Source organism: Streptomyces sp. NPDC050738, from assembly GCF_040654175.1.
Lineage (GTDB): Bacteria > Actinomycetota > Actinomycetes > Streptomycetales > Streptomycetaceae > Streptomyces.
In genome coordinates this window covers 1-56,525 of record NZ_JBFAHN010000006.1, presented here as the reverse complement: position 1 = coordinate 56,525, position 56,525 = coordinate 1, and the positions used below count along the sequence as shown (strand labels likewise).

At 69.7% G+C, this 56,525-nt stretch carries 51 protein-coding genes, 1 pseudogene and 1 riboswitch (1 of these 53 running past the window's edge); of the genes and pseudogenes, 37 read left to right on the top strand and 15 right to left on the bottom strand.

Annotation, left to right across the window (positions count from 1 at the left end):
* From AB0H78_RS17145 to AB0H78_RS17125, 5 genes are all read left to right on the top strand, one after another.
* Nucleotides 1-1,179, top strand: partial view of an Ig-like domain-containing protein gene (locus AB0H78_RS17145; RefSeq protein ID WP_363235216.1) — the 3' portion only. The gene continues 75 nt to the left of window position 1, outside the view; the window shows 1,179 of its 1,254 coding nt (coding positions 76-1,254); the start codon falls outside the window, past its left edge; it ends in the stop codon at nucleotides 1,177-1,179.
* A gap of 106 nt (nucleotides 1,180-1,285) precedes the next feature.
* Nucleotides 1,286-2,053, top strand: coding sequence for an enoyl-CoA hydratase-related protein (locus tag AB0H78_RS17140; RefSeq protein WP_363235215.1), 768 nt, complete (start codon nucleotides 1,286-1,288; stop codon nucleotides 2,051-2,053).
* A gap of 246 nt (nucleotides 2,054-2,299) precedes the next feature.
* Nucleotides 2,300-2,803, top strand: a complete 504-nt coding sequence (locus tag AB0H78_RS17135; protein ID WP_363235214.1) for an ATP-binding protein — start codon at nucleotides 2,300-2,302, stop codon at nucleotides 2,801-2,803.
* 344 nt (nucleotides 2,804-3,147) lie between these two features.
* Nucleotides 3,148-3,960 carry a polysaccharide deacetylase family protein gene (locus AB0H78_RS17130; RefSeq protein ID WP_363235213.1) on the top strand — a complete coding sequence of 271 codons (813 nt, stop codon included), beginning with the start codon at nucleotides 3,148-3,150 and terminating at the stop codon, nucleotides 3,958-3,960.
* Entirely contained in the window at nucleotides 3,957-5,159 is a 1,203-nt protein-coding gene (locus AB0H78_RS17125; RefSeq protein ID WP_363235212.1) for a beta-propeller fold lactonase family protein, read from the top strand. The genes AB0H78_RS17130 and AB0H78_RS17125 overlap by 4 nt, the downstream gene beginning before the upstream one ends.
* 45 nt (nucleotides 5,160-5,204) lie before the next feature.
* Here AB0H78_RS17125 and AB0H78_RS17120 read toward each other — a convergent pair whose 3' ends face one another.
* Nucleotides 5,205-5,864: a GNAT family N-acetyltransferase gene (locus tag AB0H78_RS17120; protein WP_363235211.1), complete on the bottom strand. Its 660-nt coding sequence runs from the start codon at nucleotides 5,862-5,864 to the stop codon at nucleotides 5,205-5,207.
* Between the two features lie 147 nt (nucleotides 5,865-6,011).
* Between AB0H78_RS17120 and AB0H78_RS17115 the strand changes: the two genes are divergently transcribed.
* From AB0H78_RS17115 to AB0H78_RS17100, 4 genes are all read left to right on the top strand, one after another.
* Nucleotides 6,012-6,224, top strand: a complete 213-nt coding sequence (locus AB0H78_RS17115) for an EF-hand domain-containing protein (RefSeq protein WP_363235210.1) — start codon at nucleotides 6,012-6,014, stop codon at nucleotides 6,222-6,224.
* Between the two features lie 28 nt (nucleotides 6,225-6,252).
* Nucleotides 6,253-6,927: an ANTAR domain-containing protein gene (locus tag AB0H78_RS17110; RefSeq protein ID WP_363235209.1), complete on the top strand. Its 675-nt coding sequence runs from the start codon at nucleotides 6,253-6,255 to the stop codon at nucleotides 6,925-6,927.
* A 52-nt stretch (nucleotides 6,928-6,979) separates the two neighbouring features.
* A complete protein-coding gene (locus AB0H78_RS17105; RefSeq protein WP_363235208.1) occupies nucleotides 6,980-7,309 on the top strand; it encodes a hypothetical protein in 330 nt (109 codons plus the stop codon).
* A gap of 76 nt (nucleotides 7,310-7,385) precedes the next feature.
* Nucleotides 7,386-7,535 (top strand): hypothetical protein, encoded by a 150-nt coding sequence (locus AB0H78_RS17100; RefSeq protein WP_363235207.1) that lies wholly within the window; start codon nucleotides 7,386-7,388, stop codon nucleotides 7,533-7,535.
* Between the two features lie 45 nt (nucleotides 7,536-7,580).
* Here the strand turns inward: AB0H78_RS17100 and AB0H78_RS17095 are convergent, their stop codons facing one another.
* Entirely contained in the window at nucleotides 7,581-8,801 is a 1,221-nt protein-coding gene (locus AB0H78_RS17095) for a glycoside hydrolase family 64 protein (protein ID WP_363235206.1), read from the bottom strand.
* Between the two features lie 293 nt (nucleotides 8,802-9,094).
* On the opposite strand from AB0H78_RS17095, the gene AB0H78_RS17090 reads away from it, so the two are divergent.
* Nucleotides 9,095-10,093 (top strand): L,D-transpeptidase, encoded by a 999-nt coding sequence (locus AB0H78_RS17090; RefSeq protein WP_363235633.1) that lies wholly within the window; start codon nucleotides 9,095-9,097, stop codon nucleotides 10,091-10,093.
* A gap of 40 nt (nucleotides 10,094-10,133) precedes the next feature.
* Here AB0H78_RS17090 and AB0H78_RS17085 read toward each other — a convergent pair whose 3' ends face one another.
* Nucleotides 10,134-10,838 (bottom strand): GntR family transcriptional regulator, encoded by a 705-nt coding sequence (locus AB0H78_RS17085; RefSeq protein ID WP_363235205.1) that lies wholly within the window; start codon nucleotides 10,836-10,838, stop codon nucleotides 10,134-10,136.
* Nucleotides 10,839-10,996: 158 nt separating this feature from the next.
* Between AB0H78_RS17085 and AB0H78_RS17080 the strand changes: the two genes are divergently transcribed.
* Nucleotides 10,997-12,463 (top strand): NCS1 family nucleobase:cation symporter-1, encoded by a 1,467-nt coding sequence (locus tag AB0H78_RS17080; RefSeq protein ID WP_363235204.1) that lies wholly within the window; start codon nucleotides 10,997-10,999, stop codon nucleotides 12,461-12,463.
* Entirely contained in the window at nucleotides 12,463-13,176 is a 714-nt protein-coding gene (locus tag AB0H78_RS17075) for an aspartate/glutamate racemase family protein (protein ID WP_363235203.1), read from the top strand. Before AB0H78_RS17080 ends, AB0H78_RS17075 begins: the two co-directional genes overlap by 1 nt.
* A 24-nt stretch (nucleotides 13,177-13,200) precedes the next feature.
* On the opposite strand, the gene AB0H78_RS17070 is transcribed toward AB0H78_RS17075, so the two are convergent.
* On the bottom strand, nucleotides 13,201-13,653 hold the full coding sequence (locus AB0H78_RS17070; RefSeq protein WP_363235202.1) for a hypothetical protein: 453 nt from the start codon (nucleotides 13,651-13,653) through the stop codon (nucleotides 13,201-13,203).
* 49 nt (nucleotides 13,654-13,702) lie between these two features.
* Between AB0H78_RS17070 and AB0H78_RS17065 the strand changes: the two are divergent.
* Nucleotides 13,703-13,873 (top strand): annotated as a pseudogene (locus tag AB0H78_RS17065) (TetR/AcrR family transcriptional regulator); the annotation flags it as partial.
* Here AB0H78_RS17065 and AB0H78_RS17060 read toward each other — a convergent pair.
* From AB0H78_RS17060 to gcvT, 7 genes are all read right to left on the bottom strand, one after another.
* Complete coding sequence (locus AB0H78_RS17060) at nucleotides 13,857-17,240, bottom strand: AAA family ATPase (RefSeq protein WP_363235201.1); 3,384 nt, start codon at nucleotides 17,238-17,240, stop codon at nucleotides 13,857-13,859. The pseudogene AB0H78_RS17065 and the gene AB0H78_RS17060 sit on opposite strands and share 17 nt — an antisense overlap.
* Nucleotides 17,241-17,338: 98 nt before the next feature.
* Nucleotides 17,339-20,233 carry a VCBS repeat-containing protein gene (locus AB0H78_RS17055; protein ID WP_363235200.1) on the bottom strand — a complete coding sequence of 965 codons (2,895 nt, stop codon included), beginning with the start codon at nucleotides 20,231-20,233 and terminating at the stop codon, nucleotides 17,339-17,341.
* On the bottom strand, nucleotides 20,233-22,818 hold the full coding sequence (locus tag AB0H78_RS17050) for a S8 family serine peptidase (RefSeq protein WP_363235199.1): 2,586 nt from the start codon (nucleotides 22,816-22,818) through the stop codon (nucleotides 20,233-20,235). The genes AB0H78_RS17055 and AB0H78_RS17050 overlap by 1 nt, the downstream gene beginning before the upstream one ends.
* 191 nt (nucleotides 22,819-23,009) lie before the next feature.
* Nucleotides 23,010-24,377 carry an L-serine ammonia-lyase gene (locus tag AB0H78_RS17045; RefSeq protein ID WP_363235198.1) on the bottom strand — a complete coding sequence of 456 codons (1,368 nt, stop codon included), beginning with the start codon at nucleotides 24,375-24,377 and terminating at the stop codon, nucleotides 23,010-23,012.
* Between the two features lie 145 nt (nucleotides 24,378-24,522).
* Nucleotides 24,523-25,785, bottom strand: coding sequence for a serine hydroxymethyltransferase (gene glyA / locus AB0H78_RS17040; protein ID WP_363235197.1), 1,263 nt, complete (start codon nucleotides 25,783-25,785; stop codon nucleotides 24,523-24,525).
* A gap of 21 nt (nucleotides 25,786-25,806) precedes the next feature.
* On the bottom strand, nucleotides 25,807-26,187 hold the full coding sequence (gene gcvH, locus AB0H78_RS17035; RefSeq protein ID WP_363235196.1) for a glycine cleavage system protein GcvH: 381 nt from the start codon (nucleotides 26,185-26,187) through the stop codon (nucleotides 25,807-25,809).
* Nucleotides 26,188-26,254: 67 nt separating this feature from the next.
* A complete protein-coding gene (gene gcvT, locus AB0H78_RS17030) occupies nucleotides 26,255-27,370 on the bottom strand; it encodes a glycine cleavage system aminomethyltransferase GcvT (protein WP_363235195.1) in 1,116 nt (371 codons plus the stop codon).
* A 153-nt stretch (nucleotides 27,371-27,523) separates the two neighbouring features.
* A riboswitch (glycine riboswitch) is annotated at nucleotides 27,524-27,620 on the bottom strand.
* Between the two features lie 137 nt (nucleotides 27,621-27,757).
* Here gcvT and AB0H78_RS17025 point away from each other — a divergent pair.
* Entirely contained in the window at nucleotides 27,758-28,393 is a 636-nt protein-coding gene (locus AB0H78_RS17025) for an AAA family ATPase (RefSeq protein ID WP_363235194.1), read from the top strand.
* 38 nt (nucleotides 28,394-28,431) lie between these two features.
* Here the strand turns inward: AB0H78_RS17025 and AB0H78_RS17020 are convergent, their stop codons facing one another.
* The gene (locus AB0H78_RS17020) at nucleotides 28,432-29,100 is read right to left on the bottom strand and encodes a hypothetical protein (protein WP_363235193.1); all 669 of its coding nucleotides are present in this window, start codon (nucleotides 29,098-29,100) and stop codon (nucleotides 28,432-28,434) included.
* 205 nt (nucleotides 29,101-29,305) lie between these two features.
* Between AB0H78_RS17020 and AB0H78_RS17015 the strand changes: the two genes are divergently transcribed.
* The 10 genes from AB0H78_RS17015 (at nucleotide 29,306) to AB0H78_RS16970 (ending at nucleotide 40,701) form a co-directional block, all read left to right on the top strand.
* Nucleotides 29,306-30,040, top strand: a complete 735-nt coding sequence (locus AB0H78_RS17015) for an enhanced serine sensitivity protein SseB (RefSeq protein WP_363235632.1) — start codon at nucleotides 29,306-29,308, stop codon at nucleotides 30,038-30,040.
* A gap of 74 nt (nucleotides 30,041-30,114) precedes the next feature.
* Nucleotides 30,115-30,891 (top strand): enhanced serine sensitivity protein SseB C-terminal domain-containing protein, encoded by a 777-nt coding sequence (locus AB0H78_RS17010; protein WP_363235192.1) that lies wholly within the window; start codon nucleotides 30,115-30,117, stop codon nucleotides 30,889-30,891.
* 356 nt (nucleotides 30,892-31,247) lie between these two features.
* The gene (locus AB0H78_RS17005) at nucleotides 31,248-32,240 is read left to right on the top strand and encodes an ABC transporter permease (protein WP_363235191.1); all 993 of its coding nucleotides are present in this window, start codon (nucleotides 31,248-31,250) and stop codon (nucleotides 32,238-32,240) included.
* A gap of 103 nt (nucleotides 32,241-32,343) precedes the next feature.
* Nucleotides 32,344-34,104, top strand: a complete 1,761-nt coding sequence (locus AB0H78_RS17000) for an ABC transporter substrate-binding protein (RefSeq protein WP_363235190.1) — start codon at nucleotides 32,344-32,346, stop codon at nucleotides 34,102-34,104.
* A gap of 120 nt (nucleotides 34,105-34,224) precedes the next feature.
* Nucleotides 34,225-35,232, top strand: a complete 1,008-nt coding sequence (locus AB0H78_RS16995) for an ABC transporter permease (protein WP_363235189.1) — start codon at nucleotides 34,225-34,227, stop codon at nucleotides 35,230-35,232.
* Nucleotides 35,229-36,356, top strand: a complete 1,128-nt coding sequence (locus tag AB0H78_RS16990; protein WP_363235188.1) for an ABC transporter ATP-binding protein — start codon at nucleotides 35,229-35,231, stop codon at nucleotides 36,354-36,356. Before AB0H78_RS16995 ends, AB0H78_RS16990 begins: the two co-directional genes overlap by 4 nt.
* Nucleotides 36,357-36,382: 26 nt before the next feature.
* The gene (locus tag AB0H78_RS16985) at nucleotides 36,383-37,600 is read left to right on the top strand and encodes a dipeptide ABC transporter ATP-binding protein (protein ID WP_363235631.1); all 1,218 of its coding nucleotides are present in this window, start codon (nucleotides 36,383-36,385) and stop codon (nucleotides 37,598-37,600) included.
* A 111-nt stretch (nucleotides 37,601-37,711) separates the two neighbouring features.
* A complete protein-coding gene (locus AB0H78_RS16980; protein ID WP_363235187.1) occupies nucleotides 37,712-39,103 on the top strand; it encodes a M1 family metallopeptidase in 1,392 nt (463 codons plus the stop codon).
* A gap of 66 nt (nucleotides 39,104-39,169) precedes the next feature.
* Nucleotides 39,170-39,832, top strand: coding sequence for a trimeric intracellular cation channel family protein (locus AB0H78_RS16975; protein ID WP_363235186.1), 663 nt, complete (start codon nucleotides 39,170-39,172; stop codon nucleotides 39,830-39,832).
* 23 nt (nucleotides 39,833-39,855) lie between these two features.
* A complete protein-coding gene (locus tag AB0H78_RS16970; RefSeq protein ID WP_363235185.1) occupies nucleotides 39,856-40,701 on the top strand; it encodes a thioesterase family protein in 846 nt (281 codons plus the stop codon).
* A 58-nt stretch (nucleotides 40,702-40,759) separates the two neighbouring features.
* Here the strand turns inward: AB0H78_RS16970 and AB0H78_RS16965 are convergent, their stop codons facing one another.
* Nucleotides 40,760-41,392, bottom strand: a complete 633-nt coding sequence (locus AB0H78_RS16965; protein ID WP_363235184.1) for a TetR family transcriptional regulator — start codon at nucleotides 41,390-41,392, stop codon at nucleotides 40,760-40,762.
* Between the two features lie 99 nt (nucleotides 41,393-41,491).
* Between AB0H78_RS16965 and AB0H78_RS16960 the strand changes: the two genes are divergently transcribed.
* The 3 genes from AB0H78_RS16960 (at nucleotide 41,492) to AB0H78_RS16950 (ending at nucleotide 43,247) form a co-directional block, all read left to right on the top strand.
* On the top strand, nucleotides 41,492-41,644 hold the full coding sequence (locus AB0H78_RS16960) for a hypothetical protein (protein ID WP_363235183.1): 153 nt from the start codon (nucleotides 41,492-41,494) through the stop codon (nucleotides 41,642-41,644).
* Between the two features lie 33 nt (nucleotides 41,645-41,677).
* The gene (locus AB0H78_RS16955) at nucleotides 41,678-41,944 is read left to right on the top strand and encodes a DUF4190 domain-containing protein (protein WP_363235182.1); all 267 of its coding nucleotides are present in this window, start codon (nucleotides 41,678-41,680) and stop codon (nucleotides 41,942-41,944) included.
* 139 nt (nucleotides 41,945-42,083) lie between these two features.
* Entirely contained in the window at nucleotides 42,084-43,247 is a 1,164-nt protein-coding gene (locus AB0H78_RS16950; RefSeq protein WP_363235181.1) for a cysteine desulfurase family protein, read from the top strand.
* 11 nt (nucleotides 43,248-43,258) lie between these two features.
* Here the strand turns inward: AB0H78_RS16950 and AB0H78_RS16945 are convergent, their stop codons facing one another.
* Nucleotides 43,259-43,909, bottom strand: coding sequence for an N-acetylmuramoyl-L-alanine amidase (locus AB0H78_RS16945; RefSeq protein ID WP_363235180.1), 651 nt, complete (start codon nucleotides 43,907-43,909; stop codon nucleotides 43,259-43,261).
* A gap of 61 nt (nucleotides 43,910-43,970) precedes the next feature.
* On the opposite strand from AB0H78_RS16945, the gene mnmA reads away from it, so the two are divergent.
* Nucleotides 43,971-45,110, top strand: a complete 1,140-nt coding sequence (gene mnmA, locus AB0H78_RS16940; protein WP_363235179.1) for a tRNA 2-thiouridine(34) synthase MnmA — start codon at nucleotides 43,971-43,973, stop codon at nucleotides 45,108-45,110.
* On the opposite strand, the gene AB0H78_RS16935 is transcribed toward mnmA, so the two are convergent.
* Nucleotides 45,089-45,412: a DUF427 domain-containing protein gene (locus AB0H78_RS16935; RefSeq protein WP_363235178.1), complete on the bottom strand. Its 324-nt coding sequence runs from the start codon at nucleotides 45,410-45,412 to the stop codon at nucleotides 45,089-45,091. The two genes, mnmA and AB0H78_RS16935, sit on opposite strands and share 22 nt — an antisense overlap.
* Nucleotides 45,413-45,473: 61 nt before the next feature.
* On the opposite strand from AB0H78_RS16935, the gene AB0H78_RS16930 reads away from it, so the two are divergent.
* The 9 genes from AB0H78_RS16930 (at nucleotide 45,474) to gatB (ending at nucleotide 56,225) form a co-directional block, all read left to right on the top strand.
* Nucleotides 45,474-46,013: a TIGR00730 family Rossman fold protein gene (locus AB0H78_RS16930; protein WP_363235177.1), complete on the top strand. Its 540-nt coding sequence runs from the start codon at nucleotides 45,474-45,476 to the stop codon at nucleotides 46,011-46,013.
* Nucleotides 46,014-46,029: 16 nt separating this feature from the next.
* Entirely contained in the window at nucleotides 46,030-46,719 is a 690-nt protein-coding gene (locus AB0H78_RS16925) for an SDR family oxidoreductase (protein ID WP_363235176.1), read from the top strand.
* Nucleotides 46,716-47,720, top strand: a complete 1,005-nt coding sequence (locus tag AB0H78_RS16920) for a methionine synthase (protein ID WP_363235175.1) — start codon at nucleotides 46,716-46,718, stop codon at nucleotides 47,718-47,720. Before AB0H78_RS16925 ends, AB0H78_RS16920 begins: the two co-directional genes overlap by 4 nt.
* 27 nt (nucleotides 47,721-47,747) lie before the next feature.
* Entirely contained in the window at nucleotides 47,748-49,943 is a 2,196-nt protein-coding gene (gene ligA, locus AB0H78_RS16915; RefSeq protein WP_363235174.1) for an NAD-dependent DNA ligase LigA, read from the top strand.
* A gap of 327 nt (nucleotides 49,944-50,270) precedes the next feature.
* The gene (locus tag AB0H78_RS16910) at nucleotides 50,271-52,373 is read left to right on the top strand and encodes a bifunctional diguanylate cyclase/phosphodiesterase (RefSeq protein ID WP_363235173.1); all 2,103 of its coding nucleotides are present in this window, start codon (nucleotides 50,271-50,273) and stop codon (nucleotides 52,371-52,373) included.
* A 278-nt stretch (nucleotides 52,374-52,651) separates the two neighbouring features.
* Nucleotides 52,652-52,948, top strand: coding sequence for an Asp-tRNA(Asn)/Glu-tRNA(Gln) amidotransferase subunit GatC (gene gatC / locus AB0H78_RS16905; protein WP_206967598.1), 297 nt, complete (start codon nucleotides 52,652-52,654; stop codon nucleotides 52,946-52,948).
* Nucleotides 52,949-52,953: 5 nt separating this feature from the next.
* The gene (gene gatA / locus AB0H78_RS16900; protein ID WP_363235172.1) at nucleotides 52,954-54,456 is read left to right on the top strand and encodes an Asp-tRNA(Asn)/Glu-tRNA(Gln) amidotransferase subunit GatA; all 1,503 of its coding nucleotides are present in this window, start codon (nucleotides 52,954-52,956) and stop codon (nucleotides 54,454-54,456) included.
* On the top strand, nucleotides 54,453-54,698 hold the full coding sequence (locus AB0H78_RS16895; RefSeq protein ID WP_363235171.1) for a hypothetical protein: 246 nt from the start codon (nucleotides 54,453-54,455) through the stop codon (nucleotides 54,696-54,698). The genes gatA and AB0H78_RS16895 overlap by 4 nt, the downstream gene beginning before the upstream one ends.
* A gap of 15 nt (nucleotides 54,699-54,713) precedes the next feature.
* Complete coding sequence (gene gatB / locus AB0H78_RS16890; RefSeq protein ID WP_363235170.1) at nucleotides 54,714-56,225, top strand: Asp-tRNA(Asn)/Glu-tRNA(Gln) amidotransferase subunit GatB; 1,512 nt, start codon at nucleotides 54,714-54,716, stop codon at nucleotides 56,223-56,225.
* Nucleotides 56,226-56,525: the final 300 nt, after the last annotated feature.

The following is a 56,525-nucleotide window of genomic DNA, read 5'->3' as shown; positions in this document are numbered from 1 at the left end:
GGAGCGCTCCTGCTCCTGGTCACCGCGTGCGGCGGCAGCAGCGGCGGCGGAACCGGCAGCGGGGACACCGGCGGCAAGGACAGCCAGAACGCGGGCAAGAAGGTCGACGAGAACACACCGTCCGTGGCCGTCGTGACCGTGGCGCCCAAGGACGGCGCCGACGACGTCGCCACCAGCGGCGCCGTGAAGGTGACCGCGGACCAGGGCAAGCTGACCACGGTCACCGTCCAGGACACCAAGGGCAATCCGGTCCAGGGCAGGATCGCCACGACCGGCGCGAGCTGGGAGCCGGTGGGGCATCTGCCGGCCGCGACGAAGTTCAAGGTGCACGCGGTCGCCAAGGACGCCAAGGGCCGTGAGTCGGCGAAGGACACGACCTTCACCACGCTCGTCCCGAAGAACACCTTCCTGGGCCAGTACACGCCGGAGAACGGCGCCACGGTCGGCGTCGGCATGCCGGTCTCGATCCGCTTCACGCGCGGCATCACGCACCCCGACGCCGTGAAGAACGCCATCAAGGTGACGGCCGAGCCGTCCGTGCCGGTCGAGGGCCACTGGTTCGGCAACGACCGCCTCGACTTCCGCCCCGAGAAGTACTGGGCCGCGGGCACCAAGGTCACGCTGAAGCTGAACCTGGACGGCGTCGAGGGACGGTCCGGTGTCTACGGCAAGCAGGTCAAGACCGTGAAGTTCACGGTCGGCCGCAGCCAGGTCTCCACCGTCGACGCCAAGACCCACATGATGACCGTGGTGCGCGACGGCAGCGTCTACAAGAAGATCCCGATCACCACGGGCAAGCCGGGTTACGAGACCTGGGCCGGCCAGATGGTCATCAGCGAGCGGCTGTCGGTGACCCGGATGAACGGTGAGACGGTCGGCTACGGCGGCGAGTACGACATCAAGGACGTCCCGCACGCCCAGCGGCTCACCGACTCGGGCACCTTCATCCACGGCAACTACTGGGGCGGCGGCGCCTTCGGCAACTACAACGCCAGCCACGGCTGCGTGGGTCTGCGCGATGTGCGGGGCGGGGGCAGCAACGGCTCCCCGTCCGCCTGGTTCTACGACCACTCGATGGTCGGCGATGTCGTCGTCGTGAAGAACACCCACGACAAGACGGTCGACCCGGCCAACGGCCTCAACGGCTGGAACATGTCCTGGTCGGAGTGGACCAAGTAAGCAGTACGACAAGGGGGCCCGGTGCTGGCGGACATTCTGGGGGATACCCCCAGACCCCCGAACAGCACCGGGCCCTTCCGTGTGAGCGCCCGTTAACCTGCGACCTATGACTGTGAACCTCGAAGTCTCAGAAGGCGTGGGCACCATCCGCCTGGACCGCCCCCCGATGAACGCCCTGGACGTGGCCACCCAGGACCGCCTGCGCGAGCTCGCCGAGGAGGCCACGCGCCGCGACGACGTACGCGCCGTGGTGATCTACGGCGGCGAGAAGGTGTTCGCGGCGGGCGCGGACATCAAGGAGATGCAGGCGATGGACCACGCGGCGATGGTCGTACGCTCCCGGGCGCTGCAGGACTCCTTCACCGCGGTGGCCCGTATCCCCAAGCCGGTCGTCGCGGCCGTCACCGGCTACGCGCTGGGTGGCGGCTGCGAGTTGGCGCTCTGCGCGGACTTCCGTATCGCAGCCGACAACGCCAAGCTCGGCCAGCCCGAGATCCTCCTCGGCCTGATCCCCGGCGCCGGCGGCACCCAGCGCCTGGCCCGGCTGGTCGGCCCCTCCAAGGCGAAGGACCTGATCTTCACCGGCCGTATGGTCAAGGCGGACGAGGCGCTGACCCTAGGCCTGGTGGACCGCGTCGTGCCCGCCGCCGAGGTGTACGAGCAGGCGCACGCCTGGGCCGCCCGCCTCGCGCAGGGTCCCGCGATCGCACTGCGCGCGGCGAAGGAGTCGATCGACGCGGGCCTGGAGACGGACATCGACACGGGTCTCGCCGTCGAACGCACCTGGTTCGCGGGGCTGTTCGCCACCGAGGACCGCGAGCGCGGGATGCGCAGCTTCGTCGAGGAGGGCCCGGGCAAGGCGGAGTTCGTATAGGGGGCGCCGGTTGGGCGTTCACCAGTTGGGAGTATTAGCTGCACCTTAAGAGAGTCTTAAGGTGCAGCCGATCCCCACCCTTGGTGATCACTCGGATGCACGGTGTCATCGCAGGTCAGGGCGGCCAAACCGAGGTGCTGCCTGCCAGCGTCATATGCCGATCGACGCCCCTCGACCCTGTTACTCAGGGATACCGATTCCCCCGGATGGGCCCCGGAGTCCGCATTCTGCGGCCATGATGGAGCCATGGCGGGCCTGGAGGGTGTGGAGCAGCCGCGGCAGCGTGCTAACGCGACCGCTGCACGGTGGATACCTGCCGTCGAGGACGAACAGGGCCTGAAAGCCCTGGAGTTGTTCGGAAACCCGACGGACGCCGAGGTGCGCCTTCCTTCGCGCCCGGAGTCCGCGGCGACCGCGCGCCGGCTCGCCCAGTGCGTCGTACTGCGCCAGTGGGGCCTGTCCCCACAGACCACGGAACACGCGGTCCTGCTCGTCTCGGAACTCGTCGGCAACGCGGTCCGCCACACCGGCGCCCGCGCCTTCGGCTTACGGATGCTGCGCCGCCGCGGCTGGATCCGTATCGAGGTGCGCGACCCTTCCCGCGGTCTGCCCTGCCTGATGCCCGTGCACGAGCTGGACACCAGCGGCCGCGGCCTCTTCCTCGTCGACAAGCTCTCCGACCGCTGGGGCGTGGATCTGCTGCCGCGCGGCAAGACCACCTGGTTCGAGATGCGGGTCTCCGACCGGTAGCACGCAGAAGCCCCCGGTCGGCCGGGTTGCGGCGCTTGCGGGGGCTTCTGTGGAGCGCCGTGGAATGGGGGGGTGTTTCCACGGCGGCTATGGACGACCTGGCCCGGGTCAATGGGGGTCGATGACTCGACTATGGCAGAGGGGCCCGGCAAGTGCCAAAGTCCCTACTCGGACATATGTCCCCATAGCGTCACAGTTTAGATCTGAATCGTAGGTGACATCGACCACTCACCTCGTAAAGCATGTGTAATTATCGGTTCTGTTGAATGAATTCTTGGTGTTGCTGCGGCGCGAGGCGTGCCGGGCCCGCTCAATCGCGATCTTCCTCCCCTTCCGCCCCTTAAATGGCTGTTGTGACTGAGATCGACCGCCGCAGCGCACTGCGCGCCGGAGCGGGCGCGGCCATCGCGGGGGCCTTCGCAGCAGGCTGTACGGAATCCGACCCCGCCCGGCACGCAGCCGCACGCCCCGCATCCGCGCCCCCCGCCCCGTCCCGGAAGCCCCGACCGACCACGACCCCGCGTACTGCCCCGGCACCCCGCGCCTTCCCCGGACAGCCCGAGCAGATCGAGCACGGCCCCCGCGACCGCCCCCGCGTCGCGCTCACCTTCCACGGCCAGGGCGACCCCGCCGTCGCCAAGGCCGTACTCGCCGAGGCCGAACGGGCCGGCGCCCGGGTCACCGTCCTCGCCGTCGGCACCTGGCTCGACGAACACCCGCAGATGGCCCGCCGCATCCTCGACGGCGGCCACGACCTCGGCAACCACACGCTCCACCACCTCTCCATCTCGGCCATGTCCGAGCAGGAGGCGTACGCGGAGATCACCGGCTGCGCCGACCGGCTGCGCCGCCTGACGGGGTCCATCGGCACCTGGTTCCGGCCCTCGCGCACCCAGTACGCGACCCCGCTCGTCCAGAAGCTGGCCCGCCGCGCCGGATACCCCCACGTCCTCTCGTACGACGTGGACTCCCTCGACTACACCTCGCCGGGCGCCGCCGCCGTCACCCGCAACATCGCCGACCGCGTCGGCAACGGATCGGTGGTCTCCCTGCACTTCGGCTACCAGGACACGATCGCCGCCCTGCCCGCCGTCCTCGACACACTCGCCCGCCGCGGACTGCACGCGGTGACGACCACGGAGCTGCTCGCCTCATGACCGCCCAGCGCAACCGCCGTACCAGCCGCACCACCTGGCTGCTCGCCTGTGCCGTGCTCGCCTCGCTCGCCGGCTGCTCCACGCCCGCCGAGAAGGCGCGGCCCGAAGCGCTCGCCACGAAGCAGGCGCCCGCCCGGCCGGCGGCCGAGGGCAAGAAGGCGGCCCCGGCCGGCCTGCCCGGGATGCCGCCGGTCCTCGACGCCAAGGACGTCTACGCCGCCGACCGCCCGAACGCGCTCTCGCCGGTCGTCAAGAACTACCCCTCGCGGGTCTACGTCCCCAACACCAACTCCAACACCGTCTCGGTCATCGACCCCAGGACGTACAAGGTCATCGAGACCATCCCGGTCGGCGAACAGCCCCAACACGTCGTCCCCTCCTGGGACATGAAGACGCTCTGGGTCAACAACGACCGAGGCAACACCCTCACCCCGATCGACCCGAAGACCGGCCGCGCGGGCAAGACGGTCGACGTCCACGACCCGTACAACCTCTACTTCACGCCCAACGGCAAGTACGCGATCGTCATGGCCTCGCTCGACCGCGAGCTCGTCTTCCGCGACGCGCACACCATGAACCGCGAGAAGACCGTCCCGGTCAGCTGCTACGGCGTCAACCACGCGGACTTCTCCGCCGACGGGCGCTACTTCATCGTCTCCTGTGAGTTCTCCGGCGAACTCCTCAAGGTCGACACCGAGAAGATGAAGGTCGTCGGCCAGCAGCGGCTGCCCTTCCAGGGCGCCATGCCGCAGGACGTGAAGATCTCGCCCGACGGCAAGACCTTCTACATCGCGGACATGATGGCCGACGGGATGTGGGTCCTCGACGGCGACAAGTTCACCACGCCGAAGCTGCTGCCCACCGGAAAGGGCTGCCACGGTCTGTACGTCAGCCGGGACTCCAAGGAGATGTACGTCTCCAACCGCGGCGAGGGCTCCATCTCCATCTTCGACTTCCCGAAGAACAAGCTGACGAAGAAGTGGCACCTGCCGAACGGCGGCAGCCCCGACATGGGCGGCGTCTCGGCGGACGGCAAGGTGCTGTGGCTGTCGGGGCGCTACAACGCGGAGGTGTACGCGATCGACACCACCAGCGGCAAGGAGCTGGCCCGCATTCCGGTCGGGGACGGCCCGCACGGGCTCGCGGTCTATCCGCAGCCGGGGCGGTACTCCCTGGGGCACACCGGCATCTTCCGCTAGACCACGCCGGGGGTCCCGGGGGCTCGGCCCCCGGACCCCCGCCGGTCAGGCGGGAGAGGGGCCGATCGTCCCGGGCAGCATCAGCGCCTCCGACCCCACCGGCCGGTATCCCGCCGTCTGGAACGCCCGCACGCTGCGCGCGTTGCCCGGCGACTGCTGGGCCCACACCACCTCGTCCGGCACCAGATGGCGTGCCGCCACCGCCAGTTGTACGCCGAGGCCCCGGCCCCGCGCCGCCTCGTCCACCTCCACCGCGGCCTCCCAGCGGCCCGCCACGCCCCGGCCCAGCACGAGGACGCCTCCGTCGGCCGCCCACACCCGCACCCCGTCGCGCCGCCTGCGCGAGCTGACCACCCGGGGATGGTCCTGGTCCTTGATCTCCTCCAGCGCCAGTGGCGGCCCGCCCGGCAGCGCGGACGCGACCGTGAGCAGGTCGATGGTGTCCATCCGGCGGCCCGTCCGGGTCAGCAGCGCCGCCAGGAACCCCGGATTCATCGCCGCGGCCAGCGCATCGCTCCTGGCGGCCGCCAGCTCCCTGCGTACCCACTGCGGATCCTCGCCGGTGAAGACCACCGAGTGCGCGGTGAAGGCCAGCACCCCCGCGTCGCGGGCACCGGGCTGCCCGAGTACCGTCACCGCGCCGTCCATCGGCGGGAACTGCCCCCGTGCCGCCGCCGCCAGAATGCCCGCCAGTGAGTCACCCATGAATTCGTCCCTCTCCTCGGTCCGGGTCTCCACCGGCCGGAAGGCGGACACCCGGATACATGATCGACGAAGGCGCCGCGCCGCGCGCTCACCCGGGCCGATAATCTGGCCACCGTCAAAGCACAGCACCAAGAAGGGGTGGACCCAGTGGCGGACATCGAAGAGGCACGCAAGGCGTTCGGGCGGCTCGACGTGGACGGCGACGGCCGGATAACGGCTGCCGAGTACAAGAGCGTCATGGCGCAGCTCGGTGACTTCAACGTCACCGAGACCGTTGCCCAGGCCATCATCAAGGCCAAGGACTCCAACGGCGACGGCAAGCTCTCTTTCGAAGAGTTCTGGGCCGCTCTCAACAAGTAACGCTCAACTCTGGGTAATCTGGCGCGCCATGGAGCCGTTACACGGACAGGCACAGCACTGGATGAGGAGCGCGGTCGGCCTCGCCGCCCTCGCCGCGGACGAGGAGCAGGCGCCGTACCTCATGCGCCAGCTGAGTGACTACTGCGCCGACCTGCTGGCGGTGCCCTCGGCGAGCGTGCTGCTCGCCGAGGGCACCGGCGGTGGCGCCGACGGGCCCGGGGCGGAATGCCTCGACCGGGACAGCGCCCTGGTCAATGTGGATCTGCGGGAGCAGGAGGAGCGCTGGCCCGAGTTCGCCGGGCAGGCGCTGGCCGAGGGCAACACCACCGCCACCCTGCTGCCGCTGCACGGCGCGGGGGACTCGGGCCCCGTGGCCGTACTGCAACTGCTGTGCGCGGAGCGCGAGTTGTCGCCGGTGGAGGTCGACTCGGCGCAGCACCTCGGGGATCTCGCCGTACTGCTGCTGACGCAGTGCCGCGAGCTGCAGCAGCACCGGGAGACCACCGGACAGCTGACCGAGGCGCTGAGCAGCAGGGTCGTCATCGAACAGGCCAAGGGGATGCTCGCCGAGCAGCTCGGGGTCGCTCCCGATGAGGCGTTTTCCGTACTGCGCGGGCATGTGCGGTCGCGGCGGCTGAAGCTGCGGACCGTGGCCCAGGCGATCGTGGACCGCGAGCTGGTCCTGGAGCCCTCGCGCGAGTGAACTTGTAGGTCCATGGGGTGTGCCCGAACCCCGTCCGGGATACGACAGATCCATGGTGATCGCGGTCCGGCCCGTCCTGGTGGCGCTGATGGTGGCGTTCCTCGGGCTGCTCGCGCACGATGCGGCGGCGGAGCCCGGCAGCGAGGCACGTACCGCTGCGGCCTCCTCCTACGCCGCCGGCTGCGAGAGCGAACCCCATGCCGAGGCGGCCGCCCCCTTGCACGCACCGGGCCGGCGCGGTCCGTTCTGTCCGCTGCGGCCGGTCGTCGAGGCCCCGGACCGGATCCCGGTCCCGTACGCGCACGAGGTCCTGCGCCCTCCGGTCCCTGCCTCCTGCGGCACCGCTCTGCGGGCCGTCTGCTGTGTGGTGCTGCGCTGCTGAGGGCCCTGGCCCCCGCCAGCAGCAGATTCATCGGACACCAGCACACCAGCACTCCAGCACCAAGGACGGTTCTGCCATGCCCATCGACCCCTTTGCGGCACTGAACGCCATGCTGCGCGCCGAGGCCGCGCGCTTCACCCCGCCGCTGCCCGGCGGCCCGTCGGAGAAGACCGCCGAGCCCGAGACCGAGGAGCGCGGGGAGGAGCGGGGCGAGAAGGAGATGTGACGCGGGCGGGGCCGGCGGGCTCGGTGCCTGCCGGCCCCTGTGGTGTCACGCTCCGACGGTGACCGTGAAGCGGAGCGGGTTGCCGTCGTTGGCGGCGCCCGAGACGTCGGGCTGGCCGTCGGGGCGTACGTCGTCGTAGGGGAAGGCGTAGCCGATGGGGGAGTTGGCGTGCACCACCCGGGACCAGTGGTTGGTGACGTCGCCCTGGTAGTAGTCGCCGGTGGCGGTGCCGTTCGGCTGGGTGGGGTGGGTCAGCATGATCGAACGGTTGAAGCCGGCGGCGAGGCGGGCGAGGATCGCCTTCTTGTCGTCCGAGTCGCCCGGATTGTTGGTGAACGGCCCGTGGTTGCAGGTGAAGATGTCCTTCGAGACGGGCTTGGTGAAGGTGTGCCCGCCGTTGAAGGTGAGGGTGTCGCCGCTGACCCGGCCGGTGACGACGCCCCGGCCGCCCTGCAGGTCGATGGAGAGGTCGGTGGAGCGGTACTTCTCCCAGACCTGGTCGATGTACGAGGTCCACAGGTCGCGGAACGGCATCTGGTCGGGGCGGTCGAAGAACGGCGCCATCAGGTTCTGCGGGGAGATGACGCGCAGGACCTTCCCGTCGCCGGACCGGATGACCAGCTGGTCCCAGGGCTGCCCGTCCTTGGCGGCCTGCGCGGTCAGGTCCGCCGCGATACGTTCCACGGCTCCGTCGGGGAGCGGGGCGACGGTGTGGGTATGGGTGCCGGTGAGGGTGAGGCCGATGGGGAGCGCGGTCACCAGGTCGACGTAGGAGATGTTCGCGTACAGCTGGTCGGGGTTGAAGGTGAACTCGCAGAACGACCAGGTGCGGCCGTAGTTCGCGTCGGTGGACGTCGCGAAGGCGGGCTCGACGAGGGAGGGGCCCGGGTTGAGGTAGAAGGTGAGGGTGTCGTCGCGTACGAAGTAGACGCGGGCGCCGTACATCTGCGGCAGCGTCAGGACGACCGGGCCCGCGCCGGCCGCCTTGAGGGGGATCGCGCAGTCGACGGGGAGCGGGGTCTGCGGGGCGCCGGGGGAGTCGGGGTGGTAGACGCTGCCGTCGGCGCGCAGGAGCACCCAGCGGTCGGTGCCCTGCTCATGGCCGGTGACGTAGGCCCTGACATTGCCGGGCAGCGACTTGTTCTCCAGGGCGAGTTCACAGGTTGCGGCCGAAGCCGAGGCGCCCTGGGCGGAGTAGGTCAGCGTGGTCGCGGCGGCGGCCGCCGCCGCTGTGGTGCCGGTCAGGAACAGTCTGCGGGATATCACGCACGTCTCCTGTGGTGTGGGGGGTGGGGGAGGTGCGTTCCACACTGTTGCGAGACCCGGAGGTGAGGTCAATACCTGTGACTGAGAGCGCTCTCAGATCTTTGATTCCTTCACAACTTGACGCCAGGAGGGCTCGGTTGGCGGTGTTCCCGTGGAGGCGGCGACGGGCCGCGCAGGGCAGCTGCGCCGCAGACTTGGCACGCGCTTTACATACGGATCCGCAACCGTGCAGGTCACCTGCTTGTCTCTATGAACGTTGAATCTCTGGAGTTGTGACGCGAGTGGAGCAGGACATGGGGCGGGGCAAGGGCGGCATAGGCATCGCACTGCTGGTGAGTGCGGTGCTGGCGGGGACGAGCGCATGCGGCGGCAATGCGTCGGCTTCGGACGACTCCAAGAACGGAGCCGCGAAGGGCGGCTCGTCGGCCAAGGCGACCGTCAGCGCGAAGCCGTCGCCGACGCACCCCACGGGGCCGCCGATGCTGCTGGAGTCGATAGCGCCGATGGACAAGGCGACGGTCGGTGTCGCGATGCCGATCTCGGTCGTCTTCTCGAATCCGGTGGCCGCCAAGGCCCACGCGAACGTCGAGAAGCACCTCAAGGTCTCGGCCTCGGTCCCCACCAACGGTGCCTGGCACTGGATGGGCAACCAGCGGGTCGACTGGCGTCCTGAGCACTACTGGAAGTCCGGCACCAAGGTACGGATCGACGCCGACCTGAAGTACGTGTCCAACGGCAGCGGCCGCTACGGCACCCACGGCTACACCCACTCCTTCACCATCGGCGACGACGTCCGCGCCGCCGTCTCGGTCAAGGGCCACACCCTGAAGATCACCCGCAACGGCGGCGCCCCGCGCACGCTCTCGATCAACGCGGGCAGCGCCGAATACCCCACCTGGAACGGCACCATGGCAGTGATCGACAAGCAGCGGACGGTCCACATGACCTCCTGCAGCGTCGGCATCAGTTGCACCAAGGGCGCTCCCAACTTCTACGACCTGACCCTGCCCTGGGACGTCCACCTGACCCAGTCGGGCACCTACGTCCACTACTCCACGGGTGACACGAACCCGGGCAGCGGCAGCGCCCGCGGCTCGCACGGCTGCGTCCACCTCTCGCTCTCCGACGCGGAGTGGTTCTACGGCCAGGTAAAGCAGGGCGACCCGGTCACCGTCACCGGATCGCCGCGCGCCAAGGCCTCGGCCGACAACGGCTACGCGTCCTTCAACCTGTCGTGGTCGCAGTGGCTGGCCGGCAGCGCGAGCGGCGAGCAGACCACCGGCGCCCTGTAACCGGCACGCTGCAGGAGACCGCGGGCCGGGTGGGCACTTCCTACCCGGCCCGCTCTTCGTCCTGGTCCGCTCCGAACTCGTCCGCTCCGAACAGCGCCCGCCGTGTGGAGCGGTAGTTCGTCCGTACGTGTTCCAGGGCGCCGGCCCGTGCCCGCTCCGGGTCCCCTGAGGCGATGGCCTCGTACAACTCCCGGTGTCCGCACAGGAGTTGCGTCCATTCCTCGTTCTGGCGGGTGAGCCAGCGCAGCCGGCCGTCGACCGGCTGCATGACCGAGATCAGCAGCGAGTTCCCCGCCATGGCGCGGATGCGGTCGTGGAAGCGGGTGTTGATGTCCGTGATCGCGTCGGGGTCGTCGGCGGCGCGCCCGGTCGCCGTTGTGGCCAGGTCCAGCAGCTCGGTGAGGTCCTTGAGATCGCCCGGGGTGGCCCGCTCGGCGGCCAGTCCTGCCGCGTAGACCTCCAACGCCTCGCGCAGCTCGAAGAGTTCGGCGACGTCGGTGCGCGTCAGGGTGCGTACGACGGCCCTGCGCGGCGTCTCGAAGGTGACGAAACCCTCCGTGAGCAGAGCCCGGATCGCCTCGCGCACCGGAACCCGCGAGACCCCGAACCGCTCGGCGACCTCACGCTCCACGAGCCGGTCGCCCGGGGCGAGGCCGCCGCCGATGATCTGCTCGCGCAGCTCGGCGAGGACGCGTTCGCGTACGGCGCCGAGGGAGGTCTGCTCCGGCGGCTGAGAAGTGGACATGTCTTCCATACTCCGTTATCCGGCGCGTGATTTACCTGATCGTAACTGCGCAGCCATTGGCCGGGGTTGCCGGGGGCGGGAACATGGCGACACTTTGGTATACCAACTTGGTATACCAAGCGAGCGAGATTGACGCCCCATCCCCAGGGAGGCTCCTCATGTCCGTGGCCGATCCGGCACCCGTTGCCCTCGCCCCCGACTTCGTCCCCGATCCGCGCCTCACCAACGAGGACCTGGCCCCGGCCGGGGAGCGCAACTGGAAGGTCTTCGACCTCTTCGCCCTGTGGATGTCCGACGTCCACAACCTCGGCAACTACACCTTCGCGGCAGGCCTGTTCGTGCTCGGCATGAACGCCTGGCAGATCTTCACCGCCCTGCTCGCCGGCTTCGTCATCATCTACGCCGGGATGAACATGATGGGGCGCATCGGCCAGCGCCACGGAGTGCCCTTCCCGGTGGTCAGCCGCATCAGCTTCGGCGTGTGGGGAGCCAACATCCCCGCTCTCATCAGGGCCGTCATCGCCATCATGTGGTACGGAATCCAGACCTATCTGGCGTCCGTGGCGGTGAACGTGATGCTGCTCGCCGCGATACCCCGCCTCACGTCCTGGACCGAGCACAGCTTCCTGGGCCTGGACGCGCTGGGCTGGGTGTCGTTCGTGACGCTGTGGCTGATCCAGGCGCTGATCATCTCGCAGGGCATGGAGTCGGTCCGTAAGTTCCAGGACTTCTGCGGGCCCGCGATCTGGCTGGTGATGCTCGCCCTCGCGGTCTGGGTCCTGGCCAAGGCGGGCTGGACGATCTCCCTGACCTCGACACCGCACCCGGTCTCCACGGGGGAGCAGTTCCGGCAGTGGTTCGGGGCGATCGGGCTGATCCTCGCCACGTACGGCACCCTGATGCTCAACTTCTGCGACTTCTCCCGCTTCGCGCCCGGCTACCGGACCGTGAAGCGCGGCAACTTCTGGGGCCTGCCCATCAATTCGACGGCCTTCGTCATCCTCTCGGTCGTCGTCACCGCGGGCTCGCTCGAAGTGTTCGGCGAGGCCATCACCGACCCGGCGCTGCTCGTCGCGAAGGTCGGCAACACCTGGGTGCTCGTCCTCGGCGCGCTCGCCTTCGCCGTCGCCACGATGGGCGTGAACATCGTCGCGAACTTCGTCTCGCCCGCCTACGACCTGGCGAACGTCTGGCCCCAGAAGATCACCTTCAAGGTTGGCGGAATGATCAGCACGGTGGCGGCACTCCTGGTCACCCCCTGGAACCTCTTCTCCAACCCGGACGTCGTCAACTACTTCCTGGGCGGCCTCGGCGCCTTCCTGGGCCCGCTGTTCGGCGTGATCATGGTCGACTACTACTGGGTCAAGCGCGGCACGGTGGACGTCGAGAAGCTCTTCAGCGCGGAGCCGGGCTCGCCGTACTACTACAGGAAGGGCGTGAACCCGAAGGCGCTGTGGGCCTTCCTGCCGACGGCCGGGATCGCCGCGGTCTGCGCGCTCGTCCCGTACTTCGGCGACGTGGCCCCGTACTCGTGGTTCATCGGGACACTGACCTCGGCCGTGCTCTACGCACTGATCTGCCGCTCCGAACGCTCCGCCGGGGCAACGGAGTTGGCAGAAGTCTGATGCGCGTTCTCGTCACCAACTGCAATACGTCCGGCTCGATGACCCAGGAGATCGTGCGGGGCGCACGGGCGGCCGCCGGCCCCGGGACCGTGATCGAGGGGCTCACCCCCTCGTGGGGTCCGGAGTCGGCGGAGGGCTGGCTCGACAGCTATCTGTCGGCGGCGGCCGTGCTGGACGCGCTGCGCACCTACGAGGGTTCCGCGTACGACGCCGTGGTCATGGCGGGCTTCGGCGAGCACGGACGGGAGGGGGCAAGGGAGTTGGTGGACGTCCCCGTCGTCGACATCACGGAGGCGGCGGCGCATCTGGCGTGCCTGCTCGGGCGGCGGTACGGGGTGGTGACGACGCTGGAGCGCTCGTGCGGCCAGATCGAGGACAGCCTGCACACCGCAGGGGTCGGCGCGCACTGTGTCGCGGTGGTCGGGACGGGCCTCGGCGTCCTGGAACTGACCGACGCGGCACGGACCCAGGCCGCGTTCGTGGCCGCGGCGGGCCGGGCACGGGACGCGGGGGCCGAGGTGCTCGTACTCGGCTGCGCCGGGATGACCGGCCTGGAACGGGTGGTGGCGGAGAAGCTGGGCATGCCGGTGGTGGACGGGGTGGCCGCGGGAGTGCGGCTCGCCGAATCGCTGGTGGCACTGGGTCTCGGGACCAGCCGGGCGGGCGGTTACGCCCGCCCGCTGGAGAAGCGGCGGAGCTGGGGACGCCCCTGAGAGGACGAGGGCGCCCCCGTCCTCTCAGGGGCGCGCGCCCCGGCCGAAGAGGCCGTCGATCCAGCGGGTGACGTCCGGCAGCGACGCGGTGAGGACACCGCGGTGGTCGGCGTCCGGGTAGGTGAGGTACGTGACGTCGACGCCGTTCGCCGTCAACTGCTCGTCCAGTGTGTCGGTCCACGCGGGCTGGATTACCTTGTCCTGCCCGCCCTGCGCCAGCAGCACCGGCACCCGTGGGGCCGGCGTGCCGGGTTCGTTGGCGGCGAGCGTCCTGTCGAGGGCCGAGAGGTCGGCGTCCTTGCGGAATATCTCGTCGCTGCGCAGCGAGCCCCAGGAGCCCGCGGCGTTGAGCTGGCCGATGCACAAGGTGTCGGCGTCGTCGGACACGTCCAGGGCGCGCGGCGTGAAGATGTCCTGGTCGCGGAAGGGGCTCGCGGTCTCGGCGCCACGGACGATGAGGGGGAAGAAGTTGCTCACCCCTGCGAGCGAGGCGTTCCGCATCGCCGGTACGGCCGTGCTGACGGACGGCGCCGAGCGCCTCGACTTCCGCCGCCGCTACCGGACGCTCTTCGCCGAAGTGGTCCGCGAGGGCATCGCATCGGGCCAACTGCCCCAGCAGAACGGCGAGATCACCGCCGCCGAGCTCACCGCCACCGTGCTGCGCTGCGCGGGCGCGGGGCTCACCCCGGGCGGCTGACCTCCGCCGGTCCTCCGTCGCGCAGCGCCTTTCTGGCGCGTGCCAGGCGCCCGGTCCAGGCGGGGTAGGGCAGCGTGGCGGCGAGGTGCGCGGCGTGTGCCAGTTCCGCCTCGCCCTCCGCCGTGCGGGACAGGCGGGTCAGACAGGCGCCGAGGGCCATTCGCGCCTCGGTCTCGGCGAGGCGTTCCCCGGAGCGCGTGGCGCGGTCCGTCTCGGCGCGGGCGAGAATCAGCGCCGACTCGGGCCGACCGGAGAGGAGCCTGGCCCAGGCCAGCAGGGTCGGATCGTCGTCGCCGTGCCCTTCGAGTACGGCGAGCGCCTTGTCGGGGCGGCCGGTGAGCAGGGCGAGCTCGACGCGGGCGCTGCGTACCTCGTGCGCCGCCTGGCGGTCCTTGAGTGCGCCGGCCACCCGCTCGGCGCGGTTCAGCACGGTCGCCGCTTCCGCCAGGGCGCCGGTCCGCAGCCGTACGCGGGCCTGGGCGGCCAGCGCGTACGAGAGGCACCAACTGCCCTCCTCTTCCACGCCTTTGACTGCCGCGTCGGCCAGCACGGCCGCCGGTTGCGACTCCTCCAGGAGCAGATGCAGCTCGGCCAGGTTCGCCTGCTCGAAGGCGAGCGCAGCCGGATCCCCGGAGCGTTCGGCGAGATCGGCGGCGCGCTCGCCGAAGCGGACGGCCTCGGCGAGCTTCCCGGCGCGCCGGGCGTTCTCCCGCAGTGTGGACAGCACGGTGCCGAGCAGCTTCGGGTCGCCGCACGCCTCGGCGGGCTCCAGCGCCAGTTCGGCTGCCGCGCGGCCCTGCTCGAACCGGCCGGCCATGACCAGATTGATGGAGCGCATGGCGTGCGCGCGGGCGAGCAGGCCCTTCCCCGTCGCGCCCGGCACCGCCTGTGCGGCGGGGAGGACCCGGTGGGCGGCCGTGTATCCGTCGTCGTGCCGCCCCTCAAGGGTGCAGAGCTTCGACAGCGCCAGGTGGTGGACGGCCACGGTTTCGGGCGCGGTGTCCGCGGTCGCCGGGTGGTCGCGCAGGATCCGCCGCGCCTCGTCGGCGAGCTTCGCCATGATCAGCGTGTCGGCCAGATGGCCCGCGGTGAGGACCGAGCTGTCGTGGTCGGCGCGCCGTACGAACTCATCGAGCGCGGCCCGCAATGCCTCGGCGGCCTGCTCGAAGTGGCCCATGCGGCGCAGGACTTGGGCGTGGGCGAGGCGGGCGCGGGCGGTGTCCACGTCGAGCCGGGCGACCAGGTCGCGGTAGTAGCGGTCCGCCGTGTCGTTGGCGAAGAGAGCCGCGGCCCGCTCGGCGGCGCGCCGCAGATGCTCGGCCGCGCGCGGGTCGTCGGCCCGGGAGAAGTGTGCGGCGAGCGCGTCGACGGCCTCCGGCCTGTGCTGCTGCACCGCCTGGGCGAATGCGCCGTGCAGCTGTCTGCGGCGGACCGCGGACAACCCTTCGTAGCAGGTGAGACGCACCAGCGGGTGGCGGAAGGCGAGGCCGGGTTCGTGCCGCCCCGACACCACGACGGGCCGCTCTTCGATGAGCGCCGCCTCCATGGCCCGCTCCAGGGCGGCGGCCGCCGCGACACCGGTCACCGCCGGGTGCAGTCCCGCGGCGGCGACGTCGAGCAGTTCGGACGACGCGGTCTCGGAGCCCGCGACGGAGAGCGCCTCCACGATGCGCCGGGTGTCCTGGTCGAGCCGTGCGAGCCGCTCGGCCACCAACTGCCGTACGCCGTCGGGCGCGACGCCGTCCTCGGCCGCGCCGATGGGGGAGCGGGCCAGCTCGGCGGCGAACAAGGGGTTGCCCAGCGACAGTTCCCAGACGCGGTCGAGCCGCTCGGCGAGCCGCCCGACGTCCCCGGCGGCCCCGGCGCCCACCGCGTCACGTGCCACGGCGAGGCAGTCCTCGCGCCCGAGCCGCCGCAGCGGGTGGGAGACGGCCAGCTCCTGGCGTACGAGCACGGTCAGTTCGGCTCGTCGCGCATCGGCCGCGGCGAGCTCCTCCTCGCGGTACGTCACCAGGAACCGCACCCGGTGCGCGGGCCCGTCCGCACGGCGTGCCAGATGCGTCAGCAGCTGGTACGAACCGGAGTCGGCGGCATGCAGATCGTCCAGGACCACCAGCACCGGCTGCTGTGCGGCCAGTTCGCCGATCAGAGCGGCCGTCGCCCGGAACAGCCGGTCGCGCTCCTCCTCGGGGCTGCGTTCACCGAATCCGCTCACCTGCCCCAACGAAGGCAGGAACGCCGCCAGTTCGGAGTGTTCGGCGCCGATCCTGGCGCGCTCGGCCACCTGCTGCTCGGCGAGCCATCCGTCGAGCGCCTCGGCGAAGGCCCCGTACGGAGTGTGCCCCTCCGTGTCGTGCCCGGCCCCCCACAGCACCACGGCGCCCCCGTCGGCGGCCCGCCGCGCCACCTCGCCCATCAGCCGGGTCTTGCCCACACCCGGCTCACCGGTGAGCAGCCGTACGGGCGGTCCTTCCTCGGCGAGGAGCAGCCGCAGCATGTCGTCCCGGCCGCGCAGCGGCGCCGCGGTGATCCCCCGCAGCGGGGCGGGCAGGGCGGGACCGGTGGAGGCGGCGGGTGCGGGGGCGGCGGTGAGCGCGGCCCGGTGCAGCCGCTCGGTCTCGGGCCCCGGAAGCACTCCGAGCTCGGCTTCGAGGGCGTCCCTGCACAGGTGGTACTGGCGCAGCGCCTGGTGGCGCAGCCCCTGCCGCAGGCAGATGTCGATGAGGAGACGGTGCGCCGCCTCCTCGGCGGGGCCGGCCGCGAGGGCCTGCTCGGCGGCAGCGGCGGCCTTCGTCAGCTCGCCCGCGGCCAAGTACTGGGCGGCGAGAGCGAGTTGCACCTCGACCTCAAGGGACGTGATCCGGGTGCGGCGGGCCTCGGCCCAGCTCGCGTACCGGTCCTCGGGCAGGAGTTCGCCCTCGAATCGATCCAATGCCTTCTCCAGTTCGGCCATGTCGTGGGATGCCAGCGCGGACAGCGCTGCCTCCTCGGCATGGTCCGCGTCGACCCGGACGGTGGCCGGGTCGAGGAGCAGCAGCGCCCCGTCGGAAACGAGATACGACGAGGTGGCGTGCGGAGCGAGTTCGGGCTCCAGGGACCTGCGTGCCGCGTGCAGGGCGACGCGCAGGCTGTTGAGCGCGGCCTGCGGGCCGGCGTCCGGCCAGCACAGGTCCATGGCCCGGTCCCGGTGCAGCCGGTGCCCCGGGGTGACGGCGAGCAGCTTCACGAGCGTCTGGCCGGTCAGCCGTGGCCAGCGTTCGGGGAGAGGGGGGCCGCTGTCTCTGGAGGCCCGGAATCCGCCCAGGAGTTGCAGACGCAGCAGCGGGGTGTCCAGGACGGCGCCTGCGGAGGTGAGCTGCTGGTCCATGGGGCCGTCAGTGTAGTTGAACAGGCTGTGGATCCCCGGGGCCCTACCCCGGGGATCCACAGCGTTCATGGCGTCAGGGGCGACGCCGTGACGGGTGGTCAGGAGACGGTGAACACCGTCAGCTGACGGATGGCGGTGTACGGGGTGAGGTAGCCGCCGCCCTGCAGTTCGGCCATCCGGTTGGTCCCGGTCTGGTCGAAGTTGAGCGAGACGACCTCGTCCGTGCCGTCGCCGTTCAGGTCTCCGGCGACGTACTCACGGCCACCGTGGATGTTGCCGTAGGCGATGCGCTGGATGAAGCCCTGAGCGACCCCCGCCGGGTCCATCAGGTCGAAGCCCGTCGCACCGGAGCCGATCAGGTACCGCGTGCTGTTCGGTCCGTTGAAGAAGCCCGCGCTCGCGATGTCCCCGGTGGCATTCGCCCGGTGGTCCACCCCGTTGGCCGAGAAGAGCTGCACCGAGCCGAGGGCCGTCTGGTACAGGCCCTCGGGGCCGGTGAACCAGTTGCCGATGGTCCATGGGCCTCCGAAGGCGGCCGTGTGCAGAGACTCGCCGGTGCGGCCGTCCCGGATCTCGCTCATCGCGCCGAGATGGCCGTCGGACGTCTGGATCAGCCAGGACATGGCGACCGCGTGACCGTCGGCGTAGGGAATGGCCGGGGAGGCGAAGGTCGCGGCGCGCATCGAGCTGCCGAAGATCTGCTTCGCACCGGGCAGTTGCGGGTCCGAGTCGGTCCACGCGGCCTTGCCGGTGGCGCCGCTCAGCGCGGCGACTCCGCTCGGCTTCTCCTCGCCGACCGGGAACGCGTTGTGGCTGCCGTACTGGGCGTAGACCTGGTGGTCGCCGATGCTGACCTCACCGAAGACGGTGTTGTCCGCGGGGGCGCTGTACGACCACAGCTTCTTGCCGCTGCCCTTGTACGCCTGGACCTGTTCCGTCGGGACGACGATCTCGGCCCTGCCGTCGCCGTCGAGGTCACCGGCGGTGACCGTCCATACGAACTGGCCCTTGCCGTCGATCACCGTGGTCACCTTGCCGGTGGCCGGCTCTACGACGACGGTGGCGGTGTCCGCGGCGACGACCAGCTCGTCCTTGCCGTCACCGTCGACATCGGCCTTGACGATCTTGTGGATCTGGCCGGGGAGGGCGGCGGTCCACAGCGGCTTCGCCGTGCCGGCGGTCATCGAGGGACCGTCGAAGGCGAACAGGCCGTCGGACTGACCGCCCGCGATGATGTCCTTCTTGCCGTCGCCGTTGACGTCCATGAGGACGGCGGACGACAGCTCACCCTGCATGGGGACCAGCGAATGCTGGGTTCCGCTGCCCAGGTTGTAGACCCGGATGTTCTGGTCGACGTCGACCGTGCGCACCCGCCACGTGCTGCGGTCCTTGAACGGCTGGGCCCAGGCCTGGGAGGCGACCACGCCCTGCTTCTCCCAGTTCACCGTCCCGTCCCTGCCCGACAGCACGGCCAGGCGCGCGTAGCGCGTGGAGCTCGGATTGGCGGCGGAGTTGGAGTCCTTGTCGTCCTTGTACGAGGCGACGACCTTGCCGTCGGCCACCGACAGGTTCCAGGCGACGGGCCCGTCGAGGCTGTTGTCCGCGGCCCGCTTGACGGTGCGCTGCCAGGCCGCCTCGGCGGTGTCACCGTCCAGGGAGCGGATGGTGTCGGAGTTGACGCGCAGATACCCGTCGATGGTGATCTCGTTGACCGTGTACTCGGCCTTGCTGTCACCGCGGAGGTCGCCGACGACCAGGGCGGTCGCGAACGCGTTGACCCGGTTGTCCAGCGAGGTGCGTGCACCGGTGGCGAGGTCGTAGGAGGCGACCTCGTACCGGATGCCGTCCGTGTAGTCCGCGGTCTCCAGCGTGACCAGACGCTTGCGGGTGGAGTCCAGGTGCAGCTGGCGCGAGTACAGACCGGTCGTGGACGCGCTCCACTTGACGCTGCCGTCCGCGGTGTCGAAGACCATCGTGTGGCCGGTCGCCTTGGAGGTGGCCGACGTCTTGCGCTCGTTCCAGGAGGCCGCGAGCAGACCGTTGCCGAGCGGCTCCAGGCTCGACCAGGCGGCGCCCTTGAACATCCCGGTGTCGTACGTCCACGTCGTGGCCGGCGTCAGCTTGCCGTCGGCGTGGTCGAAGCGGATGCCGGTCAGCGTCGAGGTCGAGGTGGCGGACGCCGAGGTGTTGTAGTACGGCGTGTCCGCGATCACCAGCGTCTGGCCGACGAGCTTGATGTTGAAGGCGGCCGCGTACAGCTTCGTCCACAGCGTCTTGCCGGTGGCGCCGTCGAGGATCGTGACGAACGTGCCGGTGTGCAGGGTGCTGTCGCCGGACACGAACGGCCGGTACGGGTAGGTGCCCACGTCGGCGGTGAACGCGACATCCGGGACGCCGTCGCCGGTCAGGTCCCCCGTGGTGTAGCCGTTTTCCGACGACGGCCCGAACGTGGTGGCCACGTCGGAGCCCATCATGATGCGGGCCGGATACGGCTCCTTGGCGTAGCGCGCGGACAGCGGCGGGAGGTTCCACTCCTTGTAGTAGGAGTTGTTGCCGCGCGCCCACACCTCCTTGCCGTCGGCGGTGCGCCGGGCGATGCGGCCCAGGGCGTTCAGGGAGAAGTAGCCGCCGTCCGTGCCGGCGACCGGTGTGGTCGCCGCCATGCCGGTCGAGCCCTCGGAGAAGCCCTTGGCGGTGACCGTCGGGGTCGGCAGCCCGTCGGTGGCGGCACCGGAGCCCGTCGCGTCCGAGGTGCCGGAGCCGTCGCCGGAGGCCGTGTCGGGCGCCGCGTTCTGCGGGTCGGACTTCTGGGCCTGGTCGCCGTACACATCGGGCCGCAAGTGCTCGGACAGGGTGGCTGCCTGAGTCTCCGTCAGCGTGGTGATGCCGTCGGCGTCGTCGGCCACGGCGATCGCCGGTGCGACGCTGAGCGCGAGGCCCGCCGCCACCAGGGCGGATGCGAGGCGTATGCCCCGTCTGGAAGTTTTCGTCATCACGCGGCCTTCGGGGTGAAGCGGATCGCGGACAGATCCGTGAGGACGTTCTGGTTGAAGGAGTACTGGAGGGCGTCGGTGCCCGCCTGGTTCTCGATGCCGACGGTCGCGCCCGAACCCTTGCCCGGCACCGACTGGTACTGGAAGGTGACCGCGCCGGTGGCCTCGGAGAGGACCGCCTCGAAGGTCACGCGATCGCCCGAACCGTCGGCGAGCTGCGCCTTGTTCCAGACGATCGCGAAGGAACGCGAGCCCGTGGAGCCGGTGGTGGCCGTCTGCACGCTCGACTTGCCGTCGAGGATCAGGTCGTCCCAGAACGGGGCGACGACGCCGTTGGGCTGCATGGCGCCGGGCAGGGCGACGTTGGCGTAGTCGCCGAGGCGCGGCTGGAGGAAGTTCAGCAGACCGTTGGTGGTGATCGAGGTGCTGGTGTACGAGACGCCGTACATCTTCACCGGGAACGGCAGCGAGATCGTCTTCGCGTTCTCGTCACCGGTCAGGGAGACCTTCGTGGAGCCCTTGATCCAGGAGTACGTCACCGGGGCGCAGCTGATGCTGCCCGCGCTGTCCGTGCGGTTGGGGATCTGGACGTTCTTGGTCAGGTCGGCGGATCCGAGGGCGGCGGCACCGGTGTACACGCCGTTGCACAGGACCGGGGCGGCCGGCTTCACCGCCAGGCTGTAGGAGCCTTCGGCGACCTTGGCGAAGGTGTACTGGCCCTTGGCGTCGGTGGTGGCGGCGGGCAGCGGCGTGCCGTTCAGCTCGACCCTGGCGCCCGGGAGCGCCTTGCCGGTGACGTCGAGGACGGTGCCTGAGACCTTGTGCGAGGGGACCGGGGCCAGCGCGATGTCCTGGGTGTAGGCCTGCTGCGCGGTGAGCGTGACACCGGTGGTCGAGCCGTTCGCGTACCCGTAACCGCTGAAGGCGAAGGAGTACGTGCCCGGGGCCAGCGGCAGTCGGTACGCGCCGTCCGCGCCGGTGGTGACGGTGCGGACCGCGCCTGCGGCGTCGGTGGCCTGCACGGTGATGTTCGCCTGGGCCGCGCCGGTCGCCTTGTCGGTGACCTTGCCGTCGACGGTGGCCGCGGTGTGCGGGGCCTTGTCGACGGAGGCGAGGATGTCCAACTTCCCCTCGCCCCACACGTTGTTCACGCCGGCGGTGCCGCCGCAGTGGGTGTCGTCGACGTCAAGGGCGCCCGCGTCGAGGAGCGCACGGGTCGCGTCGATGTCGCCGATCAGCGAGGGGGCCGCGGACCAGAGCAGCGCCACGGCGCCCGCGACGTGCGGGGTCGCCATCGACGTACCGTTCTCGGTGTTGTACGAGGAACCGGGCCAGGTGGACTGGACGTTGACGCCCGGGGCCGTGATGTTCGGCTCCGTCGAACCGTCGATGCGCGAGGGGCCGAAACCGGAGAACGACGCGATCTTGCCGTTCGCGTCGTAGGCGCCGACACCGTACGAGTCGCTCTGCGCGCCGGGCGGGTCGGTCGTCCCGCAGGTCGCTCCGTTACCGGAGTTGCCCGCCGCGAACGCCTCGAAGATGCCCGCGGAGTTCCAGGCGGTCAGGATGTCCTCGTAGAAGGGCTCGGTGCCGCCCGTGTTGCCCCAGGAGTTGTTGACGATGTTCGGGGCGAGGTCCGGGCGCGGGTTCTGACCGTTGTGGTCGGTCGGCGCGAGGATCCACTGACCTGCGGCCAGCAGGTCGTCCTCGAAGCACTCGCCGGTCGAGCAGCCCTTGGCGGCGATCCACTTCGCGTTGGGTGCGACACCGATGCCGTTCTTGCCGACCATCGTGCCCATGGTGTGGGTGCCGTGGCCGTTGTTGTCGCACGGGGTGCCGCTGGTGCCGCACTGGCCGGTCGGGTCGTAGAAGTTGTAGTCGTTGGAGAAGGTGCCGTCGCCGTTGTTGCCGCGGTACTGCTTCACCAGGTCCGGGTGGTTGTACTGCACACCGGTGTCGACGTTGGCGACGACGATGCCTTCGCCGCGGTCCGCGTACTGGTCCCAGACCTGGTCGGCCTTGATGTCGGAGATGCCCCACTCGGGCGTCTCGTCGCCGTCGGCGGACGACGCGGTCCCTGCCGACGCGGTCCGGGACGTGGTGACCTTGGCGTCGGAGGTCTCCGAGCTGTCGAGCGTGAACGACCTCCGCTCGACGATCGACGCCACGTCGGAACGCTTCGCGAGCTCGTCGACGAGGGCCTTGTCACCGGTGACCTGGACCGTGTTGGCGATCCAGTAGTCCTTGTGACCGACCTTCTTCTTGTCGAGGAAGGACTTCAGCGAGGCCTGGCTGTCGTCGGCGTGGGCGCGCAGCTCCTTGTAGGCAGCCGTCGCCTTCTTGGCGTGCGTCTTCTGCTTCTTGGCGCCTGACAGGTCCGCCTGATCCTTGAGGACGACGAAGAACGTCGCGTCGTCCCCCTTGGCGACGGCGCTGTCCAGGGACGCGTCGATCTTGGCGGTGGCGGCTGCGGACGGCGTGCCGGCGGCGACGGCCGGCATGGCGCCGGTCACCAGAGCGGTCGCGGTGAACGCGGCCGCCGCCCATGCGGCGCGTCTGCGCCGGGGCGGTCGGGGCTGGTGCATCTGGGTTGCTCCTCCAGGGACGGTACGGGGGAGTCCAGACGCTAGAAAGGCGCCATTACACGAGCGTTACCGCGCTGTACGCCTGTCGCCGGGGTCCGGCAGGGGCGCAGGCGGGAGCGGACCGGCCACCGGGGCGAGCGGGGCCGATCACGCGGGCGCAGCAGGCACGGCAGGCACCAGGGCCTGATCCGCTAGCACTCGATGATGTTCACCGCGAGCCCGCCCCGGGCCGTCTCCTTGTACTTCACGCTCATGTCGGCGCCGGTCTCCTTCATGGTCTTGATGACCTTGTCGAGGGAGACCTTGTGGCTGCCGTCGCCGCGCATCGCCATCTTCGCCGCCGTGACGGCCTTGACCGCCGCCATGCCGTTGCGCTCGATGCACGGGATCTGGACCAGGCCGCCGACCGGGTCGCAGGTCAGGCCCAGGTTGTGCTCCATGCCGATCTCGGCCGCGTTCTCGACCTGCTCGGGGGAGCCGCCGAGCACCTCGGCGAGGGCGCCGGCCGCCATCGAGCAGGCGGAGCCGACCTCGCCCTGGCAGCCGACCTCGGCGCCGGAGATCGAGGCGTTCTCCTTGAAGAGCATGCCAATGGCCCCTGCGGAGAGCATGAAGCGGACGATGCCCTCCTCGTCGGCGCCGGGCACGAAGTTCATGTAGTAGTGCAGGACCGCCGGGATGATGCCGGCCGCGCCGTTGGTGGGCGCGGTGACGACCCTGCCGCCCGCCGCGTTCTCCTCGTTGACCGCCATCGCGTAGAGCGTGATCCACTCCATCGCATGGGCCAACGGGTCGCCCTCGGCGCGCAGTTGACGTGCCGAGTGGGCCGCGCGGCGGCGGACCTTGAGACCGCCGGGGAGGATGCCCTCGCGGGACATGCCGCGCGAGACGCAGGACTGCATGGCGCGCCAGATGTCCAGGAGACCGGCGCGGATCTCGTCCTCGGTGCGCCAGGCCTTCTCGTTCTCCAGCATCAGCGAGGCGATGGAGAGGCCGGTCTCCTTCGTCAGGCGCAGCAGCTCGTCGCCGCTGCGGAAGGGGTACTTCAGGACCGTGTCGTCGAGGACGATCTTCTTCTCGCCGACGGCGTCCTCGTCGACGACGAATCCGCCGCCCACCGAGTAGTACGTCTTCTCCAGGACCAGGCCGCCGTCGACGTCGTACGCGAAGACCGTCATGCCGTTGGCGTGGTACGGCAGCGCCTTGCGGCGGTGCAGGATCAGGTCCTCGTCGAAGTCGAAGCCGATCTCGTGCATGCCGAGGAGATTGATGCGGCCGTCCCGCTTGATCTGCTCGACGCGCTCGTCGGCGTGCTCCACGTCGACCGTACGGGGCGATTCGCCCTCCAGACCGAGCAGCACCGCCTTGGGGGTGCCGTGGCCGTGGCCGGTGGCGCCCAGCGAGCCGTACAGCTCGGCGCGTATCGCGGTGGTGTGGGCCAGCAGGCCCTCGTTCTTGAGGCGGCGGGCGAACATTCGTGCCGCGCGCATGGGGCCGACCGTGTGGGAGCTGGACGGGCCGATGCCGATCGAGAACAGGTCGAAGACCGAGATGGCCACGGTGGTGACTCCTAGGTGGTTGGTAGACGCCTTTGTCTGCCGGGGTGGTGCAGGGGGCGCGTGCCGCGGGGCACCTCGCTCACACATCCAGTGTGCGGGGTGCCCCGTCGGTTCGTACAAGAACGGTAGGCCAAAGCCTACGGAACTACTTCAGGCCGGGGTAAAGCGGGTGCTTGTCGGCCAGCGCCTTGACCCGTCCGGCCAGGGCGTCCTTGTCGAAGGACGGCTTCAGGGTCTCGGCGATGATGTCCGCGACCTCCGTGAAGTCCTCGACGCCGAAGCCGCGGGTCGCGAGCGCCGGCGTACCGATGCGCAGACCCGAGGTGGTCATCGGGGGGCGCGGGTCGTTCGGGACGGCGTTGCGGTTGACCGTGATGCCGACCTCGTGGAGACGGTCCTCGGCCTGCTGGCCGTCCAGCTCCGAGTTGCGCAGGTCGACGAGGACCAGATGCACGTCCGTACCGCCCGAGAGGACCGAGACGCCGTGCTCGGTCACGTCCGAGGCCACCAGGCGCTCGGCCAGGATGCGGGCGCCGTCCAGGGTGCGCTGCTGGCGCTCCTTGAACTCCTCGGTCGCCGCGACCTTGAAGGAGACCGCCTTGGCCGCGATCACGTGCTCCAGCGGGCCGCCCTGGAAACCGGGGAAGACCGAGGAGTTCAGCTTCTTCGCGAAGTCCTTGTTGCGCGCCAGGATGATGCCGCCGCGCGGACCGCCGAGGGTCTTGTGCGTGGTGGAGGTGACGACATCGGCGTACGGGACCGGGTTCGGGTGCAGACCGGCCGCCACCAGACCCGCGAAGTGGGCCATGTCGACCCACAGCAGCGCGCCGACCTCGTCCGCGATACGGCGGAACGCGGCGAAGTCCAGCTGGCGCGGGTAGGCGGACCAGCCCGCGATGATGACCTTCGGGTTGCTCTCCTTGGCGAGGCGCTCGACCTCGGCCATGTCGACCAGGCCGGCCTCGTCGACGTGGTACGCGACCACGTTGAACTGCTTGCCGGAGAAGTTCAGGCGCATCCCGTGCGTGAGGTGACCGCCGTGCGCCAGGTCCAGGCCGAGGATCGTGTCGCCGGGCTGGGCGATCGCGAAGAGGGCGGCCTGGTTGGCGGAGGCGCCCGAGTGCGGCTGGACGTTGGCGTACTCGGCGCCGAACAGGTCCTTCACCCGGTCGATGGCGATCTGCTCGGCCACGTCGACGTGCTCGCAGCCGCCGTAGTAGCGGCGGCCCGGGTAGCCCTCGGCGTACTTGTTGGTGAGGACCGTGCCCTGGGCCTCCATGACGGCGACCGGAGCGAAGTTCTCCGAGGCGATCATCTCGAGCGTGGACTGCTGACGGTGCAGCTCGGCATCGACGGCGGCGGCGATGTCCGGGTCGAGCTCGTGGAGGGAGGAGTTCATAAGCGACATGAAGAAGTCAGTCCCTAAGGCCTAGTTGCCGGCGGAGAGTGCGTCGTACTCGTCGGCGGAGAGCAGGTCGTCCGGCTCGCCCGTCACACGTACCTTGAACAGCCAGCCGCCCTCGAACGGGGCGGTGTTCACCAGCGAGGGGTCGTCCACGACGTCCTGGTTGGCCTCCGTGACCTCGCCGGTCACCGGGGCGTACAGGTCGCTGACCGACTTGGTCGACTCCAGCTCGCCGCAGGTCTCGCCCGCGGTCACCGTGTCGCCGACCTCAGGGAGCTGGGCGTAGACGACGTCACCGAGCGCGTTGGCCGCGAACTCCGTGATGCCGACCGTCGCGATGCCGTCCTCGGCGACCGCGAGCCACTCGTGCTCCTTGCTGTACCGCAGCTGCTGGGGGTTGCTCATGACCTGATTCTCCTGGATGCGGGGGAGTGCTGATGAACGGTGGTCTTACGGACTGGAATGGTCTGGGTCACTTCTGGCGCTTGTAGAACGGCAGGGCGACGACCTCGTACGGCTCATGCGTACCGCGGATGTCCACGCCCACGCCCGCCGTGCCCGGCTCGGCGTGTGCCGCGTCCACGTACGCGATCGCGATCGGCTTGCCCAGCGTGGGCGAAGGGGCGCCGGAGGTGACCTCGCCGATGACCTGGCCTTCGGCGACCACGGGGAAACCGGCGCGCGGGACGCGGCGGCCTTCCGCGATCAGGCCGACCAGCTTGCGCGGCGGGTTGACGGCGGCGCGCTCGGCGGCGGCCTCCAGGGACGTACGACCGACGAAGTCGCACTCCTTCTCGAACTTGACGACCCGGCCGAGACCCGCGTCGAAGGGGGTGAGCGCGGTGGTCAGCTCGTGCCCGTACAGCGGCATGCCCGCCTCCAGGCGCAGCGTGTCGCGGCAGGAGAGCCCGGCCGGGACCAGGCCGACGTCCTTGCCCGCCTCGGTCAGCGCCTGCCAGAGCTGCTCGGCGTGCTCGGGGGCCACGAAGAGCTCGAAGCCGTCCTCGCCGGTGTAACCGGTGCGCGCGATGAGCGCGGGGACACCGGCGACGGTGCCGGGCAGGCCCGCGTAGTACTTCAGGCCGTCGAGGTCGGCATCGGTGACGGACTTCAGGATGCCGGGGGACTCGGGGCCCTGGACGGCGATCAGGGCGTAGGCGTCACGGTCGTCGGTCACGACGGCGTCGAAGCCGGCGGCACGCTCGGTGATCGCGTCGAGGACGATCTGCGCGTTGCCGGCGTTGGCGACGACCATGAACTCGGTGTCGCCGAGGCGGTAGACGATCAGGTCGTCGAGGATCCCGCCGTCCTCCTGGCAGATCATGGTGTAGCGGGCGCGGCCGAGGCCGACCGTCCCGATGTTGCCGACGAGCGCGTAGTTCAGAAGGTCCACGGCCTGCGGTCCGGTCACCGTGATCTCGCCCATGTGGGAGAGGTCGAAGAGACCGGCGCGCGTACGTACGGCGTTGTGCTCGTCGCGCTCGCTGGCGTACCGCAGGGGCATGTCCCAGCCCGCGAAGTCGGTCATGGTCGCACCGAGCGAGCGGTGCAGGGCGTCGAGGGCGGTGAGGCGGGGGGTGGTGCTCATCGTTAAGGCTCCCAGGGCATGACTGGCGAGGACGATTCCTCCCCATCTGTCATCGGAACCTGAGAGGTTCGCCGCGAGCCCGGATATACGGGCACCCGACTTGCACCTTGGGTGGAGCCACCGCACAGGGGTGGCTCGCTTTTCAGATCTGCCTCGTCGCGCGCGGTACGGGGCCTGAGAGATTACAAGGGAGGGACTTGCTCCTTCGGCGCCCCGGTCGGTGGACCGGGGACTCTCCCGCGCGGATTCGAACGGCCTGTATGGAGTTGGCGCGGACATCATCGCACGGCGGTGAGGGGCGTCATATCACTTGCCCCGCATTACTGTTTCTTTACCCTTCTGGAGGGCAGGGGAAGGGGACGCGGGAACCTGACAGGGGGAGTGGCCATGACGGTGCACGGACAGGGCTTGTACGTGGTGGAGGCAGGGGCCGTGCCCGCCCCGCGGGGAGCCCCCGCCGGGCGGACGCCGCCGCGCCCGCGCGGTCTGGAGTTCGCCGACGGTGATCTGGTGGTCGTCTCAGGACTACCGGGCAGCGGGAAGTCGACGCTGATCAGGCGCACCGTGCGGGCCGCCCGCCGGATCGACTCGCAGGACGTGCGGGAACGCTGGGAGCGCCGGATGCCGGGCTTCCTGTCGTACGGGGGCTACCGCCCGCTGGTGCGCGCCGCCCACTACGGCGGACTGTGGCGCGCGCTGCGCTCGGGCCGCAGCGTCGTCGTCCACGACTGCGGCACGCAGCGCTGGGTGCGGCACTGGCTGGCGCGAACGGCCAGGCGGCGCGGGCGCGCGCTGCATCTGCTGCTGCTCGTCGTCCCGCCGGAGGTCGCGCTGGCGGGGCAGGCGGAGCGGGGGCGCGAGGTCTCCCCGTACGCCTTCGGGAGGCACCGCAAGGCGGTGGACCGGCTGCTCGCGGAGGCCGAGGCGGGCAGGCTGCCGGCCGGCTGCGGATCGGCGGTGCTGCTCGACCGGGCGGCCGCGGGGGAACTGGCGGAGATCAGCTTCGGCGGCCCCGGGAGCTGAGCGCTCCCGAGGCCGGCCGGGTCATCGTGACCGCGGTGTCACCAGAGCTTCGGGAAGCCGGGGATGGCAGGAATGCCGGGGATGGCAGGGGCGGCGGGCACGGCGGCGAGGCCGGGGATCGCAGGGAGGCCGGGGATGGCGGGGAGGCCGGGGATGGCCGGGAGCTTCGGCAGCTCGGGGAGCTTGGGGAGCAGGCCCGAGACGTCAGGGAGCTTCGGCAGCTCGGGCAGGCCGAGGAGCTTCGGCAGGGAGTCCAGGAACTTCTGCCACTCGGCCGCGTTGAGCAGACCCGTCGCCAGCTTCGGGACCTCCTGCAGAGCCGTCCACACCCGGAACCAGTCCCCGCTCGCGGCGGCCTTGATCAGTGCATCGACCTCGTTGCGCAGCGCGGTCTCCGCGGCGCTCGTCGGGCCGGTCTCCTTCTTCACGTCCCCGCCGTCGGTGTCCGGACCCAGTACGACGTCGAGCTTGGCCTCGACCTTCGCCAGAGCCGCCTCGTCGATCGTTCCGGAGGCGGACTTCTCCATCAGCTCGTCGATGGCATCGAGCAGCGGCCCGATGTCGGACGGGTGGGCGGAGCGGACGGCCGCCGGGGCCGCCGCGGTTGTCGGCGCAGCCGAGGCCACGGGGGCCGACACACCACCGAGGGCCAGCGCGCCGCACAGAGATGCGGCGAGGGTGAGCGCGACGGGTGTGTGCGGGGACATGAGGTGGTCCTTCCGGAGGAGCTGCGCGGCGGGGCCTGTATCTGCCACCCTCGGAGCGGTCGCCACGCAGCGCAACCAGACGGATGCGCTCCGTGTCCATATGGGTGGGGGCTCGGCCAGACGGGTGGCGGCGGAGCTAATGTCGGGCGCGCGGCACGTACAGCAGGTGCGGCACTCGCAGAAGGAGAGGGATCCGTCGGTGGACATGGGATGGCCGGGCAACGAGCTCGAAGAGGTGCTGGGCGCCTCGGTCGGCAATCCGGCGGCGGGCGGACGGCTCATCGAGGTGCTGGGGCGCAGCCAGATCTGGATCCCGCTGCCCAACGGCGGCAGCAACGAGAGCCGCTCGCTGGACCTGCCGACCATGGAGATCGAGGGGGCGCCGTACGTCCCCGTCTACAGCTCGGAGTCGCAGTTCCTGCAGTGTGTCGGCACCCATCTCTCCTTCACCGTGGCGCCCGCCGTCGAGTTCGCCCGCGGACTGCCGCCGCAGCTGGGTATCGCCGTGAACCCGGGCGGCGCGGTCGGTCTGCCGCTGCCGCCGCTCGCCGTGGCGGAGCTGTGCCGGGCGGGCCGTACCCCGCTGGACGGCCCTTCCTCCGGCGGCCGGGTCCGTCTCTTCGAGCCGGACTGGCAGCAGGAGCCGGTCGACTTCCTCGCCGCGGCGGCAGGGGAGTTCGAGCAGACCGGGGTGGTGCGCACGGCGCGCAGGGCCCTCGCCTCCATCGAGGGCGGCGACCCCGTCCTCTTCATCGGCGTCGAGTTCGCGTCCTGGGACGGCGCGGGCCGGGGCGCGCCCATGGACGCGCTGGGCCGGGCGCTCGGTCTGTGCGAACCGGCCTGGCCGGTCAATCTGGTTCTGCTGGACGTGGCACAGGATCCGGTGGCCGACTGGATGCTGGAGAAGGTCAGGCCGTTTTATGTCAGGGACGCCGCCTAAGCTGGTTGGATGACCGACGGGCGTGTGGGTGGCCTGAAACGGGTGGAGTGAAGAAGACGAGGGGCGGGACCCAAGTGAGTGCGTCGGGCACGGCGGCGGCCGGACAGGTCGAGCACATGCTGCGCCAGGTGACCCCGGGGCGCTATGACGCGTACGAGGCCCTGCTGCACGCGCTCGCGGAGAGCCGGATCTGGATGCTGCTCTGGCACGGCCAGGCGGGGGCGCCCGATGCGCAGTACGGAAACATGGAAGTCGACGGGCTCGGTTACGCGCCCTGTGTGACCTCCGCCCAGGAGCTCTCCGCCAGTGGCTGGAACCGTGCGTACGAAGCGGTCGGCGGCCGTGACATCGCCCGCGCCCTCTACCCCGACCGCTGGGGCATCTGGCTGAACCCGCACGCCCCCGGCGGCGGCGTCGGCGTCCCGTGGACCGACCTGCGCCGGATCGCCACCGGTCTCGACCGGATGCCGGCCGGGCCGCTGCGGATCTCCGAACCCGCCCTGGACATTCCGCAGTTCTACGCCCTTCTCGCCCAGAACGCCCACCGCACCCCCGCGGTCCGCGCACTGCGCCGTGCCTGGGTGCAGCCCGCGATCGGTGCCGCGTACCTCGCCATCGGCCTCGATCTGTATGACACGAGTCAGCAGTCCGTCGACACCGTGCGCGCGATGATGCAGCAGTCCGTCGCGGCCGTCCCCGACGGCCTGCCCGTTTCGACCGTCGCACTGTCCGACGAGTACGACCCGGTCGGCATGTGGCTGCGCGCCAACTCCCGCCCGTTCTACGACAGAGAGGCGCACGCGGCCCCCGTCGCGGCCCCCGGTTACGGCTACCCGCCGGTCCACGGCTGAGGTTCGTACCGCCTTTCAATTCGACTGCTGATGCGCCCTGTTGGGGCACATGTCCGAACTGGGCGAAGAGTGCGGACTTGGTCCGCTGGGCCGATCACGGCGTCCGGATAACGGAAGACCCCAGGCCACATCACGGTTGCGCATCCATTCCCCGCCAGGTCTGGCGGGTGATCCGCGACGCATTGAAGACTCCCCGGAACAAGAAGCTTTCGGTCCCCTGTGCGACCTGCGGCTTCAGTTTCTTCAGCACCATTCGCACCAACTCGTACTTCTTGCACCTGTGATGTGAACAAGCTGCTACAGCGGCGGGCGCGGGCCGACCACAGTCGGCCGAGCCGAGAGGGGTCCCCATAACGATGACGGCACCACTGCACGACAGCGCGGGCGAGACCGCGACGGTCGATGTCACGGCCGACATGCCTGCCAAAGACATCGAAGGCCGTTCTCCCGGGCGGATCGCCTGGACACGGCTGAAGCGCGACAAGGTCGCGCTCGTCGGCGGCGTGGTCGTGATTCTGCTGATCATGGTCGCGGTGTTCGCGCCGTTCATCGTGAGTCTCCTGGGGCACCCGCCCGACGAGTTCCACGAGAACCTGCTCGACCCGGACCTCGGAACGCCGAAGGGCTCCTTCGGCGGGATGAACTCCGACTTCCTGCTCGGCGTCGAGCCCACCAACGGCCGCGATGTGTTCAGCCGTATCGTCTACGGCTCCCGCATCTCGCTCCTGGTGGCCTTCCTCGCCGCGGTGGTCTCCGTGGTGCTCGGCTCCATCCTCGGTTCGGTGGCCGGATTCTTCGGCGGCTGGGTCGACGCGGTCATCAGCCGCCTGATGGACATCCTGCTCGCCTTCCCCCAGCTGCTCTTCACTATCGCCCTGGTCTCCGTGGTGCCCAACTCCGTCTGGGGACTGACTGGTTCAGGTGTCCGGATGGGCGTCCTGATCGTGGTGATCGGCTTCTTCGGCTGGCCGTACATCGGCCGTATCGTCCGAGGGCAGACGATGTCGCTCCGTGAGCGCGAGTATGTGGAGGCGGCCCGCAGCCTCGGTGCCGGGCGCACCTACATCCTTTTCAAGGAGCTGCTGCCCAACCTGGTCGCGCCGATCCTCGTCTACTCGACGCTGATCATCCCGACCAACATCCTCAGCGAGGCAGCTCTCAGCTTCCTCGGTGCCGGCGTGAAGCCGCCGACCGCCTCCTGGGGAAAGATGCTCTCCGACGCGATCAACACCTATCAGGCGGACCCGACGTACATGGTTGTCCCCGGTGTCGCGATCTTCATCACCGTTCTCGCTTTCAATCTTTTCGGCGACGGGCTGCGGGATGCTCTCGATCCGAAGGGCAGCTGAGCCGCACCCAACAGGTCTCCGGCGCAAGCCGGTTGACATGCACCAACCCTCGGTCGCGGACCGCGTACCACGGGCTTCATCACATCACGGAGGTTGCTGGACAGTGAATAGCTCAAGGAAGGCAGTTGCGCTCGCGGCCGTGGTTGCCGCGCTGTCGCTGACGGCCACAGCTTGCGGAGGTGGGGGCAGCGACAACAAGTCCTCCACCAAGGGCGCGGGCTACGACGCCGCCACCAAGGGTTCGGTCATCAACGCGTCCGACAAGAAGGGCGGCACGCTGAAGCTGATGTCCCCTCAGGACGTCGACTTCCTCGACCCGGCCCGTTCGTACTACGGCTTCGTCTGGAACATTCAGCGCCTCTACGTGCGCCAGCTCCTGACGTACGACTCGAAGCCCGGTGAGGCCGGAACCAAGCTGGTTCCCGACCTGGCCGAGGCGCTGCCGGTGCTCACCAACGGCGGCAAGACGTACACCTTCAAGATCAAGAAGGGCGTCAAGTTCGAGGACGGCACCGAGATCACCTCGAAGGACATCAAGTACGGCATCGAGCGCGTCTTCGCGCAGGATGTCCTCTCCGGTGGTCCGACGTACCTGATCAACATGCTCGACCAGGGCCAGAAGTACCCGGGTCCGTACAAGGACAAGGACCCGAACAAGCTCGGCCTGAAGTCGGTGCTGACGCCCGACGACAAGACGATCGTGTTCAACCTGAAGCAGCCGAGCTCGGACTTCTCGTACCTGATGGCGATCAGCGACTCCTCGCCGGTACCGGTGGCCAAGGACGACGGCGCCAAGTACACCAACCACCCGGTGGCGACCGGCCCTTACAAGGTCGCGTCCTTCAAGCCGGGCAAGGAAACGATCTTCGAGCGGAACCCCAACTGGGACCCGAAGACGGACAAGGTCCACAAGGGTCTGCCGGACCGGGTCACCTTCACCGTGACCTCCAACCCGGACGACATGGACCAGCGCCTTCTCTCCGGTGACATCGACTTCGACGTCAACGGCACCGGTGTCCAGCAGGCCGCGAAGATCAAGATCCTTCAGGACCCGAAGCTCAAGGCCAACTCGGACGACCCGTACACCGGGTACATCCGTTACTTCGCCTTCCCGCAGACGGTCGCGCCGTTCGACAACATCGAGTGCCGCAAGGCGGTCATCTACGCCGCCGACCCGAAGTCCCTGCAGACGGCCCGTGGTGGCCCGACCAGCGGTGACCTCGGCGCCAACATGCTGCCCCCGGGTGTCCCCGGCTCGGAGAAGTCCTACGACCCGTTCGGTCTGACCGGCGGCAAGCCGCAGCTCGACAAGGCCCGTGCGGCGCTCAAGGCGTGCGGCAAGCCGAACGGCTTCAAGACCACCATCGCGGTCCGTAACAACAAGAAGCCCGAGGTCGCCACCGCCGAGTCGCTGCAGGCGTCGCTCAAGGCAGTCGGCATCACCGCGGAGATCGCGCAGTACGACGGCAAGAACTCTTCTTCCGAGATCGGTGCTCCCGACAACGTGGAGAAGAAGGGCTACGGCATCATCGTCATGGGCTGGGGTGCCGACTACAACTCCGGCGCCGGCTTCCTGCAGCCGCTGGTCGACGGGTCGTTCATCCTGAAGAACGGCAACAACAACTACACGATGCTGAACGACAAGACCGTCAACGGTCTGTTCGCTCAGGCCGCCGCCGCGAAGACCCCGGAAGAGGCAGCGCCCATCTACGGCCAGATCAACAAGGCCATCATGGAGAAGGCGCTGTACCTGCCGATCAACTTCGACAAGGCACTGGCCTACCGCAACCCGCGGCTGACCAACGTGTTCTACAACGAGTCCATGGGCCGTCTTGACCTCGCCGTCCTGGGCGTAGCCAAGTAGCAGTTGGACATGCGCGGTCTTCACCTCGCATGCGCTAGTTCGAAGGGCAGGTGAAGGCCGCGGGCGGGCGGTTGCAGTCCCCACAAGGGACTGCAACCGCCCGCTGACTGGCCGACTGCAGTGCTTGTCTACATATTCCGGCGGCTCATGAATGTCGCCGCCATGCTGGTGGTCGTCTCGATGGTCACCTTCGGCATCTTCTTCATGGTGCCGAAGCTCACCGGAAGCGATCCCGCGCTCCTCTACGCCGGCCGTACGACCGACAAGGTCGCGATCGAGGGCATCCGTAAGAAGATGGGCTTCGACAAGCCCATCACCACGCAGTACGGACTCTTCCTCAAGGGCGTCGTCGCCGGCCGCGACTACGACACGGGCGCGGATGTCACCCACTGCCCGGCGCCCTGCTTCGGCTACTCGTTCAAGAACGAGCAGCCGGTCTGGGAGACCCTGAAGGAACGCATCCCGGTCACGCTCTCGCTGGCCTCGGGTGCATCCATCCTCTGGCTGCTCGGCGGCGTGGCCACCGGTGTGATCTCGGCGCTGCGCAGACGTACCGTGCTCGACCGGGCCACCATGATCACGGCCCTGGCGGGTGTCTCCCTGCCCATCTACTTCACCGGCCTGGTCTCTTCGGCGATCTTCGTCTACAGCCTGGGCTGGCTCGATACGATCAGCTACCCCGACGGCGGGATCGGATCCGATCCGGGAGCCTGGCTCAATTCCATGATCCTTCCCTGGATCACCCTGGCCTTCCTGTTCGCCGCCACCTACGCCAGGCTCACCCGCGCCACCATGCTGGAGATCCTCGGCGAGGACTACATCCGTACGGCCCGGGCCAAGGGACTCACGGAGCGCGTCGTCATCCGCAAACACGCGCTGCGTTCCACCCTCACCCCGATCATCACGATCTTCGGGCTCGACCTGGGCGCACTGCTCGGCGGCGCGGTGCTGACCGAGACGACCTTCTCCCTGCCGGGCCTCGGCAAGTCGGCGGTCGACGCGATCAACACGGGCGACCTGCCGGTCATCATGGGCGTGACCATGATCTCCGCGTTCTTCGTAGTGATGGCCAACTTGATTGTCGACCTGCTGTACGCGGTCGTCGACCCGCGTGTGAGGCTGACGTGACAGACAACTCCACTCCCCAGGACGCCCTTTCGGTCCCGAAACAGGCGACCGGACCCGTCGGCGTACCGGAGCAGGATCGGGCCGACCGGCCCGAGTCCTTTCTCTCCGTACGCAATCTGAAGGTGCACTTCCCGACCGACGACGGCATCGTCAAGTCCGTCGACGGTCTCTCCTTCAACCTGGAGAAGGGCAAGACCCTCGGCATCGTGGGCGAGTCCGGCTCCGGCAAGTCGGTCACCTCGCTCGCCGTCATGGGTTTGCACCGCACCGGGAACGCGCGCAGCCGCCCCGACATCGGCGGCGAGATCTGGCTGGACGGCGAGGAGCTCCTCGGCGCCAGCGACGACCATGTGCGCAAGCTGCGCGGCCGGAAGATGTCCATGATCTTCCAGGACCCGCTGTCGGCGATGCACCCGTACTACACGGTGGGCGCGCAGATCGTCGAGGCGTACCGCAACCACCACGACGTCGACAAGAAGACCGCGCGCAAGCGCGCGATCGAGATGCTCGACCGGGTCGGTATCCCCGAGCCCGGCAAGCGGGTCGACGCCTATCCGCACGAGTTCTCGGGCGGTATGCGCCAGCGCGCGATGATCGCGATGTCGCTCGTCAACAACCCCGAACTGCTCATCGCGGACGAGCCGACGACCGCCCTGGACGTCACCGTCCAGGCGCAGATCCTCGACCTGATCCGCGATCTGCAGAAGGAGTTCGGCTCCGCGGTCATCATGATCACCCACGACCTGGGTGTGGTGGCCGAGATGGCCGACGATCTCCTGGTGATGTACGGCGGCAGGTGCGTCGAGCGCGGGAGTGCCGAGGAGGTCTTCTACGAGCCCCGGCATCCGTACACGTGGGGTCTGCTGACCTCGATGCCGCGGATCGACAAGGAGGAGACCGAGCGGCTCGTCCCGGTCAAGGGCTCCCCGCCCAGCCTCATCAACGTCCCCTCCGGCTGCGCCTTCAACCCGCGCTGTCCGTACGCGGATGTGCCCAAGGGCGGCATCACCCGGACCACGCGTCCGGAACTGCAGCAGGTCAGCGGCAACCACCTCTCTGCGTGTCACATGTCGCAAGAGGAGCGGACCCGTATCTGGACCGAAGAGATTGCGCCGAAGCTGTGAGCCAGAAGAGCGTCGCCGAAACGGCGATCCCGAAGCAGTCGAGCGACTCCCCGGAGCCGCTGCTCAGAGTCGAGAACCTGGTCAAGCACTTCCCCATCAAGAAGGGGCTGTTGCAGCGCCAGGTCGCCGCGGTCAAGGCCGTCGACGGGCTCTCCTTCGACGTACGCCCGGGGGAGACCCTGGGTGTCGTGGGCGAGTCGGGCTGCGGCAAGTCCACGATGGGCCGGCTGATCACGCGGCTGCTCGAACCGACCGGCGGCAAGGTCGAGTTCCAGGGCAGGGACATCACGCACCTCGGTGTCTCGGCCATGCGGCCGATGCGCCGCGACGTCCAGATGATCTTCCAGGACCCGTACTCCTCGCTGAACCCGCGGCACACGGTCGGCACGATCGTCAGTGCGCCGTTCAAGCTCCAGGGCGTCACGCCCGAGGGCGGGGTCAAGAAGGCGGTCCAGGATCTGCTGTCGCTCGTGGGCCTCAACCCCGAGCACTACAACCGCTATCCGCACGAGTTCTCCGGCGGTCAGCGCCAGCGCATCGGTATCGCCCGTGCGCTCGCGCTCAAGCCGAAGCTGGTGGTCGCTGACGAGCCGGTCTCCGCGCTCGACGTGTCGATCCAGGCACAGGTGGTCAACCTTCTTGACGACCTGCAGGACGAACTCGGTCTGACGTACGTGATCATCGCGCACGACCTCTCGGTCATCCGCCATGTCTCGGACCGCATCGCGGTGATGTACCTGGGCAAGATCGTCGAGCTGGCGGACCGCAAGTCGCTCTACTCGGCGCCGATGCACCCGTACACCAAGGCGCTCATGTCCGCCGTGCCGGTGCCCGATCCCCGTCGTCGCGGGGAGAAGAGCGAGCGGATCCTGCTCAAGGGCGACGTGCCCTCGCCGATCTCGCCGCCGTCCGGCTGCCGCTTCCACACGCGGTGCTGGAAGGCGACCGAGGTCTGCAAGACCAAGGAGCCGGAGCTCATCGCGCTCAAGCCGGGCCAGCAGGTCGCCTGTCACCACCCGGAGAACGCTCCGGACCAGGTGCCGGGCGAGGCGGTTCTGGTGGAGGCGCGGGAGTCGATCGAGCTGGCTCTGCCGGCGGCCGAGGCGGAGGTCGCGGTGGCCGAGGCGGAGGCTGCGGCGGAGGCGAAGACCCTCAAGGCCGAGCCCAAGGCCGAGCCCAAGGCCGGGCCCGCGGCGGAAGCCGAGGTACCGGAGGACGGGCCTCAGGAGTCAACCGACCAGTAGGACATGACGAGTTGGCAAAGTCATGGCCATGACCAAACGGGAGAGTGCAGAGTCGCCACGTCGTACTCATGATGCAGCCGTACCAACGGTGCAGTCACGAAGGGCAGATTCATGGCACTCTCCCGTTCGGCACGCCTGGCCGCAATCGCCACCGCGACGGCTTCCTTCTGTCTGATCGCTGCCGCTCCGGCGCCCTCACCCGGCTCCGTCGGAATCGGTGACCCGTACTTCCCCGAGATGGGCAACGGCGGCTTCGATGCGCTGCATTACGACCTGAACGTCGCCTACAACCCGGACACGGACCGGCTCGACGGCGTCACCACGGTCACCGCCCGGGCCACCCAGAACCTCTCCTCCTTCGACCTCGACCTCCAGAAGCTCGAGGTCACGAAGGTCGAAGTGAACGGCAGACGGGCGCAGTTCAGCCGCTCCGGCGACGAGATAAAGATCAATCCGCGCGACTCCCTGCGCAAGAACCACACCTTCTCGGTCGAGGTCACCTACGGCGGGGTGCCCGAGGCGCTCAACGGCCCCATCGTCTTCGGCTCCGACTACGGCTGGATGAAGACCACCGACGGGGTCTTCGTCGCCTGTGAGCCCAACGCGGCCTCCACCTGGTTCCCCTCCAGCGACCACCCGTCCGACAAGGCGACGTACGACATCCGCATCAAGGCGCCCAAGGGCCTGACCGGGGTCTCCAACGGGCGCCTCGTCTCCACGTACGACCAGGGCGGCCAGACGGTCAACCACTGGCGCGAGAACCGGCCGATGGCCACCTACCTGGCCACCGCCTCCATCGGGAAGTTCGACGTGAAGACCGGGGTGACCCCGGGCGGCACCCCGATCTATGTGGCGATCGACCCGGTCCTGGCGAACAGCAACAATGTCGATGTGTACGGGGTGACGGCCGAGGCCACCGACTACTGGTCGCAGGTCTTCGGTCCGTACCCCTTCGAGGAGACCGGTGCGGTCGTCGACGACATGCCGCAGGCGGGCTTCTCGCTGGAGACCCAGACCAAGCCGAGCTATTCGGCCGTGCGTTCGGAGTCGACCATCGTCCACGAGCTGGCCCACCAGTGGTTCGGCGACTCGGTCTCGGTCGAGCAGTGGAAGAACATCTGGCTGAACGAGGGCTTCGCGACGTACGCGCAGTGGCTGTGGGCCGAGCACCGGGGCACGGCGACCGCCCACGACACGATGCTCGCCGGGTACAACGCGCGACCGGACACCTCCGCCTTCTGGCAGATCAAGGTCGCCGACCCGCAGCGCGACACGATGTTCGCCTCGGCCGTCTACCAGCGCGGTGCCATGACGCTGCAGGCGCTGCGTGAGCGGATCGGCGACAAGGCGTTCTTCAAGCTGCTGCCGGCCTGGACGAAGGCGCACCGCTACGGGGACGCCAACACCACCGAGTTCATCGCGCTCGCCGAGAAGATCTCGCACCAGCAGCTCGACGACCTCTTCGACAAGTGGATCTACACGACCGGCAAGCCCGCCCTGTAGGTCACGGCCTGCACGTCACGGTCGGTCCTGCTCGGGAGAGCGCCCGGCATTCGGTAAGAATGTCGGGTGCTCCACGAACTCTTCACCCCCTCCGTCCAGCACGGGCTCGACATCGTCGGGATCTTCGTCTTCGCGATCTCGGGCGCGCTGCTGGCCGTGCGCAAGAACTTCGACGTCTTCGGCATCGCGGTCTTCGCCGAGGTCACCGCGCTGGGCGGGGGGCTCTTCCGCGACATGGTCATCGGCGCGGTCCCGCCGGCCGCGTTCACCGACCTCGGGTACTTCCTGACGCCGCTGGTGGCCGCCGCCTTCGTCTTCTTCCTCCATCCCGAGGTGGAACGCATCCAGAACGCGGTGAACGTCTTCGACGCGGCCGGGCTCGGGCTCTTCTGCGTCACGGGCACCACGAAGGCCTACGAGCACGGGCTGGGCCTCACCTCGTCGGCCGCGATGGGGCTCGCGACGGCGGTCGGCGGGGGTGTGCTGCGTGACGTACTCGCCAACGAGGTGCCTTCGCTGGTGCGCTGGGACCGCGACCTGTACGCCGTGCCCGCGATCATCGGGGCGGCGATGGTGGTCCTGTGCATCCGTTTCGACATGCTGAACGCCACGACGAGCGGGCTCGCCGCCGTCACGGCGATCGTGCTGCGGCTCCTTGCGATGCGCTACGGCTGGCGGGCTCCCCGGGCCTGGAACCGGCGCTCCCAAGCCGCCTCTACCGACGAGTAACTTTGCCGTGTACCGTGCTGTACATGGCACAGGCATCCATCGGGACCATCGGTGACAGCGAGTTCGACCGCGACACCGCTGTCACCCTGCGCGCACCGGGTACGTACGACGCGGAGCTCTCCGCCGGCTGGACGATCATCCACGCCGTCAACGGCGGCTACCTGCTCGCCATGCTCGGCCGTGCGCTCGGCGAGGCCCTGCCGCACGCCGACCCCTTCACGGTCTCCGCGCACTACCTGACCGCCTCCGTGCCCGGCCCCGCGGTGATCCGCACCGAACTGGTCCGCGGCGGCCGCACGCTCTCCACCGGGCAGGCCTCGCTCTTCCAGTACGCCGAGGACGGCACCGAGGTGGAGCGCATCCGCGTACTCGCCTCGTACGGCGACCTGGACGCGCTGACCGACGACGTACGTACGACGGCCAAGCCCCCGGCGATCCCGCCCATGGAGCACTGCTTCGGCCCCGAAGACGGCCCCGCCCCGATCCCCGGCTCCTCCGCGATCACCGACCGCCTGCGCCTGAAGCTGGACCCGGCGACCTGCGGCTGGGCCGTCGGGGCGCCGTCCGGGCAGGGCGAGATGCGGGCCTGGTTCGGCCTCGCGGACGGACGCGACGCGGATCCGCTGTCGCTGCTCCTCGCGGTGGACGCGCTGCCGCCGACCGCCTTCGAGATCGGCCTGAAGGGCTGGGTCCCGACGGTCGAGCTCACGACCCACATCCGCTGCAGGCCGGCGCCGGGCCCGCTCCGGATCTCGATCACGACGCGGAACCTGGCGGGCGGCTTCCTGGAGGAGGACGCGGAGGTCTGGGACACCGCGGACCGCCTGGTGGCCCAGTCGCGCCAACTGGCGCGCGCGCCAAGGCCGTAACACTTCCTGGGCCCCCACCCTCCGGGGGTGGGGGCTCCTGCCCGCGCGGCGGCCGCGGTCAGTCCAGCCAGTGGAGGCGGCCCAGGCTCACCAGTCGCAGCTGGCGCCGCGCCACATCGCGGGCGTGCTCCTCGCCGCCGCCCCCGGCCTCCAGGAGTGAAGAGGCCGCCATCACCATGTGGTCCACGTACAGCCCGGCCAGCATCAGAAGATCCTCCTCGCTCCAGCCCTCAGACTCCGGCTGACGGGCGAACGCGGCCGCCACCTCCTGTGCGAACAGCCGCAGTTGGGTGCCTATGGCCTCGCGCACCGGCTGGACCCCGCCGTGCCGTTCGCGGGCGATGAAGCGCACGTGCGCAGGCTGGGCCGTCACGAGATCGGCGATCAGCCCGACCGTACGGTCGATGCGCGCCGCCGCGTCCCCCTCGTCGGCCAGTGCCGTCCCGATCGTGCCGTGCAGCGAACCGAGCGCCTCCTCGACCAGGGCCACGCCGAGATCGGCGGTGTCCCGGAAGTGCCGGTAGAAGGCGGTCGGGGCGACCCCCACGGCGCGCGTGACCTCGCGCAGGCCGAGGCTGCTCAGACTCTGCTCCTCCAGGAGCGTGAGGGCGGCGTCCAGGAGGGCCTGGCGGGTCTTGAGCTTCTGGGCCTGGCGGACGCCGGTGGCCGCGCCGGAGGAGGTGTGACTCATGCCATTCAGTAAACAACCGTTCTCCCGCGAAGGGAAGCGTAGACTCAGGAGTCAGTGAACAGTCGTACTCACAAGTGTTCACCGAAAGGTTGACGACCGATGATTGCCATCGCCGCAGTTCTCCTTCTCCTGGGGATCGTGCTGGGCGCCGTGTCCCATCTGCCCGTCCCGGTCACCCTCGTCGCCACCGCTGTCATCGGCGGCTGGCTGATGATCTTCGCCGTACGCGAACGCATCGCCCGGACCAAGTGACCAAGTGACCACGTGAGCAAGGGAGACGGAACCATGGAACTCACTGCTTCTGCCCGTACCCGTACCGGCACCCGCGACGCGGACGGCATGGCCGTCGCCGCGTTCGTACTCGGACTGCTGGGTCTGCTCGTGATGAACCTGATCCTGGGTCCCGTCGCGATCGTGCTGGCCGCACTCGCCCTCTGGCGCGACACCGAACGCCGTGGCCGGGCCCTGCTCGGACTCGCCCTCGGGGTCGCGGACCTGGTGGTCCTGGCCACGCTGGTGACCTCCGACGGCGTGCTGGCCTGGAACTTCTAGCCCGGCTCACAGCACCGCCACAGCGGGGGTTGCGGCGGTCCCGGAGGCCGGCAGCAGGGCCAGGCTCAGCAGGGCTGATGCGGTTCGGGGGTGCGGGCGGCATGACCCGCACCCCATGGCTCGTAGAATCGTGGCCACCATGGCTTACCTCGACCACGCTGCGACCACTCCCATGCTCCCGGAGGCGGTTGAGGCGATGACCGCCCAGCTCACCGTCACCGGCAACGCCTCCTCGCTGCACGCCGCCGGACGCCGGGCTCGGCGTACCGTCGAGGAGGCCCGCGAGACCCTCGCCGACGCGCTCGGCGCGCGCCCCAGCGAGGTGGTCTTCACCGCCGGCGGCACGGAGTCCGACAACCTCGCGGTCAAGGGTCTGTACTGGTCCCGGCGCGACGCCGACGCCCACCGCACCCGCATCCTGACCAGCCCCGTGGAACACCACGCCGTCCTCGACGCGGTGCACTGGCTGGCGGAGCACGAGGGTGCGGCGGTGGAGTACCTCCCCGTCGACTCCTACGGCCGCGTCCACCCCGACGTGCTCCGTACGGCCGTCGAGCGCGACCCCTCCGACGTGGCGCTGATCACCGTGATGTGGGCCAACAACGAGATCGGCACGATCATGCCGATCCGTGAACTGGCCGAGATCGCGCAGGAGTTCGACATCCCCATGCACTCCGACGCGGTCCAGGCCTTCGGCCAGACGGAGCTGGACTTCGCCTCCTCGGGGCTCGCCGCGATGACGGTGTCCGGACACAAGATCGGCGGCCCGTACGGCATCGGGGCGCTGCTCCTGGGCCGCGACCAGAACCCCGTCCCCGTCCTGCACGGCGGCGGCCAGGAGCGCCATGTGCGCTCCGGGACGCTCGACGCCCCGGCCATCGCCGCCTTCGCCGTCGCCGGGAAGCTGGCCGCCGAACGGCGCGACGCGTACGCCCAGGAGATCGGCGCCCTGCGCGACGACCTCATCGCGGCGGTGCGCTCCGCCGTCCCCGACGCGATCCTCGGCGGCGACCCCGACGACCGCCTCCCCGCCAACGCCCACTTCACCTTCCCCGGCTGCGAGGGCGACTCCCTGCTCCTGCTGCTCGACGCGGCGGGCATCGCCTGCTCGACCGGGTCGGCGTGCACGGCGGGCGTCGCCCAGCCCAGCCACGTCCTGCTCGCCACCGGCACCGACCCGGACCTGGCACGCGGCACCCTGCGCTTCACGCTCGGCCACACCTCCACCAAGGCGGACGTGGCGGCGGTCGCGGAGGCGATCGGCCCCGCGGTGGAGCGGGCGCGCACGGCCGGCCTCAGCTAGGCAGGACACACCTAGGAACGCACCGCGCGAACGAGCTTCATGTACCGGTCCCAGTCCCAGTGCGGACCCGGATCGGTGTGGTCCGTGCCGGGCACCTCCACGTGCCCGATCACATGCTCCCGGTCCACCGGTATGTCGTACCGCTCGCAGATCCGCGCCGTCAGCCGGGCCGACGACGCGTACATGGCATCGGTGAACGAGGACTTCCGGTCCACGAACCCTTCGTGCTCGATGCCGACGCTGCGCTCGTTGTAGTCCCAGTTCCCCGCGTGATAGGCGATGTCCAGCTCGCGCACCATCTGCGCCACGTGCCCGTCCTTGCGCACCACGTAATGCGCGGCGGCCTTGTGCCCAGGGTCCCGGAAGACGTTCAGCGCCGAGGCGTATCCGCCCTGCACGACATGGATGACGACCCGGTCGATCGAATAGTCGGCGGGCCGGTCCGCCCGCCGGTAGTTCGCCGACGAGGCCGCCACCCACTGGGCGCCCGCGAAATCGACCTCGCCCTCCTTGCGCGGCTTGTCGATCCCCGGCAGCCGCCACCAGATGTGCGACAGCTCGTCCCTGGCCAGCACCGCGGCCCCGGCCGCCGTGCCCAGGCCGCCGAGCAGCAGGGCCCGCCTGCTGATGCGCCGGTCCGTGTCCTTCCCCGTACTCCCCATGTGATCCACAACGCATACTCACGGGCATCCGGTTCCCGAATGCCCGTACCCTGGTACGGCTATGACTCAGACACCCCAGCGCCCCCTCCGTGTGCTCGCCGCCATGTCAGGCGGCGTGGACTCCGCCGTCGCCGCCGCCCGAGCCGCGGAAGCCGGGCACGACGTCACCGGTGTGCACCTGGCGCTCTCCGCCAACCCGCAGTCCTTCCGTACGGGAGCACGCGGCTGCTGCACCATCGAGGACTCGCGCGACGCCCGCAGGGCCGCCGACGTCATCGGCATCCCCTTCTACGTATGGGACCTCGCCGAGCGCTTCCGCGAGGACGTCGTCGAGGACTTCGTCGCGGAGTACGAGGCCGGGCGCACCCCCAACCCCTGTCTGCGCTGCAACGAGAAGATCAAGTTCGCGGCGCTGCTCGACAAGGCCCTCGCGCTGGGCTTCGACGCCGTCTGCACCGGCCACTACGCCACGGTCGTCCTCACCGAGGACGGATCGCGCGAGCTGCACCGTGCGTCCGACATGGCCAAGGACCAGAGCTACGTCCTCGGAGTGCTCGACGAGCGCCAGCTCGCGCACGCCATGTTCCCGCTCGGCGACACCCTCACCACCAAGGACGAGATCCGCGCCGAGGCCGAGCGCCGGGGCCTAGCAGTAGCCAAGAAGCCCGACAGCCACGACATCTGCTTCATCGCCGACGGCGACACCCAGGGCTTCCTCGCGGACCGCCTCGGCGGCAAGGCCGAGGGCGACATCCTGGACGAGTCGGGTACGAAGCTCGGCAGCCACGACGGCGCCTTCGGCTTCACCATCGGCCAGCGCAAGGGCCTGCGCATCGGCCACCCGGCGGCCGACGGCAAGCCGCGCTATGTGCTCGACATCTCGCCGGTCAACAACACCGTGACCGTCGGCCCCGTAGAGGCCCTGGACGTCACCGCGCTGACCGCGATCAGGCCGCGCTGGTGCGGGAACGCACCCGCCGGCCCGGGGACGTACACCGCACAGCTGCGCGCCCACGGCGGCGAGACCGAAGTGAGCGCCGAACTCGTCGGCGACGAGCTGCAGGTGCGCTTCGACGACGCGGTCCGTGGCGTGGCGCCCGGCCAGGCGATCGTGCTCTACGACGGCACCAGGGTCGTCGGCTCGGCGACGATCGCCACGACCGAGCGGGTCTCCGCGGGTCAGACGACCTCGGTGTCGTAGAAGCAGAAGTGGTCCTTGATCAGGGCCACTTCGTCCTTCGGCTCCGGGTACGCCCAGACCAGGTCGGCCGCCTCAGGCAGCGACCAGTAGGAGGCGTCGCCCTTGAAGGGGCAGTGGGTGTGCGTCTCGGAGGCGGTCAGGAGGTCGGTGCGTACGTCCTCGGGCGGCAGGTAGTAGCGCACCGGACAGCCCGTCTCGCGCAGGACGAGCGGGCGGGTGCTCTCGGCGAGGACCCGGCCTTCGCGTACGACCCTGACATGGTCGGTGGACTCTTCGACAGTGATGCGGTGTCCATTTGTCATGGGTGTTTCAGCGCTCGGAGACGGCCCGTTCTTCCCGTCGAGATCCTTGTACGGTGAACGTATGAACATCTGCGTCTTTCTCTCCGCCGCCGACCTCGACGACCGCTACACCCGCCCCGCCCGTGAATTCGCCGAACTCATCGGCAGGGGCGGCCACGCGCTGGTGTGGGGCGGGTCCGAGAGCGGGCTGATGAAGGTCGTCGCGGACGGCGTGCAGGAGACGGGTGGGCGGCTGGTGGGGGTGTCCGTGGACTTCCTGGCCGCGAGGGCGCGTACGAACGCCGACGAGATGGTGATCGCGAAGGACCTCGCCGAGCGCAAGGCGCTGCTGCTCGCCAAGTCGGACGCCGTCGTGATCATGGTGGGCGGGACCGGGACGCTCGACGAGGCGACGGAGATCCTGGAGCTGAAGAAGCACGGCAAGACCACCAAGCCGGTGGTGCTGCTGAACACCGAGGGCTTCTACGACGGGCTGAAGCAGCAGTTCCAGCGGATGGAGGACGAGGGCTTCCTGCCGGTTCCGCTGACTGACCTGGTGTTCTTCGCCGAGGACGGGGTGGCCGCGCTCGCCTACCTGGAGGAGAGCGTGGGCATCCAGTAGTGCGAGCATGGGCCGTATGGCAACACATGTGATCACGGGTGCAGGTTCCGGCATCGGCGCGGCCGTCGCGCGCCGCCTTCAGGAGCGCGGTGACGACATCGTGCTCATCGCGCGCGATGCCGGACGCGCCAAGCAGCTCGAAGCGCGGTACCCGGGAGCGGGGACGATGGTCGCCGACCTGGCGGAACCGGAGCGCATCTCCAAGGTGTTCGGCATGCAGGCCATGCCCGCGGAGGTCGACTCCCTGCTGCACATCGCGGGCATCGTGGACCTCGGCCCCGTCGCCGAATTGCGGGCGAAGACCTGGCAGCAGCAGCTCAACGCCAACCTCGTCTCGCCGGCCGAGCTGACCCGCCTCTTCCTGCCCCAACTCCGCATGGCCAAGGGGCACGTGCTCTTCGTCAACTCGGGCGCCGGCCTCGAAGCGCACGCCCAGTGGGGTGCGTACGCCGCTTCCAAGCACGGTCTCAAGGCCCTCGCCGACTCGCTGCGGCACGAGGAGCACGAGAACGGCGTACGGGTGACCTCCGTCTACCCGGGCCGCACCGCCAGCCCCATGCAGGCCAAGGTGCACTCGCAGGAGGGCAAGGAGTACGACGCCTCGAAGTGGATCGACCCCGAGTCGGTGGCGACGACGATCCTCATGGCGATCGACCTGCCGCGCGACGCCGAGGTCAACAACCTGACCGTTCGGCCCGGTCGATGAGCGACGACACCACCTGGACCTGGGGGCCCGCGACCGGCATCGGCTCGATGCCCGGCGGTGACGCGCGCGAGACCGCCAAGACGGTTGTCGGGTCCTTCGAGGACTTCCCGTACCTGGCCGAACTGCCCGCCCGCGGCCCCGGCGCCGACATGCTCGGCCGCACCATCGGCATGCTCGTCGAGATGTACGCCCATGTGGAACCCAGCGGCTGGCGCGTCAGCGACCGGCCCGGGCGCGACACCAAGCGGGCCAGGTCCTGGCTCGGCGAGGACCTGGACGCGATCGAGGAGTTCACCCAGGGCTACGAGGGGCCGCTGAAGATCCAGGCGGTCGGTCCCTGGACCCTGGCCGCCGGACTCGAGCTGCGCGGCGGGGAGTCGGCGCTCGGGGACCCGGGCGCCTGCCGTGACCTCGCGGGCTCGCTGGCCGAGGGGCTGCGGGCCCATCTCGCGGATGTACGGCGGCGGGTGCCGGGCGCACAGGTGGTGCTGCAGCTGGACGAGCCCTCGCTCATCTCCGTACTGCGCGGGCAGATCAGGACCGCGAGCGGCTACCGCACCCACCGGGCCGTGGACCGGCAGGTCGTGGAGGGCACGCTGCGCGAGGTCATGGGCGTGACGGAGGGGCCGTCCGTGGTCCATTCCTGCGCGCCCGACGTGCCGTTCGCACTGCTGCGGCGGGCCGGCGCGGCAGGCATCTCGTTCGACTTCTCGCTCCTCACCGAGCGTGACGAAGAGGCGATCGGGGAGGCCGTCGAGGGCGGTACGCGGCTCTTTGCCGGTGTCGTGCCCGGCACGGAAGGTCCATTGTCGGACCCTGCCGGTAGCGTCATGGGTGTCAGGACGTTGTGGCGCAGGCTGGGGCTGAATCCGGGGACTCTCGCCGAATCGTTGGTGATCACCCCGTCGTGCGGTCTTGCGGGGGCTTCGCCCGCGTATGCCCGTGCGGCGCTCGCGCACTGCGCCAGGGCGGCGAGATCGCTCGCGGACAACCCTGAGTAACCAGCTCAGTAACGGGAGGACTTGAAGGTGGCTGTCGAACAGCAAGGGAATGTGCCCGCCCAGGCACGGGAACAGCACGCCCAGCTGGCCGAGCAGATCGAGGAGCACCGCTTCCGGTACTACGTGAAGGACCAGCCGGTCGTCAGCGACGCCGAGTTCGACCAACTGCTGCGCGCTCTGGAGGCCCTGGAGGACGAGTACAGCGAGCTGCGGACCCCGGACTCCCCGACCCAGAAGGTCGCCGGGGACTATGAGACGGAGTTCACCAAGGTCGAGCACCGCGAGCGGCTGCTCTCCCTGGACAACGCCTTCGACGACGCCGAACTGGCCGCCTGGGCCGAGCGCGTGGCGCGTGACGTCGGCAGCACGCCGTACCACTACCTCTGCGAGCTGAAGGTCGACGGCCTCGCGGTCAACCTGACGTACGAGAACGGCAGGCTGACCCGCGCCGCCACGCGCGGCGACGGCCGCATCGGCGAGGACATCACCGCCAACGTCCGCACCATCGCCGACATCCCCGACCGGCTGAAGGGCGAGCGGATCCCGGCGCTGGTCGAGATCCGCGGTGAGGTCTACTTCCCGATGGAGGCCTTCGAGGGGCTGAACGCCCGTCTCGTCGAAGCCGGCGACAAACCCTTCGCCAACCCCCGCAACGCGGCGGCAGGTTCGCTGCGCCAGAAGGACCCCAAGATCACCGCGACCCGCCCGCTGCATATGGTGGTGCACGGCATCGGGGCCCGCGAAGGCTTCGACATCGACTGCCTTTCGCATGCGTACGAACTGCTCCACGAATGGGGACTGCCGACCGCCACCCAGAACCGGGTCGTCGACTCGCTCGACGGCGTGCGCGAGTTCATCACCTATATCGGCGAGAACCGCCACTCGGTGGTGGAGCACGAGATCGACGGCGTGGTCGTCAAGCTCGACGAGATCCCGCTGCAGGGACGGCTCGGCTCCACGGCGCGCGCTCCGCGGTGGGCGATCGCCTGGAAGTTCGCCCCGGAAGAGGTCAACACCAAGCTGATCAACATCCGTGTGGGCGTGGGCCGCACGGGGCGGGTGACGCCGTACGCACAGGTCGAGCCGGTGACGGTGGCCGGCTCCGAGGTCGAGTTCGCCACCCTCCACAACCAGGAGGTGGTGAAGAAGAAGGGCGTCCTCATCGGGGACACGGTGGTGCTCAGGAAGGCCGGGGACGTCATCCCGGAGATCCTCGGCCCGGTCGCCGATCTGCGCGACGGCAGCGAGCGGGAGTTCGTGATGCCCGCCGAGTGCCCCGAGTGCGGTACGCCGCTGCGGCCGATGAAGGAGGGCGACATCGACCTCCGCTGCCCCAACGCCCGCTCCTGCCCTGCCCAGTTGCGCGAGCGCGTCTCGTATCTGGCCGGCCGTGAGTGCCTGGACATCGAGAACTTCGGTGCGGTCGTCGCGGCCGCGCTGACCCGCCCGCTGGAGCCTGCCGTCCCGCCGCTGCTGGACGAGGGCGATCTCTTCGACCTCACCGTGGAACAACTGCTGCCGATCAAGGCGTATGTCCTGGACGCGGACAGCGGACTGCCCAAGCGGGATCCCAAGACGGGCGACGAGAAGATCGTCACCGTCTTCGCGAACCAGAAGGGCGAGCCGAAGAAGAACACCCTGGCGATGCTGGACTTCATCGCGGCCGCCAAGGAACGGCCGCTGGCCCGCTTCATCAACGGGCTCTCCATCCGCCATGTGGGACCGGTCGCCTCGGTGGCGCTGGCCCGGGAATTCCGCTCCATCGACCGTATCGACCAGGCGACCGAGGAGGAGCTGGCCGCCGTCGAGGGCGTGGGACCGACCATCGCCGCGGCGCTCAAGCAGTGGTTCGCCGAGGACTGGCACCGCGAGATCCTCCGTAAGTGGAAGGCCGCCGGCGTCAGCCTGGAGGAGGAGGGCGGCGACGAGGACCAGGGCCCGCGCCCGCTGGAGGGCCTCACCGTCGTCGTGACCGGAACGCTGGAGCGCCATACGCGAGATGGCGCGAAAGAAGCGCTCCAGAGCCTCGGAGCGAAGGTGACCGGCTCCGTTTCGAAGAAAACGGCCTTTGTGGTCGTGGGCGACAGCCCCGGCTCGAAGTACGACAAGGCAGTGCAGCTGAAGGTCCCCGTACTGGACGAGGACGGCTTCGCCGTCCTGCTGGAACAGGGCCCCGACGCGGCTCGGGAGGCCGCGGTGGCGACGGGCGAAGCGGAGGAATAGAGGGAGGGGTGCGCCGGGGAGAGACCACCCGTTCGGCCCATAGCAGAGCCTTAAGGGTGGCTGGGTCTCATTCGGGCAAGACCTGTAGAGCAGTGCCCGTCAGAGCCTTCTGCGGCCTACTGTTGAAAAGCGCACCTGTCGTGCACGGCTGAGTGGTGAGATTCAGGTCGTGGTGGCATGACAACGGGCCATCCGCGTGGCATGGGCACCGCCGGCTGTGAGGTAGGGACGGGAATGCTGCAATTTCCCGGGGGCAACCCCCGGACCCCCGGCCGGACAGGCAGGTCTGCCCGTGCGGCCGGGACGGTCTCGAGGAGGAGAGCCTGAGTGAAACCGACCCAGAGCGCCGATCAGGACTCACGGCTGCGCGGTTCAGGACTGTCCCGCACCGTCGTGGCGATGGCTGCCGTGGTGATGGGGATCGGGTTCTTCCTGGCCGTGCGGGACGGCCGCGCACTGTTCCCCGACTCCACGACGGGCTGGGCGCTCGCCGTGCTCACCGGCATCATCGTCGGACATCTGGTCGCGCTCGGCCGCGACCGCTGGTGGGGCGGGACCGGATCGGGTGCGGCGCTGACCCTGGCCGTCCTCCTGCTGTACGGCTGGCTGCCCGCCGCGCTGGTCTCCCTGGCCGTCGTCGTCCTGGCCGGGGCGGCACGGCGCAACCGCTGGCGGCAGGGGCTGCTGCACGGCTCGGTCGACATCCTGGGCATCGGCGCGGGCGCGCTGGTGCTGGCCGCGTTCGGTGACGTACCGACGGTGGAGCATCCGTGGGCCCCCGCGGACTGGGGATTCAGCTCCACACCCGAGGTCGTGCTCGCCGCCCTGGCCTACCTCGGCGTGACCCGGCTGCTGCTCTGGTACGCGCTGGCGCCGCGTGGCGGCGGACTGCCCACCGTCGCCCGCACCGCGCTGATGCGGCAGGGGCTCGTGGGGGTCGCGCTCCTGGGCATCGCCCCGCTGATCTGCGTGGTCGCGATGTCCGTCCCCGTACTGCTGCCGCTCTTCGCCGTGCCGTTGATCGCGCTGGACTCCACGCTCTGGATCGCCAGGGCCAGGGCGGAGGAGCAGCTGCGCGATCCGCTCACCGGACTGCCCAACCGTCAGTGGCTGTTGGAGCGGACCTGGTCGGCGCTGGAGGACGCGGAGAACGATGGCGCGAGAGCCGCACTGGTTCTGATCGACCTCGACCGCTTCCGGTCGGTCAACGACACGCTGGGCCATCTCGCGGGCGACCGGCTGCTGTTGCAGATCGCCGACCGGCTGAGGCTGGCACTGCCGCGCGGGGCGGAGGCCGCACGGCTGGGCGGCGACGAGTTCGCGGTCCTGCTGCCGGTGACCGACTCGGCGACCAGCGCCATACAGATCGCCCGCCGTCTGGTCGCGGAACTGGGCGCGGCGCTCGACCTGGACGGGCTGACGCTGGTGCTCGAGGCGAGCGCCGGCGTCGCTGTCTTCCCCGACCACGCGCTGGACGCTGAGGGGTTGCTGCGCCGGGCGGACGTGGCGATGTACCAGGCGAAGCGGGACCGTACGGGAGTCGAGGCGTACGAATCCAAGCGCGACTCCAACACCCCTGACCGGCTGGGCCTGTTGGGCGATCTGCGGCGGGCGCTCGACGCGGGCGACGTGGAGCTCCACTACCAGCCCAAGGTGCGCTTCGACGGTCAGGTGGCGGGACTCGAGGCGCTGGTGCGGTGGGTGCACCCGGAGCGCGGGCGGGTCTCCCCGGACGAGTTCATCGCGATCGCCGAGACGTCGGGGCTCATGCCGCACCTGACGGAGTACGTACTGGAAACGGCGCTCGCGCAGGTCGCCCGGTGGCGCAAACAGGGACTGAAGGTGCCGGTCGCGGTGAACGTCTCACCGAGAGACGTGCACACACCGGGCTTCGCGGGCGCGGTCGCCGCGCGGCTGGCCAGGCACGGGGTCCCGGCGGGGGCGCTGCAGCTGGAGATAACGGAACACGTGCTCCTCGAGGACCCCCAGCGGGCCGCCGACACACTGGCCGGGCTGACCGGGCACGGCGTGAAGATGTCGCTGGACGACTTCGGCACGGGGTATTCGTCGCTGGTCCACCTGCGCAAGCTCCCGGTGAGCGAGCTGAAGATCGACCGGTCGTTCGTGGCGCGCCTCGCGGTGGACAACGAGGACGCGGAGATCGTCCGCTGCACGATCGACCTGGCCCACTCGCTGGGCCTGGTCGTGGTCGCCGAGGGCGTCGAGGACGACGAGACCTGGGAGCGGCTGCAGGAAATGGGCTGCGACGCGGTCCAGGGCTGGCTGGTGGCCGCCGCGATGCCTCCTGCGGAGGCGACGGCCTGGCTCCTGGCCAGGGGCCCGCGCGGCTGGCAGCGCCCTGCGGTGCTGGCGCTGGAGGCGGCCCGGGAGCTGGAGTCGGGCTCCTCGTCGGGGCAGACGGTCAAGTAGCGCCCGCGGGCCGGCGGTGGGTGCGCACGGCCTGGCGGCCGTGCGGGGTCGCCGTGCGCCCGTGCCTCCCGGTTCCCCAGGTCGATCCACTCGCCCAGCTCCCGCACATTCCAAGCCCGCACCAGGCAAAATCAAGCCCCTCCGGCGCTTGAGGAGCGGGGTCCGGGGCGGAGCCCCGGGGTGGGGGCGGGCCGCCCAGGGGAAACCGATTCGGGGCATGGGGCCGCGCCCCATAGGATTGGCCCCCACACCATCACACGCACCCCGTGAGGATCCGCATGCCTGGCATCACGCGCGAGGAGGTCGCCCACCTCGCCCGGCTGGCACGTCTGGAGCTGAAGGCAGAAGAGCTCGACCACTTCGCCGGACAGCTCGACGACATTCTCGGCGCGGTCGCCCGCGTCTCCGAGGTCGCCGACCAAGACGTACCGCCGACCTCCCACCCGCTGCCGCTGACGAACGTCATGCGCAAGGACGAGGTCCGTCCCTCGCTCACCCCGGAGCAGGCCCTCTCCGGCGCCCCCGCCCAGGAGCAGCAGCGATTCAAGGTGCCGCAGATCCTGGGGGAGGACTAACACCCATGTCGGACCACAGCACCATCATCAAGCTCACCGCAGCCGAGATCGCCTCGAAGATCGCCTCCGGCGAGCTCACGGCCGTCGAGGTCACCGAGGCCCACCTGGCCCGGATCGACGCGATCGACGAGAAGGTCCACGCCTTCCTGCACGTCGACCGTGAGGGCGCGCTCGCGCAGGCCCGCGCCGTCGACGCCAAGAAGGCGGCCGGCGAGAAGCTGGGCCCCCTGGCCGGCGTCCCGCTCGCGCTGAAGGACATCTTCACCACCGAGGGCATCCCGACCACCGTCGGCTCCAAGATCCTCGAAGGCTGGATCCCGCCGTACGACGCGACGGTCACCAAGCGCCTCAAGGCCGCCGACGTCGTCATCCTCGGCAAGACCAACATGGACGAGTTCGCCATGGGGTCCTCCACCGAGAACAGCGCGTACGGCCCGACCGGCAACCCCTGGGACCTGACCAAGATCCCCGGCGGCTCCGGCGGCGGCTCCTCCGCCGCCCTCGCCTCCTACGAGGCCCCCCTCGCCATCGGCACGGACACCGGCGGTTCCATCCGGCAGCCCGCCGCCGTCACCGGCACGGTCGGCGTCAAGCCCACGTACGGCGCGGTCTCCCGCTTCGGCATGGTGGCGTTCTCGTCCTCCCTCGACCAGGGCGGCCCCTGCGCCCGTACGGTCCTGGACGCGGCACTCCTCCACGAGGCCATCGCCGGACACGACCCGCTCGACTCGACCTCCATCGACGCCCCGGTCCCGCCGGTCGTCGAGGCGGCCCGCAACGGCTCGGTCGACGGCATGCGCGTCGGCGTCGTCAAGCAGTTCCGCGGCGAGGGCTACCAGGCCGGTGTGCTCCAGCGCTTCGACGAGTCCGTGGAGCTCCTCAAGGAGCTCGGCGCGACCATCGTCGAGCTGGACTGCCCGTCCTTCGACCTCGGGCTCTCCGCGTACTACCTGATCGCCCCCTCGGAGTGCTCCTCCAACCTTGCCCGCTTCGACGCCATGCGCTACGGCCTGCGCGTCGGCGACGACGGCACGAAGTCCGCCGAGGACGTCACCGCCCTGACCCGCGAAGCCGGTTTCGGCGACGAGGTCAAGCGCCGCATCATCCTCGGTACGTACGCGCTCAGCTCCGGCTACTACGACGCGTACTACGGCTCCGCCCAGAAGGTCCGCACCCTCATCACGCGGGACTTCGAGAAGGCCTTCGAGAGCGTCGACGTGATCGTCTCGCCGACGACGCCCACCACCGCCTTCCCGATCGGCGAGCGCGCCGACGACCCGATGGCGATGTACCTCGCGGACCTGTGCACCATTCCGACCAACCTGGCCGGCAACTCCGCCATGTCGCTTCCCTGCGGCCTGGCACCGGAGGACGGTATGCCCGTCGGCCTGCAGATCATCGCGCCCGCCATGAAGGACGACCGGCTGTACAAGGTCGGTGCCGCGGTCGAGGCCGCGTACAACGCCCGTTGGGGACACCCGCTGCTCGAGGAGGCTCCGTCGCTGTGAGTGATAGCAAGCTGGAGAAGGCCAAGGGTTTCAAGCACTCCAAGCCCGGCCTGTACCTGTCCATCGGCACCACCCTGTTCGGCGCACTCAGCGTCAACAAGCAGGTGAGGAAGGCGCGCGGCGAAGGTGACAAGCTGCTGCTCGTCGACGCCGTGATCTCCGCCGCCGCCGTCGCCACGGGCGTCGCTCTGCTCCTCCGTGAGCTGAAGCACCTCGGCGACGACGACGTTCTGCTGGGCTGAGAGGGAAGTTTCACCGTGACAACCACGACTGACCTGGTGGCGTACGAGGAAGCCCTCGCGACGTACGACCCCGTCATGGGCCTTGAGGTCCATGTCGAGCTCGGCACCAGGACCAAGATGTTCTGCGGCTGCTCCACGGAGCTGGGCGCCGAGCCCAACTCGCAGACCTGCCCGACCTGTCTGGGACTGCCCGGCGCGCTGCCGGTCGTCAACGAGATCGGCATCGAGTCGGCCATCAAGATCGGCCTCGCGCTCAACTGCGAGATCGCCGAATGGTGCCGCTTCGCCCGGAAGAACTACTTCTATCCGGACATGCCGAAGAACTTCCAGACCTCTCAGTACGACGAGCCGATCGCCTTCAACGGCTATCTGGACGTCCAGCTGGAGGACGGCGAGATCTTCCGGGTGCAGATCGAGCGCGCCCACATGGAGGAGGACACCGGCAAGTCGCTGCACGTCGGCGGCGCGACGGGCCGTATCCACGGCGCCTCGCACTCCCTCCTGGACTACAACCGGGCCGGCATCCCGCTCATCGAGATCGTCACCAAGCCGATCGAGGGTGCGGGGGAGCGTGCTCCCGAGGTCGCCAAGGCGTACGTCGCCGAGCTGCGCGAGCTCATCAAGGCGCTCGACGTCTCCGAGGCCCGGATGGACAAGGGCCAGATGCGCTGCGACGTGAACCTGTCGCTCCGGCCGCACGGCCGCGAGGAGTTCGGTACGCGCTCGGAGACGAAGAACGTCAACTCCCTGCGCTCCGTGGAGCGTGCGGCACGCTTCGAGATCCAGCGCCACGCGGCGGTGCTCAACTCCGGTGGCACGATCATCCAGGAGACCCGGCACTTCCACGAGGAGGACGGCTCGACGACGTCCGGCCGTATCAAGGACAACGCCGAGGACTACCGCTACTTCCCCGAGCCCGACCTCGTGCCGGTCGCCCCGGCCCGTACCTGGGTCGAGGAGCTGCGCGGCGGTCTGCCGGAGCTTCCGCGGCTGCGCCGCAACCGGCTGCGCGAGGACTGGGGCATCTCGGAGGACGTCATGCAGACGATCCTCAACGCGGGTGCGGTCGACCCGATCGTCGCCACGATCGCGGAGGGCGCGGATGCCGCGTCGGCCCGTAAGTGGTGGATGGGCGAGCTGGCGCGCAACGCGAACGACACCGGCCGCGCGCTGGACGAGCTGCCGATCACCCCGGCCGAGGTCGCGCGTGTCGCGGCCCTGGTCGCGGCGGGCGACCTCAACGACAAGCTGGCCAAGCAGGTCATCGAGGGCGTCCTCGCGGGCGAGGGCACGCCGGACGAGGTCGTGGCCAAGCGTGGCCTGAAGGTCGTCTCGGACGACGGCGCGCTGGGCGCGGCGGTCGACGAGGCCATCGCGGGCAACGCGGCGATCGCGGACAAGATCCGGGGTGGCAAGGTCGCGGCGGTCGGTGCGCTGGTGGGTGCGGTCATGAAGACGACGCGCGGCCAGGCGGATGCGGCGCGCGTCAAGGAGCTCATCCTGGAGCGGCTGGGCGTCGAGGGCTGATCCCCGCTCCTGGGGGCTCCGCCCCCAGACCCCCGTTCCTCAATTGCCGGAGGGGCTTGATTTGCTGAGCATCGTTTTCATGGTGCAGGTGCGAACGCAGCGCAGTGAAACTCAGCCCGTCCGGCGATTGAGGACGAGCGGCCGGAGGCCGCGATCGGGGGCGCAGGGGGCGTAGCCCCCGCGAAGCGGGGCCGGGAGCGCGCTCCCCGGCCCCCCCCCCCCCGCCGGGGGGGCCGGGGGCCCCCCCCCGTTTGGGGAGGGGGGGGGCATGGGCGGTGGGACCGTCCGCCGGCCGCCCGG

Bases quoted from the DNA above. Each gene is read 5' to 3' on its own strand.
- gcvH (WP_363235196.1), bottom strand. From the start codon at position 26,187: ATGAGCAACCCCCAGCAGCTGCGGTACAGCAAGGAGCACGAGTGGCTC.
- AB0H78_RS17120 (WP_363235211.1), bottom strand. From the start codon at position 5,864: ATGGGTGACTCACTGGCGGGCATTCTGGCGGCGGCGGCACGGGGGCAG.
- AB0H78_RS16950 (WP_363235181.1), top strand. From the start codon at position 42,084: ATGGCTTACCTCGACCACGCTGCGACCACTCCCATGCTCCCGGAGGCG.
- AB0H78_RS16965 (WP_363235184.1), bottom strand. From the start codon at position 41,392: ATGAGTCACACCTCCTCCGGCGCGGCCACCGGCGTCCGCCAGGCCCAG.
- AB0H78_RS17125 (WP_363235212.1), top strand. From the start codon at position 3,957: ATGACCGCCCAGCGCAACCGCCGTACCAGCCGCACCACCTGGCTGCTC.
- AB0H78_RS16970 (WP_363235185.1), top strand. From the start codon at position 39,856: ATGGCACAGGCATCCATCGGGACCATCGGTGACAGCGAGTTCGACCGC.
- AB0H78_RS17020 (WP_363235193.1), bottom strand. From the start codon at position 29,100: ATGTCCCCGCACACACCCGTCGCGCTCACCCTCGCCGCATCTCTGTGC.
- AB0H78_RS17005 (WP_363235191.1), top strand. From the start codon at position 31,248: ATGACGGCACCACTGCACGACAGCGCGGGCGAGACCGCGACGGTCGAT.
- gatA (WP_363235172.1), top strand. From the start codon at position 52,954: ATGTCGGACCACAGCACCATCATCAAGCTCACCGCAGCCGAGATCGCC.
- AB0H78_RS17135 (WP_363235214.1), top strand. From the start codon at position 2,300: ATGGCGGGCCTGGAGGGTGTGGAGCAGCCGCGGCAGCGTGCTAACGCG.
- AB0H78_RS17060 (WP_363235201.1), bottom strand. From the start codon at position 17,240: ATGGACCAGCAGCTCACCTCCGCAGGCGCCGTCCTGGACACCCCGCTG.
- AB0H78_RS16935 (WP_363235178.1), bottom strand. From the start codon at position 45,412: ATGACAAATGGACACCGCATCACTGTCGAAGAGTCCACCGACCATGTC.
- AB0H78_RS17015 (WP_363235632.1), top strand. From the start codon at position 29,306: ATGGGATGGCCGGGCAACGAGCTCGAAGAGGTGCTGGGCGCCTCGGTC.
- AB0H78_RS16960 (WP_363235183.1), top strand. From the start codon at position 41,492: ATGATTGCCATCGCCGCAGTTCTCCTTCTCCTGGGGATCGTGCTGGGC.
- AB0H78_RS17085 (WP_363235205.1), bottom strand. From the start codon at position 10,838: ATGTCCACTTCTCAGCCGCCGGAGCAGACCTCCCTCGGCGCCGTACGC.
- AB0H78_RS17140 (WP_363235215.1), top strand. From the start codon at position 1,286: ATGACTGTGAACCTCGAAGTCTCAGAAGGCGTGGGCACCATCCGCCTG.
- AB0H78_RS17130 (WP_363235213.1), top strand. From the start codon at position 3,148: ATGGCTGTTGTGACTGAGATCGACCGCCGCAGCGCACTGCGCGCCGGA.
- glyA (WP_363235197.1), bottom strand. From the start codon at position 25,785: ATGTCGCTTATGAACTCCTCCCTCCACGAGCTCGACCCGGACATCGCC.
- gcvT (WP_363235195.1), bottom strand. From the start codon at position 27,370: ATGAGCACCACCCCCCGCCTCACCGCCCTCGACGCCCTGCACCGCTCG.
- AB0H78_RS17100 (WP_363235207.1), top strand. From the start codon at position 7,386: ATGCCCATCGACCCCTTTGCGGCACTGAACGCCATGCTGCGCGCCGAG.
- AB0H78_RS17025 (WP_363235194.1), top strand. From the start codon at position 27,758: ATGACGGTGCACGGACAGGGCTTGTACGTGGTGGAGGCAGGGGCCGTG.
- AB0H78_RS17050 (WP_363235199.1), bottom strand. From the start codon at position 22,818: ATGCACCAGCCCCGACCGCCCCGGCGCAGACGCGCCGCATGGGCGGCG.
- gatC (WP_206967598.1), top strand. From the start codon at position 52,652: ATGCCTGGCATCACGCGCGAGGAGGTCGCCCACCTCGCCCGGCTGGCA.
- AB0H78_RS17110 (WP_363235209.1), top strand. From the start codon at position 6,253: ATGGAGCCGTTACACGGACAGGCACAGCACTGGATGAGGAGCGCGGTC.
- AB0H78_RS16925 (WP_363235176.1), top strand. From the start codon at position 46,030: ATGGCAACACATGTGATCACGGGTGCAGGTTCCGGCATCGGCGCGGCC.
- AB0H78_RS16980 (WP_363235187.1), top strand. From the start codon at position 37,712: ATGGCACTCTCCCGTTCGGCACGCCTGGCCGCAATCGCCACCGCGACG.
- AB0H78_RS17075 (WP_363235203.1), top strand. From the start codon at position 12,463: ATGCGCGTTCTCGTCACCAACTGCAATACGTCCGGCTCGATGACCCAG.
- AB0H78_RS16920 (WP_363235175.1), top strand. From the start codon at position 46,716: ATGAGCGACGACACCACCTGGACCTGGGGGCCCGCGACCGGCATCGGC.
- AB0H78_RS17090 (WP_363235633.1), top strand. From the start codon at position 9,095: ATGGGGCGGGGCAAGGGCGGCATAGGCATCGCACTGCTGGTGAGTGCG.
- mnmA (WP_363235179.1), top strand. From the start codon at position 43,971: ATGACTCAGACACCCCAGCGCCCCCTCCGTGTGCTCGCCGCCATGTCA.
- AB0H78_RS16930 (WP_363235177.1), top strand. From the start codon at position 45,474: ATGAACATCTGCGTCTTTCTCTCCGCCGCCGACCTCGACGACCGCTAC.
- AB0H78_RS17055 (WP_363235200.1), bottom strand. From the start codon at position 20,233: ATGACGAAAACTTCCAGACGGGGCATACGCCTCGCATCCGCCCTGGTG.
- AB0H78_RS16945 (WP_363235180.1), bottom strand. From the start codon at position 43,909: ATGGGGAGTACGGGGAAGGACACGGACCGGCGCATCAGCAGGCGGGCC.
- AB0H78_RS16955 (WP_363235182.1), top strand. From the start codon at position 41,678: ATGGAACTCACTGCTTCTGCCCGTACCCGTACCGGCACCCGCGACGCG.
- AB0H78_RS17080 (WP_363235204.1), top strand. From the start codon at position 10,997: ATGTCCGTGGCCGATCCGGCACCCGTTGCCCTCGCCCCCGACTTCGTC.
- AB0H78_RS17105 (WP_363235208.1), top strand. From the start codon at position 6,980: ATGGTGATCGCGGTCCGGCCCGTCCTGGTGGCGCTGATGGTGGCGTTC.